Source organism: Paenibacillus gorillae, assembly GCF_000513275.1.
Lineage (GTDB): Bacteria > Bacillota > Bacilli > Paenibacillales > Paenibacillaceae > Pristimantibacillus > Pristimantibacillus gorillae.
This window is the reverse complement of sequence record NZ_CBVJ010000027.1, coordinates 1-57,671: the sequence shown is the minus strand read 5'-3', so window position 1 is coordinate 57,671 and position 57,671 is coordinate 1. Positions and strand designations below refer to the sequence as shown.

Annotated in this window: 60 protein-coding genes and 1 pseudogene (1 of these 61 running past the window's edge); 8 read left to right on the top strand and 53 right to left on the bottom strand. The window is 45.4% G+C overall.

Annotation, left to right across the window (positions count from 1 at the left end):
* Positions 1-231, bottom strand: partial view of a HesB/IscA family protein gene (locus tag TY10_RS04835; protein ID WP_042161135.1) — the 5' portion only. It extends 126 nt beyond the left edge of the window; 231 of the gene's 357 nt are visible here — the first part of the coding sequence; its start codon is at positions 229-231; the stop codon falls past the left edge of the window.
* Between the two features lie 151 nt (positions 232-382).
* Here TY10_RS04835 and TY10_RS04830 point away from each other — a divergent pair, with 151 nt between their 5' ends.
* Positions 383-1,030, top strand: coding sequence for a helix-turn-helix transcriptional regulator (locus TY10_RS04830; RefSeq protein ID WP_420329377.1), 648 nt, complete (start codon positions 383-385; stop codon positions 1,028-1,030).
* Positions 1,031-1,253: 223 nt separating this feature from the next.
* Here the strand turns inward: TY10_RS04830 and TY10_RS04825 are convergent, their stop codons facing one another.
* The 6 genes from TY10_RS04825 to TY10_RS04800 form a co-directional block, all read right to left on the bottom strand.
* The gene (locus tag TY10_RS04825) at positions 1,254-1,850 is read right to left on the bottom strand and encodes a YdeI/OmpD-associated family protein (RefSeq protein WP_042161131.1); all 597 of its coding nucleotides are present in this window, start codon (positions 1,848-1,850) and stop codon (positions 1,254-1,256) included.
* Between the two features lie 28 nt (positions 1,851-1,878).
* Positions 1,879-2,163, bottom strand: coding sequence for an ArsR/SmtB family transcription factor (locus TY10_RS04820; protein ID WP_042161128.1), 285 nt, complete (start codon positions 2,161-2,163; stop codon positions 1,879-1,881).
* A gap of 209 nt (positions 2,164-2,372) precedes the next feature.
* Positions 2,373-2,690 (bottom strand): hypothetical protein, encoded by a 318-nt coding sequence (locus tag TY10_RS04815; RefSeq protein ID WP_042161126.1) that lies wholly within the window; start codon positions 2,688-2,690, stop codon positions 2,373-2,375.
* Positions 2,691-2,772: 82 nt separating this feature from the next.
* Positions 2,773-3,222 carry an SRPBCC family protein gene (locus TY10_RS04810; RefSeq protein WP_052350369.1) on the bottom strand — a complete coding sequence of 150 codons (450 nt, stop codon included), beginning with the start codon at positions 3,220-3,222 and terminating at the stop codon, positions 2,773-2,775.
* A gap of 15 nt (positions 3,223-3,237) precedes the next feature.
* Positions 3,238-3,606 carry an ArsR/SmtB family transcription factor gene (locus TY10_RS04805; protein ID WP_238327453.1) on the bottom strand — a complete coding sequence of 123 codons (369 nt, stop codon included), beginning with the start codon at positions 3,604-3,606 and terminating at the stop codon, positions 3,238-3,240.
* 117 nt (positions 3,607-3,723) lie between these two features.
* On the bottom strand, positions 3,724-4,365 hold the full coding sequence (locus TY10_RS04800; protein WP_042161125.1) for an FMN-dependent NADH-azoreductase: 642 nt from the start codon (positions 4,363-4,365) through the stop codon (positions 3,724-3,726).
* A 346-nt stretch (positions 4,366-4,711) separates the two neighbouring features.
* Here TY10_RS04800 and TY10_RS04795 point away from each other — a divergent pair, with 346 nt between their 5' ends.
* Entirely contained in the window at positions 4,712-5,083 is a 372-nt protein-coding gene (locus tag TY10_RS04795; protein ID WP_042161123.1) for an iron chaperone, read from the top strand.
* A gap of 59 nt (positions 5,084-5,142) precedes the next feature.
* Here TY10_RS04795 and TY10_RS04790 read toward each other — a convergent pair whose 3' ends face one another.
* The 5 genes from TY10_RS04790 to TY10_RS28660 all read right to left on the bottom strand — a co-directional run bounded on the left by TY10_RS04790 (position 5,143) and on the right by TY10_RS28660 (position 10,429).
* Positions 5,143-6,078 carry an NADP-dependent oxidoreductase gene (locus tag TY10_RS04790; RefSeq protein ID WP_052350368.1) on the bottom strand — a complete coding sequence of 312 codons (936 nt, stop codon included), beginning with the start codon at positions 6,076-6,078 and terminating at the stop codon, positions 5,143-5,145.
* A 134-nt stretch (positions 6,079-6,212) separates the two neighbouring features.
* Positions 6,213-6,941: a winged helix family transcriptional regulator gene (locus tag TY10_RS04785; protein WP_042161122.1), complete on the bottom strand. Its 729-nt coding sequence runs from the start codon at positions 6,939-6,941 to the stop codon at positions 6,213-6,215.
* 12 nt (positions 6,942-6,953) lie between these two features.
* Positions 6,954-9,209 carry an ATP-binding cassette domain-containing protein gene (locus tag TY10_RS04780; protein ID WP_042161120.1) on the bottom strand — a complete coding sequence of 752 codons (2,256 nt, stop codon included), beginning with the start codon at positions 9,207-9,209 and terminating at the stop codon, positions 6,954-6,956.
* Positions 9,210-9,502: 293 nt separating this feature from the next.
* Positions 9,503-9,826 (bottom strand): hypothetical protein, encoded by a 324-nt coding sequence (locus TY10_RS04775; protein WP_042161118.1) that lies wholly within the window; start codon positions 9,824-9,826, stop codon positions 9,503-9,505.
* A gap of 48 nt (positions 9,827-9,874) precedes the next feature.
* The gene (locus tag TY10_RS28660; protein WP_052350367.1) at positions 9,875-10,429 is read right to left on the bottom strand and encodes a DUF5071 domain-containing protein; all 555 of its coding nucleotides are present in this window, start codon (positions 10,427-10,429) and stop codon (positions 9,875-9,877) included.
* Between the two features lie 158 nt (positions 10,430-10,587).
* Here TY10_RS28660 and TY10_RS04765 point away from each other — a divergent pair, with 158 nt between their 5' ends.
* Positions 10,588-11,325, top strand: coding sequence for an EcsC family protein (locus TY10_RS04765; RefSeq protein ID WP_042161115.1), 738 nt, complete (start codon positions 10,588-10,590; stop codon positions 11,323-11,325).
* A gap of 76 nt (positions 11,326-11,401) precedes the next feature.
* On the opposite strand, the gene TY10_RS04760 is transcribed toward TY10_RS04765, so the two are convergent.
* The 10 genes and pseudogenes from TY10_RS04760 to TY10_RS04715 form a co-directional block, all read right to left on the bottom strand.
* On the bottom strand, positions 11,402-12,046 hold the full coding sequence (locus tag TY10_RS04760) for an SGNH/GDSL hydrolase family protein (protein ID WP_042161114.1): 645 nt from the start codon (positions 12,044-12,046) through the stop codon (positions 11,402-11,404).
* 92 nt (positions 12,047-12,138) lie between these two features.
* Positions 12,139-12,624: pseudogene (locus tag TY10_RS04755) on the bottom strand (GNAT family N-acetyltransferase); the annotation flags it as partial.
* A gap of 178 nt (positions 12,625-12,802) precedes the next feature.
* The gene (locus TY10_RS04750; protein WP_042161112.1) at positions 12,803-14,128 is read right to left on the bottom strand and encodes a DUF4179 domain-containing protein; all 1,326 of its coding nucleotides are present in this window, start codon (positions 14,126-14,128) and stop codon (positions 12,803-12,805) included.
* Positions 14,094-14,657, bottom strand: coding sequence for a sigma-70 family RNA polymerase sigma factor (locus TY10_RS04745; protein ID WP_042161109.1), 564 nt, complete (start codon positions 14,655-14,657; stop codon positions 14,094-14,096). Before TY10_RS04745 ends, TY10_RS04750 begins: the two co-directional genes overlap by 35 nt.
* A 252-nt stretch (positions 14,658-14,909) precedes the next feature.
* A complete protein-coding gene (locus TY10_RS04740) occupies positions 14,910-15,659 on the bottom strand; it encodes an SDR family NAD(P)-dependent oxidoreductase (protein ID WP_042161107.1) in 750 nt (249 codons plus the stop codon).
* 63 nt (positions 15,660-15,722) lie between these two features.
* A complete protein-coding gene (locus tag TY10_RS04735) occupies positions 15,723-16,412 on the bottom strand; it encodes an SDR family oxidoreductase (RefSeq protein ID WP_042161104.1) in 690 nt (229 codons plus the stop codon).
* Positions 16,413-16,663: 251 nt separating this feature from the next.
* Complete coding sequence (locus tag TY10_RS04730; protein WP_042161102.1) at positions 16,664-17,977, bottom strand: MFS transporter; 1,314 nt, start codon at positions 17,975-17,977, stop codon at positions 16,664-16,666.
* A 115-nt stretch (positions 17,978-18,092) separates the two neighbouring features.
* The gene (locus tag TY10_RS04725; RefSeq protein ID WP_042161100.1) at positions 18,093-18,443 is read right to left on the bottom strand and encodes a thioredoxin family protein; all 351 of its coding nucleotides are present in this window, start codon (positions 18,441-18,443) and stop codon (positions 18,093-18,095) included.
* Positions 18,440-18,727 (bottom strand): rhodanese-like domain-containing protein, encoded by a 288-nt coding sequence (locus TY10_RS04720; protein WP_052350365.1) that lies wholly within the window; start codon positions 18,725-18,727, stop codon positions 18,440-18,442. The genes TY10_RS04725 and TY10_RS04720 overlap by 4 nt, the downstream gene beginning before the upstream one ends.
* A 255-nt stretch (positions 18,728-18,982) precedes the next feature.
* The gene (locus tag TY10_RS04715) at positions 18,983-20,104 is read right to left on the bottom strand and encodes a flavin monoamine oxidase family protein (RefSeq protein WP_042161096.1); all 1,122 of its coding nucleotides are present in this window, start codon (positions 20,102-20,104) and stop codon (positions 18,983-18,985) included.
* Positions 20,105-20,245: 141 nt separating this feature from the next.
* On the opposite strand from TY10_RS04715, the gene TY10_RS04710 reads away from it, so the two are divergent.
* The gene (locus tag TY10_RS04710) at positions 20,246-21,208 is read left to right on the top strand and encodes a zinc-binding dehydrogenase (protein ID WP_081735112.1); all 963 of its coding nucleotides are present in this window, start codon (positions 20,246-20,248) and stop codon (positions 21,206-21,208) included.
* 59 nt (positions 21,209-21,267) lie between these two features.
* Positions 21,268-21,939: an ArsR/SmtB family transcription factor gene (locus tag TY10_RS04705; RefSeq protein ID WP_042161093.1), complete on the top strand. Its 672-nt coding sequence runs from the start codon at positions 21,268-21,270 to the stop codon at positions 21,937-21,939.
* Positions 21,940-22,043: 104 nt separating this feature from the next.
* On the opposite strand, the gene TY10_RS04700 is transcribed toward TY10_RS04705, so the two are convergent.
* The 10 genes from TY10_RS04700 to TY10_RS04655 form a co-directional block, all read right to left on the bottom strand.
* Entirely contained in the window at positions 22,044-22,814 is a 771-nt protein-coding gene (locus TY10_RS04700) for an SDR family NAD(P)-dependent oxidoreductase (protein WP_042161091.1), read from the bottom strand.
* A 123-nt stretch (positions 22,815-22,937) separates the two neighbouring features.
* Positions 22,938-23,132 carry a hypothetical protein gene (locus tag TY10_RS04695; RefSeq protein ID WP_042161089.1) on the bottom strand — a complete coding sequence of 65 codons (195 nt, stop codon included), beginning with the start codon at positions 23,130-23,132 and terminating at the stop codon, positions 22,938-22,940.
* Positions 23,133-23,388: 256 nt separating this feature from the next.
* Positions 23,389-23,919 carry a GNAT family N-acetyltransferase gene (locus TY10_RS04690; RefSeq protein ID WP_042161086.1) on the bottom strand — a complete coding sequence of 177 codons (531 nt, stop codon included), beginning with the start codon at positions 23,917-23,919 and terminating at the stop codon, positions 23,389-23,391.
* A 163-nt stretch (positions 23,920-24,082) separates the two neighbouring features.
* The gene (locus tag TY10_RS04685; protein WP_052350364.1) at positions 24,083-25,132 is read right to left on the bottom strand and encodes a serine hydrolase domain-containing protein; all 1,050 of its coding nucleotides are present in this window, start codon (positions 25,130-25,132) and stop codon (positions 24,083-24,085) included.
* A gap of 99 nt (positions 25,133-25,231) precedes the next feature.
* Positions 25,232-25,987: a hypothetical protein gene (locus tag TY10_RS04680; protein WP_042161084.1), complete on the bottom strand. Its 756-nt coding sequence runs from the start codon at positions 25,985-25,987 to the stop codon at positions 25,232-25,234.
* A complete protein-coding gene (locus TY10_RS04675) occupies positions 25,984-26,520 on the bottom strand; it encodes an RNA polymerase sigma factor (RefSeq protein ID WP_042161082.1) in 537 nt (178 codons plus the stop codon). The genes TY10_RS04680 and TY10_RS04675 overlap by 4 nt, the downstream gene beginning before the upstream one ends.
* Positions 26,521-26,676: 156 nt before the next feature.
* Positions 26,677-27,657 (bottom strand): aldo/keto reductase, encoded by a 981-nt coding sequence (locus tag TY10_RS04670; protein WP_042161079.1) that lies wholly within the window; start codon positions 27,655-27,657, stop codon positions 26,677-26,679.
* A gap of 34 nt (positions 27,658-27,691) precedes the next feature.
* On the bottom strand, positions 27,692-28,120 hold the full coding sequence (locus tag TY10_RS28655) for an NUDIX hydrolase (RefSeq protein ID WP_052350363.1): 429 nt from the start codon (positions 28,118-28,120) through the stop codon (positions 27,692-27,694).
* A gap of 182 nt (positions 28,121-28,302) precedes the next feature.
* Positions 28,303-28,812 carry a GNAT family N-acetyltransferase gene (locus tag TY10_RS04660; protein ID WP_042161077.1) on the bottom strand — a complete coding sequence of 170 codons (510 nt, stop codon included), beginning with the start codon at positions 28,810-28,812 and terminating at the stop codon, positions 28,303-28,305.
* 172 nt (positions 28,813-28,984) lie between these two features.
* Positions 28,985-29,410, bottom strand: coding sequence for a hypothetical protein (locus TY10_RS04655; protein ID WP_042161075.1), 426 nt, complete (start codon positions 29,408-29,410; stop codon positions 28,985-28,987).
* Between the two features lie 254 nt (positions 29,411-29,664).
* On the opposite strand from TY10_RS04655, the gene TY10_RS04650 reads away from it, so the two are divergent.
* A complete protein-coding gene (locus TY10_RS04650; RefSeq protein WP_042161073.1) occupies positions 29,665-30,534 on the top strand; it encodes a LysR family transcriptional regulator in 870 nt (289 codons plus the stop codon).
* Between the two features lie 77 nt (positions 30,535-30,611).
* On the opposite strand, the gene TY10_RS04645 is transcribed toward TY10_RS04650, so the two are convergent.
* From TY10_RS04645 to TY10_RS04595, 11 genes are all read right to left on the bottom strand, one after another.
* On the bottom strand, positions 30,612-30,935 hold the full coding sequence (locus tag TY10_RS04645) for an NIPSNAP family protein (protein WP_042161071.1): 324 nt from the start codon (positions 30,933-30,935) through the stop codon (positions 30,612-30,614).
* Positions 30,936-30,969: 34 nt separating this feature from the next.
* Complete coding sequence (locus TY10_RS04640) at positions 30,970-31,713, bottom strand: SDR family NAD(P)-dependent oxidoreductase (protein ID WP_042161069.1); 744 nt, start codon at positions 31,711-31,713, stop codon at positions 30,970-30,972.
* Positions 31,714-32,296: 583 nt separating this feature from the next.
* On the bottom strand, positions 32,297-32,548 hold the full coding sequence (locus TY10_RS04635) for a YolD-like family protein (RefSeq protein ID WP_042161067.1): 252 nt from the start codon (positions 32,546-32,548) through the stop codon (positions 32,297-32,299).
* Positions 32,549-32,796: 248 nt separating this feature from the next.
* Positions 32,797-33,237, bottom strand: coding sequence for a cupin domain-containing protein (locus TY10_RS04630; RefSeq protein ID WP_042161064.1), 441 nt, complete (start codon positions 33,235-33,237; stop codon positions 32,797-32,799).
* A gap of 60 nt (positions 33,238-33,297) precedes the next feature.
* On the bottom strand, positions 33,298-34,164 hold the full coding sequence (locus tag TY10_RS04625; protein ID WP_042161062.1) for a fumarylacetoacetate hydrolase family protein: 867 nt from the start codon (positions 34,162-34,164) through the stop codon (positions 33,298-33,300).
* On the bottom strand, positions 34,161-35,003 hold the full coding sequence (locus tag TY10_RS04620) for a creatininase family protein (RefSeq protein WP_042161060.1): 843 nt from the start codon (positions 35,001-35,003) through the stop codon (positions 34,161-34,163). The genes TY10_RS04625 and TY10_RS04620 overlap by 4 nt, the downstream gene beginning before the upstream one ends.
* Positions 35,004-35,072: 69 nt before the next feature.
* The gene (locus TY10_RS04615; protein WP_042161058.1) at positions 35,073-36,254 is read right to left on the bottom strand and encodes an amidase; all 1,182 of its coding nucleotides are present in this window, start codon (positions 36,252-36,254) and stop codon (positions 35,073-35,075) included.
* A 25-nt stretch (positions 36,255-36,279) separates the two neighbouring features.
* Positions 36,280-37,098: a cysteine hydrolase family protein gene (locus TY10_RS04610; RefSeq protein WP_042161056.1), complete on the bottom strand. Its 819-nt coding sequence runs from the start codon at positions 37,096-37,098 to the stop codon at positions 36,280-36,282.
* 59 nt (positions 37,099-37,157) lie between these two features.
* Complete coding sequence (locus TY10_RS04605) at positions 37,158-38,192, bottom strand: ABC transporter substrate-binding protein (RefSeq protein WP_042161054.1); 1,035 nt, start codon at positions 38,190-38,192, stop codon at positions 37,158-37,160.
* Positions 38,193-38,219: 27 nt separating this feature from the next.
* Positions 38,220-39,098 (bottom strand): ABC transporter permease, encoded by an 879-nt coding sequence (locus tag TY10_RS04600; RefSeq protein ID WP_042161052.1) that lies wholly within the window; start codon positions 39,096-39,098, stop codon positions 38,220-38,222.
* Between the two features lie 30 nt (positions 39,099-39,128).
* Positions 39,129-39,920 carry an ABC transporter ATP-binding protein gene (locus TY10_RS04595; protein ID WP_042161051.1) on the bottom strand — a complete coding sequence of 264 codons (792 nt, stop codon included), beginning with the start codon at positions 39,918-39,920 and terminating at the stop codon, positions 39,129-39,131.
* Between the two features lie 283 nt (positions 39,921-40,203).
* Here TY10_RS04595 and TY10_RS04590 point away from each other — a divergent pair, with 283 nt between their 5' ends.
* The gene (locus TY10_RS04590) at positions 40,204-41,790 is read left to right on the top strand and encodes a PucR family transcriptional regulator (RefSeq protein ID WP_042161049.1); all 1,587 of its coding nucleotides are present in this window, start codon (positions 40,204-40,206) and stop codon (positions 41,788-41,790) included.
* Positions 41,791-41,859: 69 nt separating this feature from the next.
* On the opposite strand, the gene TY10_RS04585 is transcribed toward TY10_RS04590, so the two are convergent.
* From TY10_RS04585 to TY10_RS04540, 10 genes are all read right to left on the bottom strand, one after another.
* A complete protein-coding gene (locus TY10_RS04585; RefSeq protein ID WP_042161047.1) occupies positions 41,860-43,902 on the bottom strand; it encodes a serine hydrolase domain-containing protein in 2,043 nt (680 codons plus the stop codon).
* A 438-nt stretch (positions 43,903-44,340) separates the two neighbouring features.
* Entirely contained in the window at positions 44,341-44,601 is a 261-nt protein-coding gene (locus TY10_RS04580) for a hypothetical protein (protein ID WP_042161045.1), read from the bottom strand.
* A 124-nt stretch (positions 44,602-44,725) separates the two neighbouring features.
* On the bottom strand, positions 44,726-46,222 hold the full coding sequence (locus TY10_RS04575) for a malate:quinone oxidoreductase (RefSeq protein ID WP_042161044.1): 1,497 nt from the start codon (positions 46,220-46,222) through the stop codon (positions 44,726-44,728).
* 376 nt (positions 46,223-46,598) lie between these two features.
* Entirely contained in the window at positions 46,599-47,606 is a 1,008-nt protein-coding gene (locus TY10_RS04570) for a serine hydrolase domain-containing protein (RefSeq protein WP_042161042.1), read from the bottom strand.
* A gap of 15 nt (positions 47,607-47,621) precedes the next feature.
* Positions 47,622-48,461, bottom strand: a complete 840-nt coding sequence (locus TY10_RS04565; RefSeq protein WP_042161040.1) for a MerR family transcriptional regulator — start codon at positions 48,459-48,461, stop codon at positions 47,622-47,624.
* Between the two features lie 192 nt (positions 48,462-48,653).
* Positions 48,654-49,595: a sugar phosphate isomerase/epimerase family protein gene (locus TY10_RS04560; RefSeq protein ID WP_042161038.1), complete on the bottom strand. Its 942-nt coding sequence runs from the start codon at positions 49,593-49,595 to the stop codon at positions 48,654-48,656.
* A gap of 29 nt (positions 49,596-49,624) precedes the next feature.
* Positions 49,625-50,995, bottom strand: coding sequence for a family 4 glycosyl hydrolase (locus TY10_RS04555; RefSeq protein ID WP_042161036.1), 1,371 nt, complete (start codon positions 50,993-50,995; stop codon positions 49,625-49,627).
* A 32-nt stretch (positions 50,996-51,027) separates the two neighbouring features.
* Positions 51,028-51,987 carry a carbohydrate kinase family protein gene (locus TY10_RS04550; protein WP_052350362.1) on the bottom strand — a complete coding sequence of 320 codons (960 nt, stop codon included), beginning with the start codon at positions 51,985-51,987 and terminating at the stop codon, positions 51,028-51,030.
* Positions 51,988-52,120: 133 nt separating this feature from the next.
* Entirely contained in the window at positions 52,121-53,164 is a 1,044-nt protein-coding gene (locus tag TY10_RS04545) for a LacI family DNA-binding transcriptional regulator (protein ID WP_238327438.1), read from the bottom strand.
* A 188-nt stretch (positions 53,165-53,352) separates the two neighbouring features.
* A complete protein-coding gene (locus tag TY10_RS04540) occupies positions 53,353-54,870 on the bottom strand; it encodes an NAD(P)/FAD-dependent oxidoreductase (protein WP_042161032.1) in 1,518 nt (505 codons plus the stop codon).
* 422 nt (positions 54,871-55,292) lie between these two features.
* Here TY10_RS04540 and TY10_RS04535 point away from each other — a divergent pair, with 422 nt between their 5' ends.
* Positions 55,293-57,455: a heavy metal translocating P-type ATPase gene (locus tag TY10_RS04535; protein ID WP_042161029.1), complete on the top strand. Its 2,163-nt coding sequence runs from the start codon at positions 55,293-55,295 to the stop codon at positions 57,453-57,455.
* Positions 57,456-57,671 lie beyond the last annotated feature (216 nt).

Here is a 57,671-nt window from a genome sequence, read left to right as displayed (position 1 = left end):
GATTTGTATGCCTTCAAGGTACTCCACGCTCGCATAGTCGATGACAACCTGGAACTTCTCCCAGCCGATGACTTGATCCTCTTCTTCCAATGTATCGTCAAAGCGAATGCTATACGACAGACCGCTGCATCCTCCGTCACTCACCCCTACGCGTAAAAAATAACGATCGGATTCCATATCCCCTATCATTTCCGTAATTTTATCTGCTGCTGTATCGCTTATATGAATCATTCTAATGCCTCCGCTTCTTCTACCATTTAATAGAATTTTCTTTACTTGATGAATTCAACCACGGTTGTCAACCTGATGTATTATGTTAAAATACTTTATATAAATTATATTTACTAAGTTCCGACTTCACTCTGTAACTCTTAATAAGGTGGTGAACCCCTTGCAGCCAAATGCCGATTTATCGACCCGTGACACGATATTGCATTTGTTAAAAACTAATGATGAACTTACTGCCAAAGAACTTACCGATCGGCTGGATATTACGTCCATAGCCGTCCGCCGTCATATTGACACTCTGGAGCGTGACGGATTAATCGAGTCGAGATTAGTCCGGCTGCCGATGGGCAGGCCAACTGCTGCATATCATTTAACGGAAAGCGCCGATGCGCTGTTTCCGAACCGATATTCAACCGTCGCCCTCGACTTGCTAGACGAGCTAGCTAAGGAATCAGGCGAAAGCATGGTCGAGCGCTTGTTCGAGCTGCGCAAAGAAACGCTTTATAAGAAGTATTCAGGCAGGATGAATGATAAAGATTTTCAAGATAAGTTATCTACGCTTACAGCCATTCAGAACGAGAACGGCTACATGGCGGAGCTGCAAAAAAACAGCGATGACGAATATGTCCTAATTGAGCATAACTGCCCCATCTCGCAATTAGCGCATCAATATACGCATGCCTGCCAGTGCGAATTGCGTTTGTTCGAGGCTTTACTAGATGCAGATATTAGCCGTCCGGAATGCTTAACCAAGGGCGGTAAAAAATGTGTATATCGCATTCGGCGAAGGGATCAGTCTTAAGCCACGCAACTTCTACGGAAGTGGTCCCTTCAGAGGCGCAATGGTGTCAACAAATGATAACATTGCCACATACCCCGCCCCCTTTTTTATACTTAGTAAATGTTTATGTTTACTAATACCATTATTTGATTTTATGAACCATTTGTCAACAGCAAAAAAGGATCTTCCTTCTCGTCTCCTGTAAGACGGATGGAAAATCCTTTTTTTATTGCTCCATTTCTGCCTATTTATCGTCAATTCCCTTGCCATCGAGGATATGCGGAATGTACTTCTCGATTCTAGACTCACGGGTTTTGGATTGTTTAGCTGAAGAGAAAAACAGAAGGTATCCCCTTTGCCGCCCCGGTGTCAAGGCTTCAAATGCCGTTTTCAAGTCAGGAATTTCAACGAATTTATTGTCTAGCTCTTCAGGTACGGTATATTCCGTACTCTTCTTCATCTCTACCTTCAAGCCGGCTTTCTCGATTTCAATCGCTTCATCAATATAATCTTTGATAATAAGCTGCATTTCATCAATAGCCTGAAGACTGGTGAACCGGATCTGACGCGCTGCCTGAACATTTTCCGTTTGTTGCACTAGAATGCCATGAGGATCCTTGAGCAGTGCACCTTTGTGAAAGAGAAGCGCACAGTACTCCTTAAATTCATGAATCAGAACGACGTTCTTATTGTCATACGTATAACAAGGATGCATCCACTTGAAATCCTCGGTCACCTCGCAATCCAGAACGATTTCCCGCAACAGCTCGAACTCTTCCTTCCAGCTCTTTAGCTTTTTAAAATAAGGATCAATCTTCGAATTCTTTATACCTGCAGCCATCAAGATACTCTCCCTCTAGTTATCATTATTAATTCCCCGATTTATTATAGAAAGCCACCCAATCTTGAATTTCGCTGAGTGGAGAAACATTTAATCGATATCGCGTTTCTCTGCCGACTTTACGGTCATATACTAGCCCTACTTCTTTAAGGATTGTCAGATGCTTGGACACTGCTGTACGGCCCATTTCAAATTGTGGCATTAATTCATGCAGCGGTATTTCTTCTGCCTCCGCTAGCAGTCGAATCAGCCGGCGCCTAGTTGGATCTGCAATCGCGTCAAACACATCCCGCAACTGGTTGCTATCGCTCACAACACCCTCTCCTAAGCCTACTGATTGTTTTATAATTATTAGACACCATTAGGTGACTTTTTTATCATAAGAAACTATTTGGTGTCATGTCAACATTGTTAATTACTTAACAGCAGCTTTAGTTTAGTATTCACCTCGTTTATACATTAAAAACGGCAGCGGATCATGTATCCGACTGCCGAACATCTTCGATGCATAAAGGATGCTGCTTATTTACCGATTCGGATTGTTTCAATAAATCCCTTGGCTATAACCCTATTGGTCATTAATTCAAATTTCATTCCTGATTTGATCAAATGATTCGGCGCCTCTTCATTGTCATGAAATAGCAAATACAAATCTGCTGTTGTTTCTCTTTCCATATTTGGTGTGATATGAAATTCAATCCTTGCACTCCATAAGCCATGCTTCAGCTCTTTATCTTCTTCAAAGACTATGGGTACTGAGAAGTTGTCCTTTGGAATTATGCTTTGCCCGCCTTCATCAGCAGTAAGGAAATACAATTTTATCGCAGCTACTGTCTTCAAAGTGAGATCAACCCTTCCACGGCACATCGTTAAAATAAAAAAGCCACATTAATGTGACTTTCATTCATAGCGGTATACATCCCTATTTCATGTAATTTAGCAAGCCGTCTGCTAAACAAGTGTTCCAGTTATTGTTATGTCTTTTCGCTACTTGCATGGTGGAGAAGGCGGAATGGGTAACAGTTAATTCAGTCTTATTGTCCTTTTCGACAAAGTTGATCGTAGCGAGCGTTTCCTCTGCATCGTCTCCTTCATTCAGCCACTTCCATGTGAACGACAGCTTTTCATTCTGTACGATTTCGACATATTGGCCTTCTAAAGTGAAAACTTTGCCGTTAGGAGCCTCCATGTGAAAACGGTATTTCCCTCCTACCGTAACATCCATAAGCTCAACTTTGGTAGTTAAACCTGTCAGCCCCCACCACTGCTTCAATTGCTCTTCCTTCGTCCACGCGAGGAACACTCTTTCCTTGCTCGCATTATATACGTGATGAAGCTCAAGCAGAAATTTTCCATTCACGATTGTTATCATCAGAGGGTGCCTCCGTTAGTCTTCTTTAGGTTGGTTGTCCAAGAAATTCTCCAGGCTCGTCAATTGCGAAGTCCAGAAATTCCGGAGCTCCATCAGCCACTCAAACGCACTGTCCACTGTCCCAGGGTTCAAATAATAGTATCGGAACGTTCCTTCCTTCCGAACCGAAACTAAACCAGCCTTCTCCAACACCTTTAGATGTTTAGAAATAGCTGGCAATGACATGTCAAAAGGTTTAGCTAAATTCATAACCGTCATCTCTCCGGCAGCCAATTGTTTGAGAATTTCTCTTCTAGTTGGATCAGAGAGAACGTGGAACACATCGTCCAAAAGTTCATCATCATATTTAACCATGTGTTTAAGTTTAAGCACATTCCAATTCATTGTCAATAACTGATAGCTGCAAAATAGGGGCAGGCTTCACGGACTGTACGAAAAAAAGAGCCAAGCGGCTCAGGATTAGAATACCTGAAACTCACTTGGCTCTTGCTTGTCATATCATTAGAAGCTCTGGGCAACTTCACGTGCATGTTGAATGGCCTTCTCCTTAATTTCTGCTGCTTGGCCTGGAGCCTTAGCCATCCCTTCAACAAAAATCCCTTCAAAGCTTGTAATGCCAAAAAACTGCATGATGGAGTTCAAATGACGGTGGCTCATCTCGGATTCCGCAAATTCAGAACCAGCTGACAGCACGCTTCCGCTTGCTTGAATGTGAACCGCTTTTTTATCGGACAGCAGTCCAATCGGGCCTTTCTCTGTATATCTGAAGGTTTTCCCAGCAACGCAGACCGAATCGATATAGGCTTTCAGAACGGGAGGATACGAAAAGTTCCAAATCGGATTTACAAACACATATTTATCTGCAGCTACAAACTGATCAACCAGTTGAGCGAGACGGCCTACTTTGGCTTTCTCTATGTCAGTCAGCTCTTCAAATGCAGTTCCTGCTCCCAGCTTGCCCCAGCCGCTAAAAATATCAGCATCAAGCTGTGGAACCTCAGCTTTATATAGATCAAGATGAACAACTTCATCCGTCGGATTTGCGTAGCGGTAACTCTCAATAAATTCTTTCCCTACACTCAAACTATACGAAGCTGATTCTTGAACGTTGGGATGCGCTGTAATGTAGAGTACGGTTGCCATAATAAATTACCTGCCTTTAATTAAAATTTGTTATTGCTAATATGCATTTCACCCTCGGTTTACCGTAAAAGCAATATGCCTCCATTTCTCACTTTAATTTAACCATTTGGTTATTTAACAATACGGTTAAATATAAATCAGTTTTTAGCTGCTGTCAACAAGTCTTATTGCATTGAAAAGAAACAAGCTGCCATTTTCTTGTATACACACCCCGTACTCGTATCCTCCAAACACTTTAGGCCAAATGAGTAAATTAGTGCAGCGTAATGAATGCAGGTTGTTTGAACGGGAGCCTCCTGTTAAAATAACAGTATTCTAAATGTAATTACTTATAGGAGGCCAATCCATGGAGGTTTTTGAACCGTTTTTAGCAGGTATCGACAACCCGGATCACCGGGACCGTGTGGAAGAGGTTTTTAATTGGGTAAAGACCCGCTTTCCCAATCTAATGCCAAAAATCGCGTGGAATCAGCCGATGTTTACCGATCACGACACCTTTATTATTGGCTTTAGCGTTGCCAAGCAGCATATGGCAGTTGCCCCTGAAGAGGCCGGAATCCATCGTTTTTCTGAAGAAATCGTTCAAGCCGGTTATGACCATACCAAAGGGTTAATGCGTATCCGCTGGGATCGTCAGGTAGATTTCGCCTTACTTGAGCGGATGATCGAATTTAATATTTTGGACAAGCAAGACTGTTCCACGTTTTGGCGAAAATAATAAAAGGCTGCCGAACACTCCGGCAGCCTCCAAGCTTTTAGCTTCTCTATTCCTTCGTATTAAAATTCGATGATGATCTTACCGAAGCGCTCTCCTTGAATGAACTTCGTAATAGCTTGTTTGAAATTTTGCAGGGGATATACTGCTTCAACCATTGGAGCAACTTGTTTCAAGTCTACGTATCTTAAAATCTCTTCCAGATTTTCACTTGTTCCATGAGCTACAAACAAGTAAGGATTGTTTGTAGTAGCTGTAAGCGGGGTAAGCTGATCAAGCTGAGGGTTGGAGCTCACGAATATGCCATCCTCTTTGAGCAGCTTTTTAGTATTATCAAAGGACAAGGTTTTGCCTAAATCAAAAATAATATCAAACTTTTTATTCAAGTCCTCTGGTGATACCTCCCGGTAATAATAGGCTTCATCAGCTCCTAAAGCCTTAAGTTTATCAAGCGAGTTTTTGCCTCCGATTGCTGTTATAACAGCATTGTGTGCCTTAGCGAATTGTATAGCATAGACACCAATACCTCCATTTGCTCCAATAATTAACACCTCTTTGTTGTTGGTTACGCAGGCTAACTTAAATAAACCAATATAAGCTGTTTCGGCGCTAACTGGCAACGCAGCGCCTTCAATAAATGACAAGTCGGACGGAAGTAATGCCAGATAATTCTCATTAACTGAGATATATTCCGACATGGTCTTCTCATCATCGAATAAATCTACGCTACCAATTACTCGATCTCCTTTTTTAAATCTTTTTCCATCCGATTCTACAATTCCGCTAAATTCAAGACCAAGGTTCACCTTATATTTATTCATTTCCTTAGGCAGCGTTAGCTGATCATCATTCAAAGCAATCTCTTCCTCCCATGTGCTTAATGGAACAGCTTGAACTTGAACAAGAACCTCGCCTTCTCGAATCATAGGTTCTTCAACAGTGCCTAGATAAAATTTGTCCATTCCTTGTTTCTGTGCATCTACTAATATGGCTTTCATATAAAAATCGCTCCCTGCTTCTGTATTTGTTTGGTATATCCGAACACAATTGTATCCTGCTTTCGACCCTCTCACATGAAGTTAGAATGAAGACAAAAAAACCTTCATGAGGGAACTCGTGAAGGTTTGGAGCATTAATCATTTGAGATCCGGTAGCCAACTCCGCGGACCGTTATTATATATTTTGGTCTTTTAGGATTGTCCTCCAGCTTATGCCGGAGGCTTTTAATATGCACATCGACGAAGTTACTGCCGCCAAAGTAATCTTCACCGCATAACTCATCTATAATTTGATCCCGGGTCATCGCCGCTCCACCAACGGAAATAAGTATTTTGAGCAAATTGAATTCATTCATGGTCAACTGGATTTTGCTCCCCGATTTATAGACAGAAAATCTCTTTAGATCCATCGTAATATTTTTAAAACGCAGATGATGTACAGCCAACTGAGGCAGTTCCTGATTTTGGTTCACCATTTGCTCGATTTTCTCCAACGCTTCCAATATCGGACATGGCCATACAAGTGCTGCGTGATCGTTACTACTTCTCAATTGCTGCTCGTCCCCGAGCAAGAAAAGTACCGGTATCGAAGAGGGTACCTTCATCCGTTCCAATGACACGGCTTTTGACCGGTCAATTATTAATAAGTCGCTAGGAATTGTTGTCAGAATCGGATCATTCTCATGATGAAAGATCAATACATCGTAGCAACGAACCATTAGTGACATCACCAATGGAAGAATAACAGCTGGTAACGGGCTAATGATAATAATACGTCTTGTCGTTTCACAAAATGAGATCTCCCTCAAACCGCCCGCATCGTCATTATCTCGGAGTCGTTTGCTGTCATTATAACTTTGCACGCGGTATACCTCCTACTTTAAATATTTGCCCGTAATCGATTCCTCTGCATGGATAATCTGCGCTGGCGTCCCCTCGAACACGACTTGTCCGCCCTTGCTGCCTCCATCCGGCCCCATATCGATGATCCAATCGGCTTGGCTGATCACATCGAGGTTATGTTCGATGACGATTACTGTATTGCCGGCGTCTACGAGACGATTCATAATTTCCAGAAGATGTCCAATATCCGACATGTGAAGGCCGGTCGTCGGCTCGTCCATGACATAGATACTGCCCTTCTTATGCAGCTCGCTTGCCAGCTTAATGCGCTGGCATTCCCCGCCTGAGAGCGTACTGAGCGGCTGGCCGAGTGTAATATAATTCAATCCGACATCGCTCATCGCTTGGAGCTTGCGCACAACTTCTTTCAGCTGGAAAAATTCCAATGCCTGCTCCACCGTCATCTCCAGCACATCTGCAATCGATTTTCCATCCAGCTTGTACGCAAGCACTTCTTCCTTGAACCGCTTGCCGCCGCATACTTCGCAAGGCAGCTTTACGCTCTCGAGAAATGCAAGGTCAGTATACACGACACCTAACCCTTGGCAATTCTCGCAAGCTCCCTTGGAATTAAAGCTGAATAAGCCTTGATTCACTTTGTTTGCTGAGGCAAATGCCTTCCGGACATCATCCATAATGCCTGTATAAGTTGCAGGGTTAGAGCGTGTTGATACGCCTACCGCCGATTGATCGATAACGATCGCATCGGGATGCTGGCTAAGAAATACTTCATTTATTAGCGTGCTTTTTCCCGAGCCGGCAACACCTGTAACTACAGTCAATATTCCAGTTGGAATATCGACACTGACGTTTTGCAGGTTATGCAGCTGAGCATCCTTGATAGACAGTTTGCCGGAAGGCTGCCTGCAATCCTGCTTCAGCTGAAGCGGCCGCTTCATATAGTTGCCCGTCAAAGTACCGGATTCGAGCAGTCCCTCGAAGCTTCCCTCATAGACAATCGTACCGCCGCGGCTGCCGGCGTGAGGTCCAACGTCAACGATATGATCCGCCAGCTTGATAACGTCAGGATCATGCTCAACAACAATTACGGTGTTACCCTTGTCGCGCAGCTTCTGCAGCAGTTCATTCAACCGGTGTACATCCCGAAGATGCAAGCCAACACTTGGCTCGTCGAAAATATAAGTGACATCCACCAGACTGCCGCTCAGATGCTTCACCATCTTGACGCGCTGCGACTCGCCGCCAGATAACGTATCTGTCTCACGATCCAGCGTCAAGTAATCAAGTCCGATATCAACCAGATGCTGCAATCGCTCCGTTAACGGCTTGACGATTGGAGCTGCGACAGGATTATCGATTTCCCGAATAACCTGGATGAGTTGACCAACCTCCATAGAGGCTAACTCTGCAATGTTATGTCCATTGATCCGACAGCTGAGCGCAGCTTGACTAAGCCTTGCACCGTGACAGCTGGAGCAATAACCTTCGGAAATATACGGTGCAACCGCACGCTGGGTACGCTCGGACATCGTTTTCAAATCCCGCTTGATGTACTTGTTGGTGAACTTCTCAAAAATACCTTCTACCGTAATGTTAACGGCTTTGCCTGCGAACTGCATTTGAACCTTCCTTGCCTTGCTGTACAGCAGCTCCTCCATTTCCTCATCCGAGTAGTCCTTCAGCTTCTTGTCCGGATCGAAAGCCCCCGTCTCAACAATCATATTCCAGTCCATGCTGTTGACCGCATAATCCGGGAGCAGGATTGCCCCTTCATTCAGCGATTTCGACTTGTCTATCGCCTTGCTCATATCAATGCCTAATCTGCGGCCAATTCCATTGCATTCCGGACACATGCCCTGCGGATCGTTAAAAGAAAACATATGCGCTTGTCCAACATGGGGCTGACCTACTCGGGAGAAAAGAAGACGGAGAATCGGCGAAATGTCGGTAATTGTGCCCATTGTGGAATGAGATCCGCCGCCGAGCCGCTTCTGATCGACAATGACAGCCATGCTCAGATTCTCAATCGCGTCTGTATCCGGTTGCGGAACGCGAGGCAAAAAATTGCGCACAAACATACTGAAATTCTCATTCAGCAATCGTGTCGATTCAGCGGCGATTGTATCGAAGACAATCGATGACTTGCCGGAGCCAGATACCCCGGTAAAAATCGTAATTTTCCGCTTCGGAATGCGCAAGTCTACGTTCTTCAGATTGTTTTCCCGTGCACCGGAGATTACGATATACTCCTGATTGGATTCACTCATGCCTAACATCCTTCCGATCTTGTATATTCTCACTACTAGTTTAATCTATACGCACGAAATGCAAGTTTTGTTTCGAAGCGGCTATCCCTTATCTATCTTTCAGAAGCAGACATAAAACGGCTGCAAATGATTTGCAGCCGTTTTATGTTCATTCCGGTTACTATCAATTTAACCACAATCATGACATTTTAAGCGAATATGCTTACAATCCCATCGCTTTCTCAAACCCGCCGAAGCTTGGTTGAATCGGTGAATGCAGATCATGCTTCTCGGAGGGGCACACAAAGAATGAACTAGTCGATACCGTTTAAAAACGAAACAATATCGTTATAAAACTGATTCCTGTCCTGACCTTTAAGATCATGGTCCGAAGCCGCATATTCCTTAACTATTAATTGCGGGCATATGCTGTTATATCGCGTGATGTCTGAGTCGGATACTAGCGAGCCTTCAAGAAGCCCTCTTGCTACTAATACAGGGACAACTAATTTCCCTTTTAGTTCGATTTGCTGGGATTCCCTTTGTATCGCTCTAACAGCTGCCGGTCTGAATTGCCCAGTGCGGTTGAATGGAATCAAATAATCATTGATGTAATCTTCCGGCCAATCCTTGTCCATTTACCGCATACATGGAACGATACATCAAATTCCTCCTCCAAAAAGCTATTATGGATTAGCTATGCTGCTTATCAAGACTTCAATTTCTTCATAACGGCGAAGCAGATTTTCATCCTCTAAATCCGAGAACTCAGCTATCTGTCCAGATGTAAAGCCCTGAAGCGTCTCTTCTATCTCACTCAACTTCTCCGCTAATAGTCCCTTAGCATCGTTTTCCTCTATAAGACGATGCTTCCACATCGTTTCGATAGCCAGCAAGTCAGTACCCTCGTCGTAATCCATCGTTTGCGCCAATTCTCGCAGACTTGCAGATAATACTGAAACGTGCACCGTATCCCAATCTTGAATCAAATATGCTAGGATGTTGTAAGTCCAGATCATATCGCGCATGGATAATATCTCTTGAATGTACGGAATTGTTTCGCTCTTGTACTTAGATATTACATCAACAATTACTGGTGCCACTGGCCAATTGAAATCCTGTAACCATTCCAGCAACTTCGGCAATAAAGGAAGCACCAATGACCCTTCCAATCCGGACAGTACTTCAACACTTTCAATATCATGCTTATCTTTAGGCAGAAAAGTGTCATTCATTTGCATCGCCATTGTTCTCCTTTAATCCATTACTCACTTTATTGTCTCACGGTTTAGCCCCGAGTCAACGTTCTCTTCAATTTCTATCCTGCCGATAATATGTGTTTCCTAGCACTGCGATTTCCGGTACAATGTAATGAGATTTGTTGGAGGAGACATTGAACATGAATTATGAACAAAAAGTGCGCATCGAAGTTGCCAATTGGGAGCGTCAGTTATTCAAATCGCCCGGATGGCTGGAGAAAACCTCCAAGACAATTGGTACAAAAATCAATGATATAATACCTGCCAAGATGCACAACGTTATCACAACCACTGTAAAATCTATCGTGCGTACGGCCTTGTTTGGTGCCGAATATACGCCTCAAAGTTCCGTGCTGCAATTTGACAAGCTTGAACTCGCCGATCTGGAAGCGCAGCGTGTATTTTCCTTGTATCAAAAAATCGCCGTAGCTGAAGGCGCTGGCACCGGAGCGGGCGGCCTTTTACTTAATGCCGTAGACTTTCCCGCATTGATTGCTATCAAAATGAAGTTTTTGTTTGAATTGGCGCATCGGTACGGATATGACACGAATGAATTTTCCGAGCGGGTATTTGTACTTAAAGTGTTTCAATTGGCCTTCTCTGGACCGGAACAACGAGCCAAGCTCTTGAATTCGATTAAACATTGGGATACGGAAAAGAATCAATATTATTCCGATTCTCAATACGCCAACAACTTGGATTGGGAGACGTTCCAGAAGGAGTACCGCGACGCCATCGATTTCCGGAAAATACTGCAGATGTTACCGGGAATTGGAGCAATAGCAGGAGCCTGGGCCAATTACACCATCCTCGATGAGCTTAATGAATCCGCAATGAACGCATACCGGCTTCGCCGATTGACCGAAACATCCGAATAGAATGAGAAAAAGATGGCTTTCTGCAACCTGCAGAGGCCATCTTTTTGCTCATCATATCCCTTACATTTATCCGTTATTAGCCGATAGCAAGCTTGCTGTTCTGAACAACAGACAGCCACTGATCGGCAATAATCTGATGTCCGGCGCTTGTCGGGTGTACCCCGTCCCAAATCCAGTATGCAGCTTCTGCTCGCGTACACGCCTCGTCAAAGGCAGCCTGAAGCGGAACAAATACAGCACCAAACTGTTCTGCCAGCTCTCTGGTGATGTTCTGGTACAGCCCAACGAGCTCCTGCCATTCCTCCCATTTTTCTTCAGTAGCGCCCGTTTTCAGTATAAAAGGTTCCAGAAGAATCAGTCCCGTATTGGGCATAACCTCTCTCGTCTCTTCAAGCAGCACTTTGTAAGCGCGGCCAAAACGATCCGTAATGCCGGAAGGCTCTCCGCTCATCGTTCTCCACGCGTCATTGACGCCGATCAGAATGCTGATCACGTCAGGCTTCAGTGCAATGGCATCCTCGTTCCAGCGGGCATATAAATCAGAGACACGGTTGCCGCTAATCCCTCTGTTAATGAACAAAGGCTGCTTCTCGCCCAGCTCATAGCCAAGCTTTGCCCCAATCAAATACGCATAGCTGTGTCCAAGCAGATGATTGGGATCTTCGCTGCGGCCTCTCGCACCATCTGTAATGGAATCACCTTGAAATAAAATCGTCGTCATGATTGCATCCTCCAGTATGTATAGTCGTAAGCGTTTTCTATTGCCAATAGTTAGTATATAACGGCTCTATTCACTTGCACAGTATCATTTTTTTACTTGTCCCATTCTTGTTCAAGTACAGAGTAAATAAACTCATTGCACCATTTACCCTTGCAAATTCTGACTTCTCTAAGCACGCCGTCCTGCTTCATTCCAGCTCGGATCATCAACTTTTCAGATGCGGCATTTTCAGTATTGGCATACGCTACAACCCGGTGTGCGTTCAGATCGCTGAATGCATAGCTAATCAGCAATTCAACTGCCTCAGTTGCATAACCATTTTTCCAAAAGTCCGGATGCAATGCCCAGCCGATCTCCCATTCTCTAATTTCAGACCAATTTAGCTTAATGCTAATCCGGCCCACAGGCGTTCCATCATCCTTCAAGCTAATTGCCAGCTCATAACGCTCTCGCGGATTGTCATGGACTTCAGAGAGCGCTTTTTGAAAATCATCTTGGATTTCAGCATCATCCGGTGCACTGTTTTCATACTGATGTGTGATCGGATTTTGCTCCAATTCATTATAGAAAGTGAAATCATCTTCTGTAAAATTTCACAATCCGATTCTATTTCCTATGATATTCATTTTGTACCCCCTCCGTTAATTTCCAATTATACTAGAAAACATAATTTATAACTATTCTACTAGCCCTCAATCAGCATGAGATTTATCACAAAAAAACCGCGCAGCAGCGCGGTTTCGGCAAGTCATCCTTTTACTTTTTATCAGATAAAGGTACAGAAATTTTCTGTTTGTATGTTTTGATATAATCAAATCCGTCAACCAGCAGAAACTCCGGTTTGTCTTTCGTTGCAAAAGAATACGTCTGCTCCCACAAAATGTTGCCGTTCTTCAGATCCCACGGGCGTTCTTTTGAAATGGATGAAACCGGAACAACTTGACCCCCTGCTTGCACGGACAAGCCGTCCTTCACTAGAAATGTAAATTGCTTTCTGGCAATTACAATATCATAACCCTGCGCTGTTTTAGTGACACTTCGAATCCATAGCTTTTCACTGCCAATTTTCAAAGACAGATCAGAAGGCGAAGCCAAGGAAATAGGCTTCTCTACTTTTTGATAGCTAGGGAAATTCACGAGTTCGAGTTCAATGCTTTCAATCTTATCCGTTGGCAGCACATCAAATTCCATTGCAAAGTTGTATTTGTATTGACTATCGAGATTTGCCCTGTTGGAATATGCCATCACTTCGTTTCCATTAACATAAAGCTTGCTTTTCCCCTCAAATCTCGGAAATCCTCCAATTTCCTTTTCTATTTCATAGTGCCCCTTCACAATCGTTGAGGTTGGCGAAGCCTTTATAGAATCATAATAGACAGCCCCCCCATCGACAGCAATGGATTTCCCGATATCCTGACTGATTAAGCTCTTCATCGCTTTATTTGCATCAAACTTGAAGGAGATCGGGTAGACTGCCCGTTTCCCATTGTCCAGCCATTCACTGAATTCAACGGTTAACGTTTTGGCGAATGGACTAACCGGTTTAAATTTTTGTACGCCTTCGAAGCGAGTGTCGTTTTTGCTAGGATTGCCGCCTCCTTCTGTCGCATTCGAATCCGTCAGAAATCCTTCCACCTTCCACACATCATAGCGGTGTGAACCGTTGGCGTCATAGATAGAAGAACCTTCAGGCCGATCAATACTGTAGTACATCGACAATGCGTTATCGTCCGCAATAACACCGCTAATCGTAATGACTGTGCCATCTTTAAGCGTTTTGCTCGTATTGACCGTTTGTCCGTAGCCTTGCTCAGACAGTTCTGCAAAGCTAAGGGTGTGCAGCTCGACTTTATTAAACAGCTTGCCGCCGTAATAAGCGAATGCAGGGTATTGATAAGCTCCTGCAATTAGAATTAATGCTGCGGCTGCAGTCGCAATCCAGGTCAATGCCCGGTTCCTTTTTCTCTTTCGAACAGGAGCATTTTGGAGGGCCTTGCGAAGTCTGTTCTCAAGCTCTGCCGGTGTTTGTGCCATTGCCAAACTGAGTTTATGCTCTTCTAGCTTCTCCTCGATCGTTGTCATAACGATCACCTCCTATCATCGCTTTCAGTTTCTGAATGCCTTGTGAAATTCTCGATTTGATTGTGCCAAGCGGCGCACCGGTCATATCCGCAATCGTCTGGTAGGGAAGATCATGCACGTAACGAAGCTCGATCGCTTCCCGCTGCTGTTCATTCAGATGAGATAACAGCACTTGCATATCCATCTCGGATTCTGCATGGCGGTACGGGTTGTCATCGGTTAATGGAATAGATGATTGTTCACTTTCGTCCTCCAGAGGAATGAATTTTCCCTTCCTGCGGAGTAATGTTTTACACCGGTTGACGAGAATCGTTTTGCTCCAGCTATAGAAGGCCTCGCCCTTCTGCAACTGATCGATTTTCTCATATAGCGTAACGATCATATCCTCCATCGCATCCATCGCATCATGTTCATTCCCCATGTACGTATAGGCAAGACGATAGTAAGCGTCCTGGTCGTCTAAGATTAGTTGCATTAAAGCTTCCTTGTTGCCTTTTTTGGCTTGTTTGACAAGACGGCTTACATTCAAGTTCTCACCCCTTTTCATAGATAAGAGAGTGTATAGCGTATAAAAGTTCATTCCCATATAAAAAACTTCGCGAACCCTAAGGTTCGGAAGTCCAACATCGCGAAAGTCTAGAATCACTATACAGTACATGCTGCACTTGTGGTAAGAGAAATTCCTTCCTCATAAACATAACTGTGCTAAGGAGAGGGCGCAAAAAAAAGAGCAGCATTGTGCTGCTCTAGTAAAACGTTCTTATGAAGTCCCCTATTAGTATTAGATGCCCATACCGCCTGATACCTCGATGCGTTGTGCATTCACCCAGCGATTGTCCTCAGATACGAGCGAGACGATTGCCATCGCAATGTCCTCAGGCATTCCCGGACGGCCAAGCGCCGTCATATCTGACACCATTTTATTCACTTGCGGATTGTCACGCACCATGCCGCCGCTGAAATCGGTAGAAACGGCACCCGGGGCGATGACATTCACTTTAATCCGGCGCGGCCCAAGCTCCTTCGCTTGATATTTAGTCAGCACTTCAATTGCGGCTTTTACAGCTGCATATGGCGGGCTTCCGACAATTATCCGGGTCAAGCCGGTCGAAATATTCACGATATCGCCGCCATCATTAATGAGCGGAAGAAGCTTTTGCGTTATAAAAAAGACTCCTTTAACGTGAACGTTATATAGTGCGTCCAGCTCTTCTTCTGAAGTAGATGCGAACGTTCCGTGATGCGAAATGCCAGCGTTGTTGATTAGAATATCAAAGTGATCCGTCCCCCATGACTGCAGTGCTTCTTTTACCTGCAAGACGAATTCATCGAAAGTGTCTGTACGGCCGGCATCCAGCTGCAGCGCAATCGCTTTACGGCCTTCTTTGGTCACAAGCTCGACAACGTTATCTGCTTCCTCTTTGTTGGAATTGTATGTGAGTATCGAATCGATTCCGCGCTGAGCCAAATAAAGCACAGTACTGCGGCCAATACCGCGGCTTCCGCCTGTTACGATTGCAACTTTAGTCATTGTTCATGCCTTCTTTCAGGTTTATCATTAATATATAACTAACTAGATAGTTATTTTAGGGCATTAATTCAGAGAATAATCCGTTACACCAGCAGTATCCTTCTGCATTTCTAACTCAGCGAGACGGCCAGTCAACGCTTTGTGAATGGCTTGATAAGAATCGCTGCCCAACGTTATTTTTGCACTACCGTAACGAAACTCCGTGCGGGCTCCCCCTGGTTCAACAATCGTGATGCCAATGTTGAACGGAGCCACATCCAATGCGGTCGATTCCATAAAGCCTTCAATTCCCCATTTAGTCGCATGATACATGCCGGCGCCAGGGTTTACAGCTTGTCCTCCATACGTCGAAAGCTGCAAAATCCGCCCTCCGCCTTGATTACGCAAATGCGGCAGCGCAGCGCGTACCACTTGAATGGACCCGATCAAATTTGTATGGATCTGATGGATAAGCAACTCATCCGTCATTTCTTCAGCTGTTCCAAACAAGCCATACCCGGCATTATTCACTACAACGTCAATCGTTCCCCATTCGGAAAAAGCTTTATTGACCACGTCTCGAACTTCATTCGAATCCGTTACATCCAGATGTGCCGTCCATAAATTTTCACCATATTTCTCACTAAGATCCTGAACGGAATCCATCTTGCGTACAGTTCCGGCTACACGATCACCGCGTTCCAGCAGCTGCTCCGTCAGATGACGGCCAAACCCGCTATTAATTCCGGTAATAAACCAAGTTTTTGTTTTCATCATCATTTCCCCTTGTTAGCGAATTTAGTATGCCCAACTAATAAACTTAAATTTCCATGGACATTCCTTCTTTCGATCATTCGTATGAATCGGTGCATCGTCTAACAATTGAAATTATATAACTAACTAGTCAGTTATTCAATACAAACTAAAACTGTCCTCATTCCTTGCACCAGCTACAAATACAGCGGCAGTCTAGGGCAATAACCTAATCTGCCGCTGCTTTCATAACTAGCGAATTTTTCAGCTCATTATTTCTGCGCTTGATCTAAGGCGTGCGATTCCTTCTTCCTTGCCCTAAACGACCATAGCATAACTGGAATTAGCAAGAGAGCTAAGAAGCTTCCCGAGAGCGACAGCGCTGAGTAGCTGGAATGAGCTACAATCATACCGGACAGCATACCGCCAGACGCACCAGATAGGGCAATCAGTACATCTACCGACCCCTGAATTTTTGCCCGGTTAGAATGTGTCGTCGAATCCACGATTACAGCTGTCCCGCTGATCAGTCCGAAATTCCAGCCAAGCCCCAGCAGACATAGCGCTACGATAAGTAAAGGCATCGAATCTCCGGGAGCAGTGGCTGCAACAATTCCTGAGAGAAGCAGCGTAACGCCTGAAGCAATAGCCATCACCGTACGTCCTAGCTTATCAACAAGAATACCTGTCAACAGCGACGGCAAGTACATGGCCCCGATATGGAAGCCAATCACAAGCCCCACATCACTTAAGCCATGTCCATGGTGCTTCATATGGATAGGAGTCATGGTCATAATTGCTACCATCACGAGCTGTGTCAAAATCATAACGGTTGCCCCAGTGATAACTCCACGTTTGTTGAATCCCGCAGGAACTGCTTTGGCATCTGCAGTGGATTGCCCTGCACTCCCCTTATGTTCTGCGATTGCATTGGCTACCAGAAGAGGATCAGGGCGCATCATAATAAGAAGGACAAGTCCGGCTAAAATAAAGGCTGCGGCTGCTAAAATAAAAGGTCCTGCAAGACTTGGGACACCTATCGATAAGGCAAAATTTCCGGTTACGCTAACCAGGCTGGGACCTGCTACTGCCCCGAAGGTGGTCGCAACCATAGCCAGACTGGCTGCTGTAGCCCGCTGCTTGGAGCTTGCCAGATCGGCACTTGCATAACGCGCCTGCAAATTCGTTGCTGTACCTGCACCATATATGAAGAGAGACAGGAGCAAGAGTACAATATTATTGGATATGGCTGCAATGATTACTCCGATGGCGCCTAATCCGCCAATTAAAAATCCGGTTCCTAATCCAAGACGCCGCCCGTGTCTCTGAGAGGAACGCCCAACAAGCCATGCTGCGATTGCAGATCCCAGTGTAAATAAAGCGGTGGGAATCCCCGTGAAGCTGTCTGTTCCCAGCATATTCTGGGCTAGCAGTGCTCCTACGGTGACACCAGCCGCAAGTCCGGCACCTCCGAAAATTTGAGAAATAATGACGATTATTAAAGTTTTTCGATACAGCTGTTTTTGCTTTTCCGGCGAACCTACATAGTGCTGCAATTGATTGCTCGCAGATTTAACTTGTGCCATTTAAGGTTCCATCCTCCTAGATCGTCTTCTCGCTGCATACAAAAAGCAGTCCGGAATTGAACTGCTTTTTGTTGTCACTTTCAAATTTCAAATTTCAAATATATAAATGAATGGGTCAATCCGAGTGATGCTCCCCAGTATACAGCCTGTAAATTTGGTCAAGCTGAGCTTCCAGTCGCTCGAACCGGACAAACCTGTCCGCCCTTATATACTCCTTGCTGTCAATGATCAAGAGCAGAGACGGAACCGCAAAAACATCAAATTTTGCTGCTACTTCCTCAACGATATTCGCATCGATATGCCCCAAATGTATGGACGGATACTGTTCCAGCAGCGCCCTTAGTTTCGGCCAGATCGCATGGCATACGCTGCATTCCGGCCTGGAAATATATAAGAAGTTCATTTCATTCGACGCAATAAAATCATTGATCTTCTCAATCGAGGTCAGCTCCGTATAATGCTTCATCGTTCTCCTCCATTCAACCGCTGTTCCTCCCCCTTCAGATATACCGCTATAGGAGTGCGGACCGCATACAGCTTCCGAAATCCTCTTCTTTGAAGAATCCTCGCTGCGCGCTTAATGGCAATGATATGGTCGGCAACAATTACTATTTCGTCTTGAGGGTTGAACTCAGTTTTCCATACGAAGGGCAAACGGCCTAATGATACATTTACGGAGTCAGGAAAATGCTCGTTGTCATAATCCACAGCATCCCTCACATCAAGCACCTTTACCGTTTGCGGCAGCATAAGCAACGCTTCTCGCAAACCTGACCTGAGAAACGTTAGTGAATGTACCGGCCACAGCTGTCGGAACAGCCAAATTGCCGCGACTATAATAAGTATATATAAGAGTAACATATTGTGGGCATACCTTATCCTTTCATGAAATCGATAAAACTTTACTATCTATTGCTGCCTTGTTAGAAGTTAATATTCAATTGATTAGTTGAATTATAGTGTCAAAATGTTCTAGGGTCAAGAAAATTGTTTATACAGCAACAGCTAGATAAGCTTAATAACTTCTAAAGCAGCATGTTCTGCTGATCGAAGCGCACCTTCCAGATGACCGCCATGTTCCAGCGAAGTTTCAGTACCGGTAAAAACAATCTTTTTAGCCCATTCCCCCTCGACGTTCAACGGACCATAGTCTGGAAAACCCGATAGAGCGGTAAAGTCATCTTCAACAGCTGTCTCAGCGTCGCTAGTCCAATCCTTGTAAAAGACTGCTTTTGCCGCTCCTGCCTTCGGACCAAACAGTCGCGTCAATTGCTCTCTCACGAGTTCAAGTACTTGCTCTTCACCAAGCTCACGGCGCTTCATGGCATTCATGCCAAAAAAACCAAAGAGCGCACCGCCCCCTTCAACCGGGGAGGCATCGTGAATCTCCTGCAGAGGTCCAACCCAGCTTGTTGCAAGCCCAGATAGTCCGTCTTTGCGCCAGAATGGACTATCATAGACGGCTATAATTTTGGCTTGCCCTGCCATCCATGTTGGCGTATTAATAAGGCTGCTCATTAGGCTTGGCGTGAGCGCCGGTGAGAACGTAATGCGGCGGGCAGCTATCCGAGGAGGCAATGCCATAATTACAGCACGGGCTTGCATGCTTTTCTTTGTACCATCTGCGAGCTCTGCCACTACATGGACATCGTCCCCTTCCCGATCAAGCTGTAACTTTGCGACACGAGTATTTAACTCGATCGTACCCGAAGGAAACGTACCCGCTACCGTATCGATAAGCGACTTTACGCCTCCAACGAGTCGCATTGAGGGCTCCACTGCGCCCTCTGCTAGTATATAACGCTGCGGAGGTTCGTTCCGCGATCGCTCGGACAGCATAGCTCCCTCCGTGTATTGAGAAAATGTCTGTAAACCGAGTTCCTTGACCAGACTGGCAATAACCCGTTCGTACTGCGGCCAATACCATGTCGGCCCTAGATCATACTGGCCAAGCTCAGGCTCGCCTGCAACAGCGGTACTCAGAACCCGGCCGCCGATTCGGTCACGCGCTTCTAAAATCTTGCACGTAATGCCCTGCGAGTGAAGCAGTGATGCCGCGCGCAGACCCCTTAAGCCAGCTCCGATAATAATGACCGGATATATAGGTTCTGAATTTTTATTTTCCATTCTTACTCTCCCCTTGTCTTTCTTCTGTGTCTGTTATAAACAAATCACTATTCAATTGATTAATTGAATTATATTTATTCATCCCTTATACTTCAAGGGTGACTCAATAAACGGATTATTATCTCTTTAGGAGGAAGATACATGAAGATGATGAAAGCTATTCAAATATCAGCCAAAGGTGAACCCCTGCAATTAGTTGAAGTCCCCGTCCCCCGTCCTGGGCAAGGACAAGTTCTGCTTCGCGTAGAAGCTTGCGGAGTATGCAATGGTGATTCCTTAGCCATTAAAGGCTCTGCTCCTCAGTATCCTCGCATTCCCGGTCATGAAGTCATCGGAATTGTGGAGGAGCTCGGTGCCGGTTCGTCCCGCTGGGAGATCGGGCAGCGCGTCGGCATTGGATGGCACGGCGGACATGGCCATGTTACGGGTCTGACGATAGATGGCGGGTATGCTGAATATATAGTTGTGAATGAAGAAGGATTAACCAGCATTCCGGACGAATTATCTGCTCTTGAAGCAGCGCCGCTTATGTGTGCGGGAGAAACCACTTTTAGCGCATTGAAAAAGAGTAAAGCTAGAGCCGGTGATCTTGTAGCGATCTCAGGCATTGGCGGTCTGGGCCATCTAGCCATCCAGTATGCCAAGAAAGCCGGTTTCAATACCGTCGCCATCTCTCGCGGGAAAGATAAAGAACAACTGGCACGCCAGCTTGGAGCACATCATTACATCGATTCAGAAACTGAGAATCCGGCCAAGACTCTAAAGGCATTAGGCGGAGCAAAAGTTATTCTCGCTACCGCACCAAACGCCAAAGCCATCTCTTCCCTCATTGGCGGATTAAGAGCAGATAGTGAACTCATCATTGTAGCGGGCTCCGGTGAACAGCTGGAGCTTTCTGCAATGGACTTTTTGAAGGGCCCCCACACTGTCCGAGGCTCCTTCACCGGTCATGCAAAAGAAATTGCGGACGCCATTCATTTTAGCGTGCTAACCGATGTTCGGCCAATTATTGAAGTTTTCCCGCTGGAACGGGCAAGCGAAGCTTTTGATCGGGTTATGCAAGCGTCTGCCCGCTTCCGTCCTGTGCTCCACATTTCTGGATAGTATCCAATGCGTATAGTATAATAAACAATATAATAATTGAATAATAAAGGATGATTACGATGGACGATATCCTTGCATCCGCTAGAATCTTTAAAGATGAATTATTTCATCAGTTGTCCAGAATTGGAAAATGCTTGTCTAGCGATAAAAGACTCGAAATATTAAATTTACTCATTCAAGGTCCGAAAACGGTTGAGAAGCTGGCACAATTTACAACTATGAACGTCGCCAACGTCTCTCGGCATCTTCAAATCTTGAACGATGCCAAATTAGTTAAATTCACCAAAAAGGGCACCTATGTCATCTATTCATTAGCTGACCCCTCTATTGTTGAGTTTTTATCTTCATTGTGGAAAATTAGCGAGAAGCAGCTGCCGGATATCAGCCGGCTGAAAGAAGATTTCTTTGACAATATGGATGTGATTCAGACGCTCTCCATGGATGAAGTCGTTGAGAAGCTCAACAGCAACTCCATTCTTCTGTTAGACCTGCGGCCGACAGAGGAATATGAAACAGGTCATATCGCAGGTGCTATTTCCGTTCCGCTGGAAGATCTGGACGCATTCATTAAGAATTTACCCCAGACATCCGAGGTTATTGCTTATTGCAGAGGACCGTTGTGTGTCTATTCAGCAATTGCAGCCGAAAAATTGCAAACAGAAGGCTTTACAGCTTACCGCATGGAAGAAGGCTTCAATGAATGGCAAGGCCACTTTGCAGGAGTTCACTAAGTTCGCGAACGAAATATCGCGCTGTCTCTTCAACAACCTCCAATAGCAGATAACCTCTGAGCAAGCTCAGAGGTTATCTTATTTGTTCAGAATTTCATTATCGTTTATCTCAGACGGGCTGTAACCCCGCCATCAAGCGGCATGACAACACCTGTAATCCATGAAGCAGAATCGCTGGCGAGGAACAGTATAGCTTCTGCCACATCTTGAGTTGTTCCGTTCCGGCCAATCGGGTGTAAGGCATGGAAGCTAGGCAATACGTTAGCTACTTCCTCTTCGGTCATAAACGTATTGTATATAGGTGTTTCTACTACTGCTGGGGCTACTGCATTCACGCGAATATGATCTCCTGCCAATTCAACCGCCAGATTACGAGTCAGTGCATGCCGTCCTGCCATAGCGGCAGAGTAAGCTGATGATGGCGTTGCCTCCACGGCCTGAATCGCCCACATCGAACCGGTGTTCACTATGGCTCCGCCCCCTCTCTTTTTCAGCTCAGGGACAACAGCTTGTGAGGGATAAAACGTTCCCTTCACAATCGTATCCAGATACGATTGCAGGTCCTTTTCGGTATGGTCAAGGAAAGGCGTTGGGTTGAACTTGCCCGTATTGTTCACAAGTACATCAATACCGCCAAATGCTTCAACGGCCACTTGGACCAGCTTTGCAGAAGTTTCTGATTTGCTGATATCTCCTGCCACCGCAAGAACTCTTTTTCCTGTCGGGTCAATTTCAAGCGCAGTTTGCTGCAGGATATCCTCGCGGCGGCCGTTGATAACTACATTAGCCCCTTCTTCAAAAAATCGTTGTGCTGTCGTTTTACCAATCCCAGTTCCCCCGCCTGTAACAATAACCGTTTTATTTTCAAATTTCATATCATTCATCTCCTCTAATAAATTCAGTATGATTTGGTTTATTACGAATCAACAATCAGTTCACTATTCAAATGAATGGCATTGGCCATATTCCAGCGGTTAGGCGACGTACGTGTCACCTTGTCATGAATTCGGGCCCATATCTCTTGCCAGACGCTGGTCTCCAAGCTTGAGCTCCTGAACGGATGAAGTGGACTTTGTTCCCCCAGACCAGTCCGTCATCACTTGAAATTGCGCCATGCCTTGTGCAGCATTACTTGCAACGGTATCAGCGAATTGTTTTAACGCGTCTACCTCAATTTCGTTTATTTTGTTCATCACACAGCTCCTCTCTTGATGAATGGTATTCACTTTCCTAAAAAACCTACTAGTAGGTAGTTTTGTTGAAAACTACAAGAACCTAAAACGACTACGGTTCCAGCAAGCTGCTCATCACCGCCTGAACCTATTTACATATTACCTACTAGTTGGTAGAATGTCAACGCAATTTTTGTTTTCAGCACTCCCATGCCGTCTCCAACAATGAAAAAACGCAGCCAGCTATGACTGCGTTTCCTAAATCTTCAGCATATGATCAGTAAGCGTTTACTGCACTTCTGTTTTCTAAAAAGTCCATCCGCTCGACTTGATACAAATCATAATGATGCTGCGTGTAATTGATTAAATGGTACAAGGGCGGATTAATTTCATTTGCTAATTTGACATAAGGCAATTTCTGAACCGCTTTTTTGGATCGAATGTTTTGCTCTCTAATTTTCAAAAAAATCGTTTCGATGTTATGTTTAAGAAACAGCTCTGAAAAGAAGCTTTCTTTCGCCCGCTGGTTGTAGCCCTTTCCGAAATAAGGAATACCAACCCATGTCGCGAGGAAGCCTGTCTTATTCCCAATATCATATAAATCAATAGTGCCAATAGGATGGCCGGTCTCATTCAGTATCGTTCTGGAAATACTTGTTCCTTGCTCTTCTTCAACCATCAACTGCTCGGTCGTGAATAAATATTCCTCATAGGATTGGGATTTATTACGAACGTAAGGAAAAACAGCAGGATCAATCATTAAATGATACAGCGACTGGCATTCGTGCAAATCACGTTGTTTTAACATTCTATCAATCACCCTAATCCTTTTGATTCGCTGCACAATACTAGCTAGCTAAGTATACAAAAGGAGTTTGGGCTTTATATGAACGCTACATTTTCGCCATGTAAAATTATTATTTCATATTGATTGCATTATGCCACAAGTTGTGACGGCTTTACTAGATTTGTCATTGATCACGCAGCAGATCGAGCAATGGAAAGGTTACACTGCTTAGGTCGTTATAGTCGCCATTCGTCATTACAATAAATGCAATTTTGTTATCGGGAAGAATAAATAAATCACTGAGAAAACCTGTGTCCCAGCCGGAATGCGATAGGGTCCTAATGCCTTTATGCTCGCCAAGAAACCAGCTTAATCCGATATGGCCACTCTCCTGTTCCTCTCCGATGGATGCTTGAGGCTTCCACATTTCAGCATAGCTGCTTGATTTCAAAGCATTATAGATGCCATTTTCCGCTCCTTGGTTCAAATGCATCAGCATACATTGACACATATCTTCAACATTGGTGTACAAAGTTGAACTCGGCGCATGCGCCCTGTTGTATGGGAACACTTCACTGACGTAAACTTCTGACCCGTCGGCCTTGCGTACATGAGGTGCGGCAAGATTTGCTTCAATCTCCTGTTTCAGAAAAGAGCTGGATTTCATTCCTGCCGGCTCCAAAATATTCTCCTTCATATACTGCTCGAAGCTCATCCCGCTTACCTTAGCTATCACATCTCCCAAAATCTCGAAGCCTATATTGCTATAAGCAAATGTACAGCCAGGCTCGGTTAGAAGCTTGCGGGGCGCAATACTCTTCACATATCTTTCAAGACTTTGCTCATCGAACTCCGGCCGGTCCCATGCATAGTCCTCTTCATCCGGCATGCCGGACGTATGGCTTAAGAGCTGCCGGATCGTAATATCTCCATACCGTTCGTCTTCCATTTCAAAGTATGGCAAATAGTTGATGAGCGGTTCGTCCAGCTCCACTACTCCGTTCTCAACCAGTTGCATAACGGCCATTGCAACGAATGTTTTTGAAACAGAGGCTTGGTGAAACAACGTGCTGGGAACGACAGCATCGCCGGTCGATATATCAGCCGTACCATATTCACCAGCAAAGAGGATTTCGTCATCCTTCACAATTCCAACAGCTAGTCCCGTATAGGTGCCGTTCTCGACAAGATTGGTCAGCATGTTATGTAAATTTGTTTTTATGTTCTGGTTCATGATACCCTCCGAACGAACAAGCGTTTATTTTCACTATACCGTTTTCCCGATGCGCGGGATATGGAAAGAATGGTTTAAACGAAACTATACACTTTGAAATCAACTTTGCAGCAAATAAAGGTGGGCTATTTTCACCAAATTGTTAGGATCAGTGTTTCCCCATAAATCAATCCTCATTGCGATACCATTATCGTCTACATGAATGATCCCCAACTGATAACGTCCCTTTTGCAAATTTATAAGCACAGCAAAATCAGATCCAAACTCTGATATGATTTTGGCTCCTTTCGGATACTCTTGTTGAAATGATTCATTTTCTTTCTTTTTTAGAGCTTCTGTAGTAATAGCATCATAACGTTGTGAAACAACTACTTTTTCATCTTGACTATCAGAGCTTACAAACTGGTCAAAATAAACTAAAGGTCCGTCTGAAATGCTGTTATTATCATATTGGGGTTGTATGATTCCAACACTGTTTATTTGTGTCCATGATTGAACCGCACCCGATTGAAGAATTTTAAAAGCGACTCGTTTCTGGGATTCAGTAAAATTAAGGTTTTTAGAATCATTGATAATATGATTAATTGACTCCAACGGAGTAACCATTTGTGCCAAATCTTCATCACTGTTTGATATTATGATCTCTGTATTTCCCCAGAATATGATCTTATACGAAAAAGCTGCTGTAACTAACAGCACCGCTGTGAGAACTGATATCATCATGAGTTTCTTTGTTCGTATAGATTTCTTATTAATCTTGCTTGCATCCCATACCTGTTCAAACGATGTTAACGGGTATTGATTGTCTAGTGTAACTTTCAGAGCAGTTTTTATATTTTTGACTGCGCGGCTCATATGTACCTGCCTCCATTCTTATCTAAAGAAATCTGCAAGCCTTCGTTTTTAGGCAAAGCAACTTTTAACTTTCTGAGGGCATAAAATAGCCTCGATTTGCAAGTTCCCAACGGAATGCCTAACATCGCCGCTATTTCGCTAAGCTTGAAATCCAGATAGAAATGAAGAACTATCACTTCTTTATATTTCATTCCAAGTTTACTTACCTCATTCCATAGTTCATGATTCCCCTCCTCCTGAAGAACATCATTTTCTGCAGAAACCACAGTTTGTTCTGTCGGCCATTTTCTAAATAACTGACGGCGTTGCTTATTCAAATGCTTTCTTACCTCATTTAATGCAATCTTATAGATCCACGGCTTAATAGGTCTGGCGGCATCATAAGTATCAAATTTTTGAAATACTATCATAAATGTTTCCTGTACGATATCTTCAGAATTTGCTGCGGATTTAGTCATGAATAAGGCAACCCGGTAAACATTGGGGGAATGCTCCTCATAAATTTGCCTTGCTTCTTCTTTTGTAAGATGCATCTGTTAGCCTCCTTCCTTTCTTTATTGTATATATCCTTTAGAAAGCTAAAAGGTTCATTTTTTATGAAAAGTATAGTTCAATTCCATAACCAATCTCATATGTAAAACAAAAAAGCCGCATTTATGCGACTTTTTAGAAGTTCTATTTGCTGCGTTTTACTCGTGGCCCACGATCCGGTGAGGGATATAAGGCTCTTCCAAGGAAGCTAGCTCTTCAGGTGTGAGCCTGATCGACAGGGCAGCCACCGCATCCTCGAGATGTGAGATCTTTGTAGCACCCACTATAGGAGCGGTTACCGGGTCCTTGTGCAGTAGCCAAGCAAGCGCGATTTGAACACGGGGAACGCCATGCTTTTCTGCAATAGCAGCAACTTGGTCTACGATTATACGGTCGGTATCGGCCGTCGCATCGTATTTGGATTTTTGTACCTGATCGGTTTGAGAGCGATGGGTCGTTTCCTGCTGATCTCTCGTTAACCTTCCTCCAGCAAGAGGACTAAATGGAATGACCCCTATTTTTTCAGCCTTGCATAGAGGCAGCATTTCTCTCTCTTCTTCGCGGTAGATGAGGTTGTAATGATTCTGCATCGATACAAACCGGGTCCATCCGTTTTTCTCCGCTGTATGTAATGCCTTCAAAAACTGCCATGCATACATCGCAGATGCCCCAATGTATCTGGCTTTGCCTGCCTTCACAACATCATGCAAAGCTTCCATCGTCTCTTCAATTGGGGTAGTGTTGTCCCAGCGGTGAATTTGGTAAAGATCGACATAATCCGTACCAAGCCGCTTTAAGCTTTTATCAATCTCACTCATGATGGCCTTACGGGAAAGTCCGGCACCATTAGGGCCTTCATGCATCCGGAAATGAACCTTCGTTGCCAGAACAATTTCATCTCGGTTGGCGTAACCTTTCAGAGCCCTGCCAACAAACTCCTCGCTAGTCCCTGCTGCGTAGACGTTTGCAGTGTCGAAAAAATTAATGCCAAGCTCCAACGCTTTGTTTATCACTTCGCGGGAATGCTCTTCATTAAGCACCCATTGATGATGGCCCAGCTGCGCGTCACCAAAGCCCATGCAGCCAAGACAGATCCGGGAAACGTCCATGCCTGTATTTCCAAGTTTCACATATTCCATATGAGTGTCGCCCGCTTTCCGGTGTGTTATCGTATTATTCAATCCACTGTCTCGGTCCAACCGTATGGAACAGTTGTTCCCGAGCGGGATTTAAGGCATCTTTAATACGCTTACATGTGAAATCGCTAATAGGTCTAGGGAGTTCATCGATGGAGAAAAATCGGCATTCCAAAATTTCGGGCGAACTCGGCTGGGGCTCTTGTTCAGTATCGTTATGCGCGATAAATACAAAGTGATGCATGTCATAGTCCGGATCATAATATATACCGGTTAATGGCCCAATCCGGACATTCAGCCCAACTTCCTCTAGAGTCTCTCTGCTTGCCGTTTCCTCCGCAGACTCATTGTCTTCAGCTTTTCCGCCTGGCAGATCCCAGTTATTCTTGCCATAGCTATGCTTTACTAATAATACTTTTCCTTCTGCATTTAAAATGATAGCTGCTGCTCCGATTAATTTTGACAATATGTAATGCCCCCTTATACAAATTGACGACGGTTCCTCATACACAGACGACAGTAAGTGGAAAATGTTCCATATTCATTAATATTAAATCTTATATGGAACTATCGGGGTCAAATTAAATGTACACATCCGTTCATTCTAAAAAAAGCCGCATCTAAATGCGGCTTCCAAACATAAAGCAATTAGTATGCTAACGCAATTTCTTTCTCCATAATGTAATCATCCATCACATAGCCGTTTCCAATATCGGCCACTTGAGTCTGAACTTTTTTGAAGCCCTTCTTCTCATATACAGCAATTGCTGCGTCATTAAACCGGTTAACGGTCAGGTAGATTGAGCTTAGTTTGTGCGCGTTGCATATCTGCAATAGGAATGCCATCCCTACACTTGCGTAACCCTTGCCCCGGTAATCTTTGAGTATATAAAATTTGCTGAGGAACAGCTTGTCTTCTTCCGGCTTGACGCCAAGGTAACCAACATCTTGACCATTAAGCTGCATTAGATAGTATTCATAACCCTCTTCTTGAATCTGATCGCTAATGGCATGAACGGATTGATACTTTTCCACCATATATTCAATCTGCTCGCGAGATATAAGGCTTATATAATAATCATTCCAAATTTCAGATGCCAATTGTGCTACGACATTTATTTCTGCTTCGGTCTCTACCCGCTTGAACGTTATTTTCATATACGATATCATTCCTTTTCATTAGTTTCGATTAAATACAATTGTACATTTTATTGTATGGCCTACGTTCAATAATTTCAAATTTTCAGTTTGTCCCTCATGATTTCATCAAGTTATGAAGTGTTTCAGAAAACTCCTCGATACTCATTAATGTAAAATCATTCAGCTTCCTTTATCTGGCGCCAAACGCGCTCAAAAAAATAACCTCATGACCATCCCGTGTAAGAACTGGAATGCCGTTGAATTTCATAGTTGTTTTTGACAGAGCTTTTCCTTGCTTATCAAGCGGTGTATACTCTCCACCGGTTTCAATAATGCGGATCGTATCACCTTGTGAATGATCTCTCTTGAACGACTTGATTACGGATACTGTCGAGAGCGTAAAAGGAACTTGTTGATACATGATGGTTTCTTGGCTGTCCGCCTTAATCTCAACGATTTGCTGCGCATCTTCTGCAAGCTCAGCCATTGTACGATAAGACTTAACCAATGAGGTCGGCCCGCTATCCTCTGCAACCGGCTTTGCTGCTGCGCAGCCGCTAAGCAAACAAACAGCTATTACACAACTAATAACCAAATAACACATCGGTTTAAACAATCTTCTGACGGCCCCCCTTATCCATTATGATCGGCTATCTTATTGGCTTCCGAATTGTCTGGTAAAATGTTGAAATATAGTTCTTTATTTGTTTGACCTTTCCGTGGCAAAACCCTGCTTTTGTTGAAAAAAATACTTCCTTAGCGCATTTGCGTGAAAGGTGTTGCATCGATCTGATATCATGTATAATACGAAATAAACAGTTCCGATATCTTGAATTATGATATCTAATTATATATGTGCAGGAGGCATCTATGGATATTCAACTGCTGAAAGTATTTTATACAACTGCTCAAGAAGGCAGCATATCGAAGGCAGCTCAAAAATTAACCTTCGCTCAATCCAACGTCACACATAAGATTCAACAGTTAGAAGCCGATTTGCAGACTCAATTATTTTACCGGCATAACCGGGGAATTACACTTACGCCTACTGGACACATCCTGCTATCCTATGCAGAGCAAATCTTGCATGTCATTCAGGAAGCCAGATCAGCCGTAGGAGATTCCTCAGTTCCGTCAGGTCCGCTCCTGATCGGATCTGTGGAAACGACAGCAGCCGTTCGTCTTCCTAACCTTCTTACGAAGTATCACACGGATTACCCGGCAGTAGATTTCTCATTAATTACCGGCCCTTCAGAAGAACACATTAATGCCGTTCTTCATTATGAATTGAATGGAGCATTTGTTGCAGGTCCAGTGGAGCATCCTGATCTGGTTGCAGAAGACGTCGTTGATGAAGAGCTGGTCCTTGTCACCTCTGTTTCTCATCCGCCTGTACGTTCCATTCAAGATGTAAAGCTTCATACCTTTCTTGTTTTCTTTAACAGCTGCTCCTTCCGGACGAGATTGAATCAGCTGCTGCAGGAGGAAGGAATCCTGCCAAATAAGATCATGGAGTTCGGTTCGCTTGAAACCATCCTTGGCTGTGTCGGTGCCGGCCTCGGCATTTCACTGCTGCCACGCTCTATTGTAGCTGAGTCAGAGCAGCAAGGGCGAATTCAAATTCATGAAATAGCGGGCAAGCATGCCCTCGTCAAAACGGTGTTTATTCGGCGCAAAGACGCTTTAACTACGCCAGCTATGTCCGCATTCATATCGGAAATGCGAACTCAATTCAACTAACTATCGAAGGATCAAGCTCAGCTTCCGAATGAAAAAAATCCCCTTTGCAAAAAGGGGATCAATAACGGCGCCTCGTGCTACTTCGCGTGGAAAAAAGGCGCAATTTTCATATAAGCAATATCGATTTTCTCATACATGGGACCGTCTTGTTCCGTTCTATGCCTTAAATCCAGCCATTCCTGATCTTCGAGAAAGGCCTGGAAGTTGCGTTCACGCGCAGCCTCGTCCTGATGCTCAAGCACGTAATACAGCCGGTTATTGGACTCATCCGCATCGATCCAAAAATTCGTAACCTTCATTCCATGCTTGGCAAAAATCGTTATCGTATGATCCCGAAACCGATTCAACATCGCTTGCATGCGACCGGGAATAATATAGTAAGTCCGCAGTTCGTAAAGCATGTACGTCTTCCTCCCTTTCTGGCAACTTACCTTATTACCACTTGCCGGCGCTTTGACCACCATCAACATGAAGGATATCTCCAGTTACGAACGAAGCGGATTCCAGATAATTAATGGCATCAACAATATGCTGAACCTCGCCCATCCGGCCCACTGGATGTAATTTACTCAAGAAATCATGGGTTTCAACCCCATGCATTGGCGTCTTGATAATACCCGGTGCTACAGCGTTCACTCGAATGCCTTTGTCCGCATATTCAATCGCTAATGATTTCGTTGCCGCTGCCAAACCGCCTTTGGTCAATGCGGCTAATACAGCTGGCACGGCTTTGATAGGCTGTTCAGCGACTCCGCTAGCCGTAATATTCACGATGTGACCGGAACCCGACTTGAGCATCTCGGTTATTGCCAATTGAGTAATGCGGAAAAATCCGGCTACATTAATGGATAGCACTGATTCGAAATCTTCAATCGTGTAATCTGTAAATGGTTTAGAGATAAAAATACCCGCGTTGTTCACAAGTGTATCGATACGGCCAAAACGTTTGAGTGCCTCTTGGATCAAGCTTTCCGCGATTTCAGAATTTGAGATGTCTCCGGCAACATAAGCGACATGTTCGCCTGTCGGATCGATTTCTTTTGCTGCCTCCTCCAGCGCTTGTTCACGACGGCCATTAATGACGACATTGCCGCCCCGCTTCACCCAGTCTATAGCTGCCGCTTTCCCGATACCGCTGCTTCCGCCTGTAATCACTGCCACTTTATGCTGAAAAGTCATTATGTTCAGTCTCCTTATTTACTATCCGCAGATAGTTATTTTGATTAAACAATTCCCGCTTCATTTCGGAACGATAGGGGTTATTCATTCATCGGCGTTAGCCGTGAACTCATCATATAATGCATGCAGCTATCTTGCATAATACGCAGTTTAGATGCCTGCCATCTCGTTTTCAGATAGCTAAGTTGAAGCCGGTATTGCCTGGCCCAATTCACAAAGTGAATATCTTTTCAGGCCAAAAGAAAAACACCCGTCAATAAACGGGTGTCAAGCGGTCGAGAAAGATACAACGAACTAATATGATGATAGCACTAAGGTTAAATAGAGCCTGCTGTCATTCACTCTAATACGCGCCAGTATTGTGTAGACCTTGCGGTAATTAAATCAAAATGTAAAAGTGCAGGTTGGAAGCCTATTTTCAAGCGATTTATCGCATCAAAATGCAAATATGCAGTTTGTTTGGCCAATAACGGCTCCCTAGCGTAAAATCGAGTGATTTCAAATGCACTTTTGCATTTTGATGGCTCATATGGGTCATTTCACGCTCATCTACCTGCACTTTTGCATTTTGTTTCTACTCCCCTTAATATCTCGGATAGTTGACGCTCATTATATCCATGAATGGCACTTTATCGGTTCCTTCTTCTGTTTCTACGTGAACCCTGCCCGTTCTGGAATCCATTTTCGAAATATGTCCTTGAACGGGTTCTTCTCTGCCCCAAACGGACAGCAAAATAACCGATTTTTCTTGATATGCCTCTGAAAGTTGGTTTCCGATTTCCTCTAATACAAATTCGTCTCGTGTTGGTCGTTTTGGAACTTTTGCTTTAGCCATGTTTCTATGATCTCCTATCTGATCTTGGAGTTCTCGTTACGACTCCGCGTAATGAATCATCCATTTATTTTCTAATATGTACGATAACGGTGAACCCGCGCAAAATAAACAATCACTATCTATTATAGCAGGTGTTAGAGTATCAACCAATCCTAATAGGCAAGCTCCGTTAAAAACAAAAAAAGCCACGCAATCGCGTGACTTCGATCAGGTATGATTTTCTTGCTTGCTGCCAATGCCGCCACACACTATTTCACCGGAATCATCGCCTTGAGAACAGCCAAATCCTCATCATCCAGCTCAGCGGCAGGACCCGCTTTAATCATATCCGAGAACTTCTCGTCCGGTATCATCGTCGTCAGACAATATAGGCGTGAGCTGCCCGTGTTAATGATGTCATGATGATTGCCCGGAGGAATAATAATGAACGAGCCTTGGCGGATCGGCATTTCATATTCACTGCCTACTTTCGCAAGCCCTTCCCCTTTCAGAACATAGAAGTATTCATAAGCTTCAACATGCTCATTGGATGGCGTTCTGCCGCCCACTTCGAATATTTCGACAAATGAAGTAAATGGAACCTGCTCTCTATCGCATAACAGAAGAAATTTGTTCGTATCCGCTGCCGATATTTTATGAATAGGACAATCCTCGAAGTTGCCGGCTATCAATCCCGGAATATTGACCATATTAATCTACCTCGCTTTATGTTGAATTGGTATAGCGATTTATTTACGATCCGTTAATCCTCATTCGCTACTTACAGGATTCCGCAGTACTGAAAATCCGCTAATCCTGCATTCAGCAGTATCGCCATGATGTATCCGTACGGAGCCCGGCGTGCCCGTCATAATCACATCACCCGGATAGAGGGTCATCATCTGGGAAAAATACGAGACGATGAACCACGGATGATACATCATATGGGCTACAGTATTACTGTGTATTGTCTCGCCGTTACGCAGCGTTTCCACGATCAAGCTCTGCAGATCGGTTATTTCATCAGCCGTTATCAGCTGCGAGCCTAGGCTGAAGAATGTATCGAAGACTTTGGAACGCTGCAGAAATCTCGGATTACGAGCATGTATATCCTGACGAGTCATATCCAGCGTCGCTACAAACCCGGCAATGACGCTTTCCGCTTGCTCTTCGGGAACATTTTTACACGTGCGGCCAATAACTATACCAAGCTCTGCCTCCGCTGTTACATCAGCTGCCAGGGACGCCGGGATTCGAATCGCTTCCTCTGGTCCAATCAGACTGGTGTCGGGTTTCATGAAACAGACGGGTTCGAGCTCTGGCGGCGTTGAGGCTAAATCTATTGCTTTCTGAACGTAGTTCATACCGATTCCCCATATTTTTCGTGGCTGGCGAACAATTGGAGCTGGACGAACTTGCTCCATCTCTAGGCAAGCCATCGACAACAATGCCTGCTGCCCGCCATCCTGATACCAGAGCTTAAGCTGATCCAATTGGTCCTGTTGCAAAATATCCGTAATCGACGAGCACCAGGCAGTTCCTTCTATCTCATTGATGGATTGAATCAAATAGAAGCTCCCTAGATGCTCAATAGCCGCTTGCTCTTCTCCGTTATGGTTCAGGCTAACAAGCTTCATAGTCGAGCACCATCAGCCTGCATAGCCTTGCTGTCACCGAGAACATCGGTTATTTCAAACTGACAAAGCTCATCCAGCGCTTTCGCTAGCAGCTCCGCAATTCTGTCTTGAATAATTTGGCCTTTCTCAGATGTTGCTGCGGTCGCATTACCGCTAATGCCAGTCACAGATATATCGGTCATCTTCCAGCCGAAGCGGATTTTTCCCTCTAGCGTTAGAAAACGGTACTTAGACATGTCGGGAAAATCCTTAACCAGAAACTCGGTTTGAACCCAGTCTGGTTTAATAGACATAACGATTGACGTCTCATAATCGCCGCCATGAATGCCGTACTCCAGCTCCTCGGCTGACATCAGATCCTCCGCAACATTCAAGCTGCCCGGGCTCAAATAAAACACCATCATTCCTGTACGAATGCGAATTTCACGTGACACCAGGTTTAGCAGATCAACATTGCCGCCATGGGTATTGAACAGCAGCAGTCTACGGAATCCGCTGGCATGCAAGCTGTCGGCAATGTCCATAATGACGCCCTTAAGCGTAGTTGCTGACAGGGAGATCGTGCCAGGAAGACCAATATGCTCATTGCTCTTGCCATAGGAGACAGGCGGGAGCAGCCACACTTCGCTTTCCCCGTTTAAACGTTCCAGTGTTTGCGTCAAGGTCGCTTCCCCAATTAGTGTATCCGTATATATGGGAAGGTGAGGTCCATGCTGCTCTACTGCTCCTACTGGCAAAATCACGAGTGCCTTCTCCTTGGGCAGCTCCAGCACTTGCTTGCTAGTCAGACGGGGCAAAAAACGCTGCTCCCATGCCGTTCCTTCATATCGTTGAAACATATCGAACCCCTCTTTTCATAAAGCACAGCTGCTCTTTAGGTGTGCATAGATTATTCACTCGAATGAGACTTACTTGAGTACGGGTGCAGCTAAGTGTGCGGCTGCCCACTCCAGCAATCGCGAATCCTGTCCATATCCAGCGATTATAGATATCCCGACCGGACAGCCCTGTACTTCTCCAGCAGGAATCGTGAGCTGCGGCAGTCCCGTCAAGCCAGCGATACAGGTTAGCTGCATCGCCTTCGCTCTGCGCTCTTCCATTAGCGGCCCATTCATTCCAAGCTTCGGAGCTGCCCCTGGCGTAGTCGGAATGATCAGCAGAGCGTCCGTTCCAAGCAAATCGGTGATAGACTGACGAACCGCCAATCGGCGCGTAGCCTGCCGCTCCATATCAGCACGATCAATGCTGCGAGACCAAGAGAACCTTTCAGCAATTCCCGGTCCAAAAACGGGTTTCTCACGTGTAATCCATTCGCCATGCTCCTGCCAAATTTCATAGCCTTGAATCGTTCTGAACATCGTCATCCATTCGGTTAGTCCCTGAGAAGCAATGCGAATCGATGACTGGCTTGCACCGGCAGCTCGTATTGCCTTCAAACTAGGGGCAAGAGCCTCTCTGCTCTCCGAATCTGCCAGCTCCCAAGCGTCTTCACCAATGAGAATCCGGCTAAACTCTGACCCTGGTGCCGGATTCTCCGGCAGAAGTACATCTCCCACCTGACGAAGCAAACTTAGATCACGAGCCATCCAGCCAACGGTATCAAAGCTGGAGGCTAGCGGAATCACCCCTTTTTCGGAGACGCTGCCATGAGTCGGTCTCAGACCATAGATACCGCAATACGAGGCAGGTACGCGAACCGATCCGCCCGTATCCGTGCCAAGTGTGAAGTCTGCAAGATCAGCAGCGACAGCAACCGCTGAGCCGCTGGATGAACCGCCTGGTATCCGGTCAGGTGCTTGCGGATTGAGAGGTGTTCCATAGTGGAAATTCTCACCATTCAAGCTGTACATGAGCTCATCGGTATGCGTAGTGCCGGTAAGCGTCGCCCCTTCATTCAGCAGCAGATCAATTGCAGTCGCATGCTCTTGCGCTATTTCATGCGTTTCCAGCCAGCGCGGGTTGCCCGCGCCGTTCGTATAACCGCGTACAGCAAATACATCTTTGACCATAAAGCTGAGCGAGCTCAGCTTTCCTTGTCCTGTCGCTCCCACCGCCATGCGGCTGACCACAGCCTTCCATTGATCCTCCATCATGCCGATTCTCCTTCCTTTCTGATCAGCCTTCTGCTGTAGTCATTGCCTCAGCTGGCGGCACATAATCAATTTGACTGGCTGCAGAGTCCGTCAGTTCTTCCAGTAATCCCGCAGATTGTGCTACAAAACCGTAGCATTGCTTGATATTGTATAGAGCCGCTTCTGTACAATAAGACGGTGAGCTAGTAGCCGAGCAGTCCTCCAGAAGTATGCTGTCATAGCCCAGGCATGACGCATCCTGCAAAGTATGCATGACGCACTGATCCAGATTTACACCGGCGAACAGCAGCGTCCGTATATTCAGATTGCGAAGAATGCTGTCCAGCGGAGTGTCCCAGAACCCGCTCATCCGGTATTTATCAACATAGATATCTTCAGATGCGATCGTTAATCCATCGACAATCGCTGCTCCCCAGCTGCCTTTCTCTAACACTTTAGAGCCATTCTCCGGCAGCGGCTCGCCAATTCCGACGCCTTGACCGTCGGAATTGTATACATGAAGAACAGATGGCGGAACGTTCATCTGATCCTGACGATTACCCCAGTTCAGCCATATTACAGGCACACCCGCCTTGCGCAGCTCCGGCAGCACCCGATTGAGCCGATCGACCGGATTAAGCAGCGGACTTGTATCCACTCCGATCGAATCAAGCCAGCCTCCCGGCGTACAGAAATCATTTTGCATATCGATGATAATAATCGCTGTATGCTCCAGATCCAGCATTACTTTTTGCGGCTGTGCCGGCAAGGTGACAGATTGCACAGAAGGCTGTGACCGTCTTAGATCTACTAACGTGCCTGACACTTTCCAATAGTTCTTTAGGTTTCCTAATTTAATCATTTAGGTCCCTCATTTTTCTGCAAATTGTATGTTGCCGCTCATTCTTGAAGCCTTCGACTTTAAGGTTTAGCAATAAACTCGCCAGTGAACGCCTTCGAAACATCTTGCTCCTTCGCTAGTCCGCCAACTTGCAGCATTTGCTTCTGCAGCGTGTCCCAACGCTCCTTAGTCATATAGCCAATTCCGTTCGTCTTCGTTTCCTCATTCAGAATGAAATCTTTCTCATGCTCTGCCTCATAGTTCATCGCTTCCAGCGTCATGTCCGGGTTATATGTCTTGATGAGCGGGTTCACCGATTTATAGTTGTCCAGGTAGTAGCTCCAGCCCTTTTGGCTCGCTTGTACGACAGCCTTAACGATATCCGGATGTTTTTTCAAATAATCTTCCGTCGTAAATAGTACATTCGCATAATTCGCATATCCGGAATCGGCGATCTTCAGATAGCCCACATCCACGCCTTGCTGCGACAGCACATACGGTTCATTGGTCACATAGCCTTGATTCAGTGAATTAGGGTCATTAATGAAGTTGACGAGCTGGCCGTTGTACTTCATCTCTTTCACATCCGTCAGCTTATACTGACTCTTGATATATTCCCAATATGGAATCGCCGGTGTGACGTACACCGTTTTGCCGTTCAAATCGGAGAAGTCCGTAACATTCGCCTCTTTATGATACATAAGCACCTGCGGAGTATACTGAAGCCCGGCAAGAATGCCGACAACCGGAATACCTTGCTCTCTGGCTTTCAGAATTTCATCCGCATAGGAGATGCCGAAATCCGCTTTTCCCGCAGCAACCAGCTGTAAGCCAGATACCTCGGGTCCGCCCGGCTGAATCGTCATATCGATTCCATTGTCCTTATAATAGTTCTGCTGCAAAGCACCAAAGTAGCCGCCGTCTTCTCCTTTGGCATACCAGCCCTCAACCAATCTGACTTTTTTCAGTTCAGAGCTGCTGTCGCCTCCATTGCCGGCAGTAGCTGCAGGTGCATTGGAATTAGAATTGGAGCATGCACTTAAGAGCAGCGTCATTAACAAAACAGCAGCCAACAGGTATTTGTAGCTAAGTAATTGGATACGAAGTTTGGACATGATTATTTCTCTCCCTTTTTCTGCTTATTATTTCATTGCGGATTCATGCCAGGATTTCAACAGCTTGTTCGAAATCAGATTGATGATCAGGAAAAAGACGATACCCAGTACGGCTGCTGACAAACCGCAGGCGAATAAATAAGGGGTTTGCAGTCGTGTTGCCGCGACGGTAATGCCGTATCCGAGTCCGCCCTGGCCGCCGCCGATACCGGCAATATATTCCCCCACAATTGCGCCAACAACCGCGCTGGAGCAGGAGATTTTCAAGCCGGCCATAATGTAGGGCAATGCAGCGGGAAAACGGAGCTTCCAGATCGTCTGCAGCTTGCTCGCATTATAGAGATAAAATAAATTTTTCATATTTTGATCCGTTGAGTTCAAGCCAATCAGCGTATTCGACAAAATCGGGAAAAAGCTGATCAGGAATGAAATGATGACAATGGCGTTGATGCCCGCCCCGAACCAAATCACAATGATCGGAGCAATGGCGACGACCGGGATGGTCTGTAAAATAATTGCGTAGGGATAGACGCTCTTCTCAACTGTCTTGGATAGCGCAAGCAGGATGGCTACGCCAATGCCGAGCACTACGCTGATGGCGAAGCCGATCAATGCCTCAATAATGGTCGTGCTTACTGATGCAATCAGGTTCGAGCTGTTATGCGCTGCCGCCGAGACAATATCGGAGGGCTTGGGCAAAATATAAGAAGCTATACCGTAAAGTCGTACAATCAGCTCCCAGCCGCCTATGAATAAAACAAATACTACAAGCGGAGGCAGCACTTTCTTCAACAGTCTTACGATAGGATGCGGAATAGCGGAATGTCCGCTCGGGGTTCGCCTCTTCATGGAAGTTCGGATGGCTGAAGCAGGTTCAATTACCCGGGTTGCTGCCAGTTTATCCATTGTCGTTATCTCTCCTTTCCTTGCTTCTCATTAGTGCTTCAACACATCGGAAACGCTTCGTACATAATCGCCAAATTCTGGACGAGTCCGGAATTCATCATCTCTTGGATAATGCGATGGAATATCGATAATATCTGAAATTTTACCAGGACGCGGCGTCATCACGACGACTCTTGTTGATAGAAAGACACTTTCAAATACGTTATGCGTAATAAACAGTACCGACATGCGCTTATCCTGCTCCCAAATGTTCAATAATTCATCCTGCAGCGTCTGCCTTGTAATTTCATCAAGTGCACCAAATGGCTCGTCCATTAACAGCAGCTTAGGCCTGGAGATGAGCGCTCTTGCAATAGATACCCGCATCTTCATACCGCCTGAAAGCTCGCGAGGCAGCACTTTGGTATAATCCTTCAAGCCTACCAGCTCCAACACCCGCTCCCCTTCTGCGATACGCTCCTTCTTGGAAACGCCGCGCAGCGTCAGCGGCATCGTTACATTGTCAATCAGCTTTGACCATGGCAGCAGCGTATGCTCTTGAAATACAAAGGCAATTTCATTCCGTCTGCGCGCCGCTCTTGGCGAATCGCCCAATACAGAGAGGCTGCCAGAGGTAGGCTCCGTCAAACCTGCAATCATATTAAAAATCGTCGATTTGCCGCAGCCCGAAGGGCCGACAAAGCAGAGAAATTCACCTTCACCCACATTGAGATTCGCATGCTGAACGGCTATCGTACCGTTCGGATAGATTTTGCCGACATCCTCGATGGCCAGCATGGTACCCTTTTTAGACTCTGTTGCTTGGCGCTCAGTAAGCTGCATCCCGATCCCCCATCTCTCTTAGAAGTTGTGACCAATCATAACCCCAAAACGGATTGTTGTAAATATTCCTGACATGTTTTTAGTTTCAGATCTAATTTTTCGTCATGTAAATGGTTTGAAAACCAAAATACCTTACTTTAGTGTTATATTAACTAACACGAATATCAGAAACAGTTTGCAGAAGAGGGCGGGAAAACGATATAATTTGAAAAAAGCTAAGAAAATAGCAGATATCTGCACAAGTTGTATGTCAGGTATCATTCAACTGAAGGAGCGGCATGATATGCATATAACCGTAGAAGATGCTCTGACTGTCTATCCGCTATCGGAGGGAAATTTAGTTGCCGGACGTGAAGGCGTGTCCCGCACAATCAGCTCGATTAATCTGATGGATGCACCGGATGTTATTAATTGGATGAAGGAAGGCGAGCTGCTGCTGACGACTGCGTACGCGATTCGAGACTCGCCTGAGGAATTTGTCACCTTGCTTCAAAAGCTAAGCGAACGCGGAGCATCAGGGCTGGGGATAAAGCTTGGCCGTTATTGGAAGGAGATTCCGCAGGCGGTTCTGCTGGAAGCCGATCGTTTACAGCTTCCTTTAATTGAATTACCCTTTGCCTTCACCTTCTCCGAACAGATCACCGCCCTCTTTCAATCTGAGTTTCAACGGGATACACGGAAGCTTAATGAACGGCTTGAGATGCAGAGGAAGCTAGTCGATTTTGCAATGCAAGCAGATGAATATACGAATTATTTTCAAAGTATTCATAGCATTTTAGCTCATCCTATCGCTGTCATTACGACAGAGGGACAAATCCTTTACAACAGGACTGCCTGCTCAGAAATCGAGCTTATGAGCGATTCGCCGTCAGATAACCGGATGTACACGGCCGCTCACGAGCTGCTTCATAGAATTCCCTTGCTCAAAAATGGAAAAACATACGGTTATCTGCTCATACAGGCCGAACAGTTGCTGGAGGAGATGGAAGGAATCTTTCATCAAGCAGCCGTCATCCTCTCCTATCACCTGGAGGTCATTCAGAATCAGGAAGAATCCGCCGCTGGCAGACGGCTAGGCATTGCAATGGAGCGTTACTTGAAAGGCATCGTGTCCGAGCAGACCGTGCTTGAATTTGCCGAAGCATTGGGCAGCGACTTCTGGGATACCTCATTTGTGTGTATGATGACCGCTGTTGACATAAGCACATGGGACCCTCACACGCAGCGCCGTAAATTGCGGGAAGTTCAGGATCGGCTGCAGGAGCATCCTAAAGCGGCGTCTCTCGTATCCCATCATTTTTACGTCATGAATCGTATGTATTCCCTGCTGCAAATTCCGGAGGAAGTGTCGAAGGAGCGTACGTTGTACGAGCCTTCCATTCAATTGTATGGCGAGCTCATTAACGGATGGCGCCATGGCGCCGGGCCAAGCGCGAGCTTTTGCAGCAAAATCAGGACAGGTGTCGACGCATTAATCGATGGCTTCCAGGAATGTATCGATGCCGAGCGAATTAGCACCGAGCTGGGCATCTCTCAATCTGTTGTGCTATTTGCCGATTTGGAGTTTACGTATCTGTTCCGGCATATTCCGCAAGAGATTATGCGCCGTTATTGCTCTTATCTGTTCCAGCCTTTGCTGGACAAGGATGAAGATTATTCGGGCGAAATGATGCGCACGCTAGAGGCTTATTTCACCAATAACGGTCAGGTTAACGAAACGGCCCGCGCTTTATTTATCCATCGTAACACCGTGCTTTACCGGCTGGAGAAAATTACGGGGCTAATGAATCTGGATTTGAAAAACAATGATCATTTACTGCAGCTGAAGTTAGGACTTATGTTCCGCTACATGATGATGTCCGGTAAATAGAAAAGAAGCCAGCTGCAGCAGCTGGCTTCTTTTCTTATTTGTGTTGTGTAATATTAGGTATTATCAGTGCTATTTGGATAGCGAAATTCCGAAAGCCGAACCGGCATCTCCGGCAAATACGATGAATCCGTTTTTAGGAAGCACGACTTCATTTTTACCGCTGATGACTGTGTTGTTAACGAGAGCACCATTTTCATCGTACACCATAAAACCGCCTTTTTCAGGCATTGAAACTTTCAATTTCTTACCGGCTGCGTTTGCGGGAATGCTGAACCATCTTGCATGGCCGTTCGCTTGTATCGTAGCGACAGAGGTTTTACCCGTATAGAGCGGTTTGACTCCATCCTGGCTTACATATAAACCGCCTCTCATCTCAAAGTACTCGATACCCGCTTCCTTATAGAAAGAAACTTCAGTCGTATCCCGGCCTGCTATACCAGGAATCTGATGCTGATTCTCTGCCGTATCCGGACCTGTTATTTTGAGATTGTACAAATATCCTTCAGCGCTGGCATGAACAGAAAAAGGAATTGCCAGCAGGCTCATATAAGCGACAGAACTGTATTTCTCATTCACTGCAAAGTACAGCTTTCCTTCTCTTTGTGCCCATGCGTCAGCTACCTCTTTACTAAGCGCTGCAGGCTCAACCTTTTCTCCTTTATAATCAGAAAATGCAATTTGTCCTAAGCCGGGTACCGAAATGTATTGACCCATCCATAGGTAAGTACGTCCGTTGCTTTCTTTAACGAACCGGATTTTAGTGCTGCCTTCTTCATCTACAAAAGCATCATCCGCAGTATAAATAAATTTCTGTCCTTGTAAAGTGAGTTCTCCGTCTTTGATCTCAACTTTCCACTGATCCGCCATGGTGTTGTAGTAGCCTGCGTACGTTGCTATGTCTTTCGGCATAGTAGCCTTGCTTGGCTTTCCAAAAGATTTTTCTGCTTTAATCTCTTTAATCGAACCCTTCTCTTTCAAAGATTGAAGCAGTAATTCTGTTGCAAACAATTGATTTAAGGAACTGCTCCCGCCTGAAGTGACGACGGCTACAGCCATGTTATGACCTGGCAGCACCACGAGCGAAGAATGGTACAAGGTTGTGTCTCCGCCTTTAACGAGAGCCTTTATCCCATAATCATTAAACGGGTACAGTCTTACCGTATCCCAGCCAAGCCCATAGTCAATGGAACTATCTGCATCTGTCGGCCATAATCCCTTTTTATACTCCTCTTGCTCCATTGCTTGTGCCGATTTCTCGGAGAGAACATCTTTCCTCTGTCCTGTGAAGATTTGAGAGAACTTCGCTAAATCCTCTGCTGTGGAAAAAATGCCCCCCGTTCCAATCACATTCGCTGTTTCCGTAGGAAGCTGTCCCTCATAGAAAGGGGAATAAATAGCTGCAAAGGAATGAGCATCAAGTGCGCTTTGCGGTGTCAACGTATTATTCATACCAAGCGGCTTAGCGAAATATTGATCGATAAATGCAGTGAAAGTCATATTGCTGACTCTTTCTACCAGAATCTCAGATAACATAAATCCATCGTTGCAATACACGGAAAACGCGCCGGGATCTGCTTTCAACTTCTGTGTAGACAACTGCTGGAGCAGCCCATCATGCACATAGGTATCTGGATCATTGAATAGAAAACCGTTGCCCAAAGTCGAGCCTTGCAGACCGGATGAATGATTGAGCAGCATACGTGGCGTTATTTTCTTATAACGCTCGTCCTTCATCTTGAAGTCAGTTACATACTGGACGACAGGTGTATCCAGGTCAATCTTACCTTGTTCAACCAGCTTCATAACCGCTGCGGCCGTAAACACCTTACTAGTCGAGCCAATGCCATACACCGTATTTTTCGTTAAGGGAACCTTTCCCGATAGGTCATTCAACCCCGCATGACCCGAAACCTTGATCTTGCCATTGTCAATTAAGGCATACTGGACGCTAGTCGTACCATACTGCTCGGTTAGAAGAGCGGCTTTCTCAGCGGCAAACTTCTCAATCGATAGCGGGGCTACAACTTCCTGTGTGGCAGCCATCGCCGCCGTTGGCAAAACAGGTGCAAACGCCAGGGCTGTTGCAAGCGACCAAATGATTCTTTTCTTCAAATCCGTTCACTTCCTCTCTTTATTTGTCTTCCTTAGTTTAACACTCCAGTCTTACGTGCCCGTTAACGAAGTCTTAACTCTTAATCTTTTCCGTTAAGATTTGCCTGGAAAATAGATCAGCACGCTAAGCTAGAATAAGCTAACCTTAGTTTGTTACGTATTGAGAGGAAAATAGTTACATTTGATATAGAAGGGATTCGCTGCGCGTTTTGGTTCATGCTGCCGTTCTTGATTTCACTAGTTCATCGCTTGCACGATGAAAGATGGAAGGAATCATCGAAATGTCCTCCTGAACTCAAAACGCTCCGCTCATCCTCATCATCATGGCCCCAGATTCGCTAAAGGTTTTAAACTTACGTTCAAAATGTAAAACTGCATGTTAAAATCCATTTATTAGTAGAATTATCGCATCAAAATGCAAATGTGCAGTTTGATTGGCTAAAAAATCCCCTTTTGCGTGAAAAGGAGTGATTTCAAATGTACTTTTGCATTTTGAGCGCGTTTTTGGTCCATTTGCGAGCTATCAAAATGCACTTTTACATTTTGTTGCTTATATGTAGTTGGCAGAACAGCTTTGGTATTCCGAAAAGACTGCCGATGATTGAGGCGGACACAACCGTCAACAGCACACCGGACCCGGAACGTTAACGTTCCATTGAGATACATCATAGTAACTGCCAACCTGCCGAGTTTAATCATTGCTATCCTCCTCTAACACTTAAGAACCCACTCTTTAAAAGTCAAAAAAAACGCGATGCTGGAATGGCATCGCGTTTCTGTGTATGATTCAGCAACGATAATTGCAAAATGCTTATTTGAACAACTAACTATAGACGCGTTCTTTCTCGCTTAAGCCAAGCGCATCTGCCGTTGATGCGTGCACCTCGCGCAGAAGCTCCGGATTTTTCATAAGCGATACGCCGTAGGAAGGAATCATTTCTTTAATCTTCGGCTCCCACTCTTTGCTGTGCTGCGGGAAGCATTTGTTAATAACCTCAAGCATGACATGTACCGCGGTTGAAGCACCAGGAGAAGCGCCTAACAATGCAGCAATCGAACCATCCGCTGCAGTGATAACTTCTGTACCGAATTGCAAGGTACCTTTTCCGGCTGGTGTATCTTTAATAACCTGTACACGCTGACCGGCTACGACCAGATCCCAGTCCTCGATCCGAGCATTTGGAATAAACTCACGCAGCTCTTCCATACGTTTTTCTTTCGATAGCAGCACTTGCTCGATCAGATATTTCGTCAGCGACATGTTTTTCGCACCGGCCGATAACATCGTGACCAGATTATCCGGTTTTACCGAAGTGATCAAATCGAACATAGAGCCGGTTTTCAGAAACTTTGGAGAGAATCCGGCAAAAGGTCCAAAGAGCAATGATTTTTTGTTCTCGATAAAACGGGTGTCCAGATGCGGAACTGACATTGGAGGCGCACCAACTTTAGCTTTGCCGTAAACTTTAGCATGATGCTGAGCGACAACCTCCGGATTGTTGCACACCATAAAGATACCGCTAACCGGGAATCCGCCAATATGCTTCCCTTCAGGAATACCTGACTTTTGCAGCAAATGCAAGCTTCCTCCGCCGCCGCCGATAAAGACGAACTTCGCTTGGTGATGCTCCACGCTGCCGCTGGCGTTCCGGATTTTCAAGTTCCACGAGCCGTCACCGGCACGCGTCATATTCTGGACGCTATGATTATAGTTAATTTTCACGTTTTTGCTCTTAAGGTGATCGAATAGAATGCGCGTTAAAGCACCAAAATTGACATCTGTCCCCGTGTCGATTTTGGTTGCTGCAATAGGTTCATTCGATTGACGATCTTTTATAATGAGCGGAATCCAATCCATCAATTTTTTAGGATCATCGGAAAACTCCATGCCTTGAAACAATGGATTCTGGGTCATCGCTTCGAAACGCTTTTTCAAGAAAGCTACATTCTTTTCACCTAATACCATACTCATATGAGGCAATGCCATAATAAAGTCCTGCGGGTTAGAGATCAGCTTGCTGTTTACGAGATAAGACCAGAACTGCATGGAAAGCTGGAACTGTTCATTAATCTGAATCGCTTTGCTAATATCCACCGATCCATCCGGTTTCTCTACCGTGTAGTTAAGTTCGCAAAGTGCCGCATGCCCTGTTCCTGCATTGTTCCATTCGTTTGAGCTTTCTTCCCCTGCTTGCTCGAGCTTCTCAAACACTTTAATTTCCCATTCCGGTACTAACTCTTTCAGAAGTGTCCCTAAAGTCGCACTCATAATTCCGGCACCAATTAAGATGACGTCTGTTTTAGTTTCTCTGCTGCTCATTATTACCATCCTTATATCCTAAAATTTGCAGAAAGCATCCAGTCGCTCCTGCTTAGGCCTCACCAAGCCAAGGCGCAACCTAGTCACACACCTTATTGTTTCAATAACGATTGTCATGTCTTGCTATTCATTTGTTAGATTAAACTGTCATCAAATAATTATAAGCTATTTAACTGCTCGTGAAAAGTGAGAAATGCGACCACAAAACGACCTATTTGTGTCGATTTGAAGGACTTCTATAACGGATGCCTGGGTCAGCATACTTGAAAAGACCCATGCACTATGTCATGGGCCTTCAGAAACGTTATTTATTAAACAATTGATCCATTTGTAAACAGCCAATTATTTAATCTGGCGATCAATAGCAAGTCATCAGTCATTCTTTATCATCACTAACAGCTGGAATAATCCAATCTCTAATTAATGGCCATCTGTCAGGAGCATGAGGGAGAAATCCAGATGCAATAGCTACGACAAGCTCTTTCTCTGGCACGCAGCAAATGACATTTCCCCCGTCTCCTACAGCTGAATAGGCAAGTACTCCGTTCTCTTCGCGTACCCACCACAGATAACCATATTGATTCGCATTCATCGCCGTCGATTCATCAACCCAGCTCTGCGAAATCACCGGCTGGCCATCCCACTCTCCCCTGTTCAAATAGAGTTGGCCAAACAGAGCCATATCTCGTGGAGTTAACGTCAGCCCCCAGCCGCCTGTTGAATGCTTGTGAGGGTCGTTAACCCATCCTTTCACTTCACTCCCAAACAATTGATCAAATCCGAAAGACGTAAGCGTATAGTCCGGAATTTCTCGCATGCCAATCGGTTTGAATAATTGTTCATTTGCAAACTCACGAGCGCTTTTACCCGTGGCACGGGTAATAATTGCAGATAGTAAATGGGCACCTGCGGTTGAATATTTGAAGGCCCCTAGTGTACCGTTAAGTCCCATAATATCCAGCGCATACTGGACCCAGTCCGGATTCATGCACATTTGATCCAGCGGTTCACGCCAGTCCTCAAAGGCATATGGAGCTGTCATCGTAAGCAGATGCCGGATCGTAATTTCCCGCTTCACACCTGCATCCGCATCAGCCACATATTCAGGAAAGAAATCCAGCACTTTCGCATCCGCATTCTCTATATACTTGCGATCTATTGCAATGCCAATGAGGGCCGACACAATACTTTTTGTTACCGATGCCACATGATGAGCCGTATCCGGGCCGAAACCATTGTAGTAGCTTTCATATACTGTAACCCCGTTTCTGACTGCAACGATACCGTTAATATTGCTGTATTCGGACTTAATTACAGCATCTAATGATGAAAGCTTTTCAACATCCACTCCCAATGCAGCAGCCCCCTCGGAATTAGGTTTCATAAAATATCCCCTTTATCATTTATAAGCTGAACTGTTATTTTTTCTTACTGGAAAATATACCTCGGTTATCCTGTCTTCCGGGTGTGTACATTGGGGATCGGATACGTATATTTCATACGGGGATTTCAGCACTTCATAACCTTCCTGGTCGATCCATTCCCTCAGCTTCGCGTATACCGATGTCAATTGGGCATAGGAACCCTTAAACACCGATTTGGCACAAAGTCCTCCCGGTATATCCCTTGTTCCCTTAACCGCCTCGGCGATGGGAATCGCAAACTCTGTATCATTGCCGACCGGATTGTACTCAGGGCTGTGATAAATCGTCATGGGGCTGCCTAGCAGCGTGAGTTTTTCCGTCGCAATCTTTTCATACAGCCTGCCGAAGTAAACGCCATACCCTTCTGCATAATCGTCGCTGCTAAGTTTCAGACGGTTAAACAATACATTCATTGGCTCCGTTTCTACAAGCTGCACTTCGATATGCTGAAGATAGGACATGATGGGAATGCCTTTTTCTACATTTGCGATATCGAGGCTTATTTGTTTAAGCGTGTAGGCGACAGCATCCAGCTTCTCCTGAAGCCCTCTCCTCTTACGATGAAGCTCAGTATAGATGTTAGCTTCAAATTGATCCTCTTCCCATTCCAGAATGGCTCCGATCTCCTCCAGTGAAAAGTGATAGGACTTCAACCGGTTAATCCAGAGCATCGTCTCAAGCTGGCGGATCGAGTAGTACCGGTAGCCGTTGTCCACATTAATCTCGTCCGGATGCAATAAGCCAATCTCATCGTAATAGCGAAGTGTTTTAGTCGATACTTCACATATTTTCGAGAATTCGCCAATAGACAGCAAGGCGTCACCTCCATTTCATTTAACCTTTTATCGGAACTATTGGATGATCAATCCAATCTCCTGCTAACTCTCACTATACACCTTCCCCTAAGGGCAAAGTCTACCCCAATCTCTGCCTGCCCGGGCAGGATGCTGTTTTCACATAAAAAAGGAGCTAACGCTCATGCAGCGTCAGCTCCCACACTTTTATTATTACAATTGTTTCCCGGCTAAAAGCTCCCTCATCTCTTCTACCGATTCCTTGAAATGAGGATATAATCGGAATTCAATCTCCATGTTGATGATACCTTCATAAGCAGCCAGCCACTGGAACACTTCCGCATAAGGAATCGAACCCCAGCCGACAGGCAAATGCAAATCTCCGTAGCCGTAAGGCAAATTGCTCATATAGGCTTTGGCGTCGTACAGCTTGCCGAAGTTGTCATGGACATGCAGATGCTTTGTGTAAGGCAGTACGGCTTCAATCGCTTCTTGAAAATCATACTCGTACGCGATCGAGGTTAAATAGCAATGGCCGATATCGAGCGTAATGCCCACATTGTCTAGACCAACCTTGCGGATATGCTGGGCCACCGTCTGCGGATGAACGCCATAGGTATAATCATTTTTCCTGTCATACCAGATGTTGTTCTCGACCCCGATCGTTATTCCCGCATCCTTGGCGATAAGCCCAAGTCTACGCAGCATTGCTGCATCCTCTTCAAGCAGCAGCTTGAAGAGCGCTTCTCGTTTCATAGGGCCGTACTTTGGAAAATAATGCTGCTCCAGATTCTGATCCGTCAACTCGGCGTAGGAGCTGTGATAGATAATCGTATCGGCGCCAATCGCTTTGGACAGCTCGATTCCCGCTTCGAAGACGATCTCGTAATCCCTGCCTTTCGCCCAAGACAACAAGTTTAATTCATAAGGCAGATGCATCGTGTACTTCAGCTCGAATTTACCAAGCACCTCACGCACCCGTTCCAGACGCCTAGGGTGCACCTTCCCGCCTATTACGACATCTAGTCCGTGCAAAATCAACTCCGCGTAATCGCACCCGGCATCAGCAATGTAGCCGAGATGGCGCTCCAGCGTCTCTAAATCCCCATTTACCATATCTGCGTTCAGACTGATTCCAATTCCCTTTGCTTTCATGCAGCGGCCTCCTGCTCAATGAAATCGTATTAGTTCCATTCTCCAAGAATGTCTGCGTACGCATCGAGATAGTCATTTACAAGGCTTTTCGCCATGGAGTATGAATTAACAAGCGGGTGAACCATCAATGCCTTGATTGCTGCATCCTTCGATTTGTTCAGTACGGCTTCTACTGTGTAGCTTTCGAACAGCTTCACATTTTTCATCAATTGATAAGCATGCTCTGGCAGCTTCTTCGGTGTAACTGGTACAGCGCCTTGAGCCGTCATGCGGCATGTAATCTCCAGTACGTCGTTTTTGTCAAACCCTTCAACTTGGTCACCTGCAGGGATATTCAGTACGATATGCTTCTCAATGCCTTGATTCATCGCCCGTGCGAAGTCCAGCATAACGCCAGCGTAACCAAGCGTGTTCGGCATTTCGAGCTTCTCATCCTCAGCTGGCTGCTCGATAGGCCCTTTGCTCGTCTCAATCGCCATGTAGGAGGACTCACGTTTGTGCATGAACCGCAAGTAGGTTTGAAGCGCCGCTTCCGGATCGGCATCGATGTCCATTTCTCCGAGTACACGCAGCATCTCCGCATTGTTCGCTTCAACGAATTTGGCGCGTGTATCGCCATTCTTAATGATGTTCTCAACGGCTTGCTCGCGGTTATAGTAGTAGTACAGGTATTCGTTCGGCAGCAATTTAAGTGTGTCGATCAGTTCCGGATCGAACATTTTGAATTCGCCGACCTTTGCGATAAACGCTTTGTCCGATACAAGCTCCGGCAGCAATTCTTTTCCGTCCTGCACGATGCTTGTAATCCACGAGAGATGGTTCAGACCAACAAACTCAACGTACAGCTCGTCCGGATTCGCACCGATCGCTTCAGCAATACGGATCTTCGTCGAGCTTGGCGTATCGCAGATTCCGATAACGCGGTCATAGCCGGCTGTATGAAGCGCTTGGGATACGAGCCCGGATGGATTCGTGAAGTTGAATACCCATGCATTTGGCGCGATACGTTTAATTTTCTCACAGTAATCGAGCAGTACAGGAATCGTACGAATTGCCATCGAGAAACCGCCTGGGCCTGTAGTTTCTTGACCGATAACGCCATGCTTCAAGGCAATTTGCTCATCGATGACACGGGAACGGTCATTGCCGACGCGAATTGTCGTAATGACATAATCCGCCCCAACCAAAGCATCCTCGATATCGTCGCTGAATTCCAGCTCCATGTTCAGGCCGCTTTCCTTCACGACATGCTTGCACAGCTTCCCGATAATTTCCAGCTTCTCACGGTTAACGTCATACATCACGAATTTTGTAATACCAATATCCTTAGCCAACATCGTTAAGCTTTTTGTGAAAAATACTGCGCGAACACCCGCGCCTCCGATTAGTACCAATTTCATTTGTAATTCCTCCTCATAATTTGGCTATAAAATTAAGACAATAAAGTGACAGCTTCTCGCGGTGAATGGTCAGACAAAAATGCGGTTAATTCAGCTAATGTCGGAGACCCCGTGCTTCCGCCACGTTTTGTAACGGAAAGCGAGCCGCAGGCAGTGCCATATTTCAAGCAATGTTCCAAGTCATCTCCTTTCAAATAACCGTAAAGATAACCGGCATTGAAAGAATCGCCTGCGCCTGTTGTATCCACAACTGTTACTTGGAAAGAAGGATGATGCATCATTTTCCCTTCACGCTCTGCGATAACTCCCCCCTCTCCAAGTTTGATGACGGCTGAAGGCGTGCAGTTAGCGAAGACGGAAAGTGCGTCCTTGACATCTGATTTGCGTGAATAATGGAGAGCTTCCAGTTCATTCGCAAAAAACACATCGACGGACGGGATAATGTCGAAGATGCCTTCATACCATTCACCCGTTTCGTCCCAGCCTACATCCATCGATACGGTAAGGCCGGCTTGCTTGGCCTTGGTCACAAAAAACAAGTATTCCTCATGATTGGAACGTCCGTTGTAGCCGGTAATGTGGACGTGCCGAACCGTGGCAAACAGCTGCTCTTGTACATCATTGAGTGTAAACTCCGTGACAGTGCCGTCATAAGTGACAAAGGAGCGATCAGTCTCCGGGTTGAACGCAATACTGATTCCTGTATTCTGTTGTTGGCTGAATACAATATCTGTAGCTACTCCATTGCGATTGAGCTCATCGATAATGAACCTTCCGCAATAATCATCGCCTACAATTCCGGTAATGATCGGGCGCATGCCCAGCTTGGCCATGCCCAATCCGCTAAGCGCCGTTCCGCCTCCAATGTGGAAAGAAATATTCGGAACCCGAATTTCCTGACCAGCATCCGGAATGGCATTACAGCCGCTAACGACAATATCAATGTTCCCTGCTCCAAGGAGCAGTACATCGTATGGTTTCTCAGCTTTCAAAATCATGACCTCCACGCTTCTATTATGAGTTTATCTGAGAACGTTACCAGACTTAAACGAAAGGCATACTATCATTTATTATGATACATTTATGGCAACGTTATCAGATTTGAGTAAAGAAAAGCCTGAGTCATTATAACAAGCTTCTCAAGCTGTCTCTTTCGACTAATTTATGGCTAAGCACAACTTCCTTAACGCCGGGCGAATTCCCTTCAATCATCTTGATCAATATATCGACGCTCATCTGCCCGATTTGCTGAATCGGCTGATGCAGCGAGGTTAGCTTCGGACGAACCGTCTCTGTAATACTGGAGTCGTCGAAGCCGACGACCGAAATGTCATCCGGTACTTTCAGACCGTGATCTACGATGCAATTAAGCGCCCCCACGGCCATATCGTCACTAACTGCAAAGACAACCGTAGGCAACTGCTCGCTTTGCAGAAAGGATTGCATGATCTCATATCCGCCCCGCATCTTGAAGTTGCCGAATCGTACCCATTCCGGATTAACAGAAATTCCCGATTCTACAAGTGCTTTCAAGTAACCGTCGTAACGATGCCGGCCAGTCGAAATCTCTTTCGTATCTCCCCCGATGAAAGCGATTTGCCGATGTCCTAAGGCGATCAGATGCTTAACCGTGTCATAGGACGCCTGCATATCGTCGATGTTGACCGAAGGGCAGTCGACCGTTGCTCTCGGCTTGGCGCTGCAGAACACGGCAGGCGTGGTAAGGGTTTGAAGAAAACGCTCGATGTGCTTGTTCATCTTCTCATGCATAACGATGATGCCGTCTACTTGCATTTCCTTAAACACGTGCAAATACTTCAATTCCTTGTCCAGATTATCCTTGATATTGCCGACAAGAATGTTATAACGATTCTGACTTGCCGCTTCTTCAATATAACTGAGCGTGGAGGAGAAAAAGCTGGTTGAAATATCAGACGCGATAACGCCAATCAGGTTCGTCTTCTTGCGGACCAAACTGCGGGCTATACTGTTAGGCACAAAGTTGAGATCCTTGATCGCTTGCTGAACCATCTCTCTCACTTCCTGCTTGACATACTTCCCGTTGTTCAGCACCCTCGACACGGTTGAGATGGAAACGCCGGCTTTCTCTGCGACATCCTTAATATTGATAGCCAGTACGTTCCCCTCCTCTTCACTGCGATGTTCCAACGACTGCTGATTGGATAATCAAAATATATCAAAACGTTTTCAGAGTCGTCAACCCTTTTTTTAATCATCCTCTAGATGGCAGGCAGTATATGGCACTCATCCTTAGCCGTATTCTTAATTCCTAGCCTTGTTCTACGCCGCTAGTAATCAAAAGCTGCCATTCGCTTGAATGGCAGCTACAGATTATACTATGACCCGAATCCTCCTCCGGCATTCGTTACTGCCGCTGGATTCAGCAATCCATCATAGGCACCTTCAAAGGACGGGATTAGCTCATCTATTCTTGCTTGGAACTTCTGCGGATCCGATTCTCCAAGCTCGGCCCGAAGCTGCTGCTCTTCTTCGGAACCATCATCGTTAAGCAGCTCAGCCAGCACCTTTGCATTGAAAAATTCATTCGGAGGGAGAATTAGCGAATTCATCATAAACATGGTTCCATACATCGAAAAGTTGTTTTCTATCGCCAGTTTTGTAGCTTTTTTCGTAAATAAATCGATAAACTTATGAACAAACGCAACACCTTTCAATGTATCCGTACCAGAGTGCTCGACACCTTTCCACCGCAAATCCGATACAGAACTCAGCCACCAGGCAGGTTCAACCGCCCGCTGCATCCGCTCAAGAACACGCCGTTCGAACTGAGGCTGAGGATTGCTGCGCTGTTCTTGCAAGCATTTGCCGATTGTCTCCGCTTCAATTGCTGCTACAGTCATCCCTTGCCCGTATATAGGATCAAAGCTGCAAAACGCATCCCCAAGCACAAGCAATCCTGCCGGCCAATTGTCCATCCGTTCAAAATGATGACGGACCGATTCCTTGACACGATAGCCCCTTGGCGCCTGAATCGGCTCTAACTGACTTGTAATATCCGCTACCTCGGCTGCTGCTAAATGTTTAAGTCCTTCCTGATGCTCATCACTATCAGTTGATGGGTAAGGCTCATCACCCGCACTGAACAGCAAGGATCCGGCAACGTTATTCTCAATTCGGAAGAGATAGCTGGAGCAAACGCCCTTGTCGGGATCAGCATCGGATAAGATAGATCGCCACTCTTTATGTAAAGGTTCAGGAATTTTATAATAACGAGTGCTATATCCTAAAGAAACCTTCAATATTTCTGGTTCTGGAATCTGATAACCAAGAGCTTCAAGCCAATTGGCCGCTTTTGAGGAACGTCCGGCTGTATCCACAACCATATCGGCTGTTACCGAGCCCTCCGTTTTTTGTTCATTGCGTTCTCTGGTATAAATACCTGTAACCGTTCCCCGGTCATCGGTGATTAACCCTGTTACCTCTGTATTAGAAAGGAACTGAATATTTTCTACCCGTTGCACCCGTTGACGAATAACCCATTCTAGCAATGGCCTGCTGCTGGAAGCCGTGTTTTTGGGCGGTTGTATAGGAAAACTGCCGTAGCGATTGGCAATGATTACGGACTCTTCATCTGACGGGTCTGCCCCCATCTCCAACATATCAGTTATATATCCCGGAAAATAACGCCCCAAAATCATATCGCCGCGCGGCAGCACCCGATGCGGGTGGTAGGATTGCGGTACGCCAGGCCGATTAACCGGTTCAGCCGGCAATGTATCTCTTTCAACGATAACAACATTCTCGTAAAAATCGGATAATACCCGTGCCGCTAATAGTCCGGCAATTCCTGCTCCGATAACGACTGCTTTACCTAAAGCTTTTGATTCTGCCATCTATATCATTCCTTTCGGTTGCATGCTAATTATGAATAAGAATATGAATAATTGTTACTTGCGTTCAAGAAATGCGGTTCCCTCCTGTTCTCCTGCTCCTTTCTTCTCATATTCAACAATCGGTCTTCCAGAATTTGATTATACTCCCGCCCAAAACAGACATTCAACTTCATCAAAATAAGTTACACATTCATGTTTTTTTGTAACTTATTTGAATATATGCATGATCTCAGCATCTAATCCGTTTAACAGACTAAAGAGCTTGCGGTTAACGTTAATCATTTTGCCTCTTCTGGTTAAAATAAGGGAAATGATGAACGCATTCCGTCCCTCCGGCGTTTAATATTAAAATTTGACATATTCCAGTCACTCGCATATCATATGATCAAGTGCTCATATAATGTTTGAAAAGAGGTTTTCCCATGAATGAATACCGCATTAAAGGTCTCTCTTGTGCCGGCTGCGCCCAAAGAATCGAAGATGAAATTAAACAATTGAATCATGGGGACGGCGCCACACTCAGTTATAATTCAGGCAAATTGACGGTTAACCCGGATATCTCCATGAAGGACGTCAATCGCATTTTGAAATCTGACGGGGCTTACATCGCAAATTCCCTTCAAACGGAACCTAATTCTTCCTCCCCTCACAATCATCATGCTGACGGGGCTCATGACCATGAACATGGCCATGAACACGGCGATCATGATCATAGTCATGCTGACGGCAATCATAAAATGCTGAAATTGCTCATTACATCCGGAGTGTTGTACGGCGCTGCCTTATCTCTAGAAGGGGTGCTCGATAAGCCATTTCTCATCACCCTTTATTTATTGGCCACCGTAATTAGCGGCTACACGACTTTTTTCCGCGGCTTGAAAAACTTAATTAAACTTAAATTCAATATCGACACGTTAATGACCATTGCCTTAATCGGAGCCGTAGCCATCGGAGAATGGAAAGAAGCAACCTTAGTCGCCATTCTATTTGGACTTAATGAATTGCTGGAAGGCTTCGGCATGGAGAAAGCCCGGCGTTCGATGGAAGCTTTACTGCAAGTTGCTCCCAAAGAAGCTTTAAAAATCATAAATGATCAAGAAATCATTGTCCCTATTTCTTCCTTGCAGGTCGGCGACCTTGTCAAAATCAAGCCCGGAGAGAAGATTCCTTCCGATGGTATCATTACTGTCGGAAAAAGCTCGGTTAATGAAGCAGCTATCACTGGCGAATCACTTCCGGTTGAGAAAGAATCCGGAGAGCCCGTCTTCGGCGGCAGTATCAATAACGAAGGACTTCTGATCATTCGGATTGAGAAAGCTTATAACGACTCGTCCCTAGCAAAAATCCTCCATCTGGTGCAAGAAGCTCAGGAAACAAAGACGCCAACGGAGCTCTTTATCAATAAATTTGCGAAGTATTATACGCCGCTCATTATGATTATTGCTGCGCTGGTGACGATCGTCCCTCCGCTCTTCCTTCAAGGAGACTGGAAAACTTGGCTGTATCAAGGATTGTCCGTGCTCATCGTCGGCTGCCCATGCGCATTAATTCTTTCTTCTCCGATTGCAATTGTTTCAGGGATCACCCGTACTGCAAGAAACGGAATTCTTGTTAAAGGCGGCGTATTCTTAGAGCAATTGGGCAAAATCGATACGCTTGCTTTTGATAAGACCGGCACTTTAACTAAAGGTGAACCACATGTCGAACAGCTTGAAATTTATGACGAAGATCGTTTTCTACAAGTTGCGGGTGCGATTGAAAAATCTTCCTCTCACCCGTTAGCCAAAGCGATTATGAAAGAAATAGACCGCAGAGACCTGTCGATCTTCGAAACCGAGGAAATCCAGACCCTTACAGGAAGCGGCATTAAAGCTCTGATAAATAGTCAGTCTTACTGGTTAGGCAATGAGAAAAGCATCGAGCATATAAGTATACCTTCAACCATTCAAGAGCGGATTAAACAGCTGAAGGAAGATGGGCTTACAATTGTTCTTGTAGCAGATGAACAACAAGTACTTGGTATGTTCGGCATCTCGGATGAAATTCGCAAGGAAAGCCGCTCTGTCATTGCAGCTCTTCACAAGCTTGGGATTAAGAACACGGTAATGCTTACTGGGGATCATCAGAAGACCGCCGAGAAGGTTGCAGCTGCAGTCGGTGTCTCGAATTACTATGGGGGATTATTGCCGGAGGATAAAGTAAATCGGGTAAAAGAGCTTTCCTCCAAAGGCATTGTCGCCATGATTGGCGACGGCATTAATGATGCCCCAGCTCTGGCTACCGCGCAGCTCGGTATTGCAATGGGTAAAGGCACGGACAGTGCAATCGAGACAGCGGATATTGTATTGATGCAGGATCACTTAGGCAAACTTCCAGGGGCGATCTCTCTCGCCAAGCGTGTTAATCGGGTGATTCGATTCAATATCATCGTCTCGCTTGGACTGAAAATTATTGCGCTGCTGCTGACTATCCCCGGCTGGCTCACGTTATGGATCGCCATTCTGTCCGATATGGGAGCCACCATATTCGTCACGCTGGTAAGTTTGACAATTCTCATTGAACGGAACAAAACGACTTCGAAATAGACGAATAAATAAAGGGCAATGCACGAATCCGTGCATTGCCCTTTATTAACTTCCATCGTCCCGATGGATGATTCAACTACCTGATACAAACTTCGTGATGCTGACTTGCGATGAGTAACAAAATGCAAAAATGCAGGCTGATAAGCCGAAAACGGTCCAAAATAGCCTTCAAAATGTAAAAATACATTTGAAATCGCTCAATTTCACGCTTTGAGG

Bases quoted from the DNA above. Each gene is read 5' to 3' on its own strand.
- TY10_RS04825 (WP_042161131.1), bottom strand. From the start codon at position 1,850: ATGGCTGCAGGTATAAAGAATTCGAAGATTGATCCTTATTTTAAAAAG.
- TY10_RS04615 (WP_042161058.1), bottom strand. From the start codon at position 36,254: ATGGAGGATCAATGGAAGGCTGTGGTCAGCCGCATGGCGGTGGGAGCG.
- TY10_RS04810 (WP_052350369.1), bottom strand. From the start codon at position 3,222: ATGATAACAATCGTGAATGGAAAATTTCTGCTTGAGCTTCATCACGTA.
- TY10_RS04610 (WP_042161056.1), bottom strand. From the start codon at position 37,098: ATGATTAAATTAGGAAACCTAAAGAACTATTGGAAAGTGTCAGGCACG.
- TY10_RS04605 (WP_042161054.1), bottom strand. From the start codon at position 38,192: ATGTCCAAACTTCGTATCCAATTACTTAGCTACAAATACCTGTTGGCT.
- TY10_RS04750 (WP_042161112.1), bottom strand. From the start codon at position 14,128: ATGACAACGATCGAGGAGAAGCTAGAAGAGCATAAACTCAGTTTGGCA.
- TY10_RS04590 (WP_042161049.1), top strand. From the start codon at position 40,204: ATGCATATAACCGTAGAAGATGCTCTGACTGTCTATCCGCTATCGGAG.
- TY10_RS04685 (WP_052350364.1), bottom strand. From the start codon at position 25,132: ATGAACCAGAACATAAAAACAAATTTACATAACATGCTGACCAATCTT.
- TY10_RS04760 (WP_042161114.1), bottom strand. From the start codon at position 12,046: ATGACGACGATTTTATTTCAAGGTGATTCCATTACAGATGGTGCGAGA.
- TY10_RS04775 (WP_042161118.1), bottom strand. From the start codon at position 9,826: ATGGACAAGGATTGGCCGGAAGATTACATCAATGATTATTTGATTCCA.
- TY10_RS04555 (WP_042161036.1), bottom strand. From the start codon at position 50,995: ATGAAATTGGTACTAATCGGAGGCGCGGGTGTTCGCGCAGTATTTTTC.
- TY10_RS04725 (WP_042161100.1), bottom strand. From the start codon at position 18,443: ATGAAGCATTATACGGAGCTGACCTCGATTGAGAAGATCAATGATTTT.
- TY10_RS04695 (WP_042161089.1), bottom strand. From the start codon at position 23,132: ATGAACAAAATAAACGAAATTGAGGTAGACGCGTTAAAACAATTCGCT.
- TY10_RS04600 (WP_042161052.1), bottom strand. From the start codon at position 39,098: ATGGATAAACTGGCAGCAACCCGGGTAATTGAACCTGCTTCAGCCATC.
- TY10_RS04705 (WP_042161093.1), top strand. From the start codon at position 21,268: ATGGACGATATCCTTGCATCCGCTAGAATCTTTAAAGATGAATTATTT.
- TY10_RS04700 (WP_042161091.1), bottom strand. From the start codon at position 22,814: ATGAAATTTGAAAATAAAACGGTTATTGTTACAGGCGGGGGAACTGGG.
- TY10_RS04575 (WP_042161044.1), bottom strand. From the start codon at position 46,222: ATGAGCAGCAGAGAAACTAAAACAGACGTCATCTTAATTGGTGCCGGA.
- TY10_RS04570 (WP_042161042.1), bottom strand. From the start codon at position 47,606: ATGAAACCTAATTCCGAGGGGGCTGCTGCATTGGGAGTGGATGTTGAA.
- TY10_RS04660 (WP_042161077.1), bottom strand. From the start codon at position 28,812: ATGAAAATAACGTTCAAGCGGGTAGAGACCGAAGCAGAAATAAATGTC.
- TY10_RS04715 (WP_042161096.1), bottom strand. From the start codon at position 20,104: ATGGAAAATAAAAATTCAGAACCTATATATCCGGTCATTATTATCGGA.
- TY10_RS04740 (WP_042161107.1), bottom strand. From the start codon at position 15,659: ATGACTAAAGTTGCAATCGTAACAGGCGGAAGCCGCGGTATTGGCCGC.
- TY10_RS04535 (WP_042161029.1), top strand. From the start codon at position 55,293: ATGAATGAATACCGCATTAAAGGTCTCTCTTGTGCCGGCTGCGCCCAA.
- TY10_RS04560 (WP_042161038.1), bottom strand. From the start codon at position 49,595: ATGAAAGCAAAGGGAATTGGAATCAGTCTGAACGCAGATATGGTAAAT.
- TY10_RS04630 (WP_042161064.1), bottom strand. From the start codon at position 33,237: ATGGTCAATATTCCGGGATTGATAGCCGGCAACTTCGAGGATTGTCCT.
- TY10_RS04735 (WP_042161104.1), bottom strand. From the start codon at position 16,412: ATGAAAACAAAAACTTGGTTTATTACCGGAATTAATAGCGGGTTTGGC.
- TY10_RS04640 (WP_042161069.1), bottom strand. From the start codon at position 31,713: ATGACTTTTCAGCATAAAGTGGCAGTGATTACAGGCGGAAGCAGCGGT.
- TY10_RS04710 (WP_081735112.1), top strand. From the start codon at position 20,246: ATGAAGATGATGAAAGCTATTCAAATATCAGCCAAAGGTGAACCCCTG.
- TY10_RS04620 (WP_042161060.1), bottom strand. From the start codon at position 35,003: ATGTTTCAACGATATGAAGGAACGGCATGGGAGCAGCGTTTTTTGCCC.
- TY10_RS04720 (WP_052350365.1), bottom strand. From the start codon at position 18,727: ATGCTGCCGCAAACGGTAAAGGTGCTTGATGTGAGGGATGCTGTGGAT.
- TY10_RS28660 (WP_052350367.1), bottom strand. From the start codon at position 10,429: ATGCAAATGAATGACACTTTTCTGCCTAAAGATAAGCATGATATTGAA.
- TY10_RS04580 (WP_042161045.1), bottom strand. From the start codon at position 44,601: ATGATTAAACTCGGCAGGTTGGCAGTTACTATGATGTATCTCAATGGA.
- TY10_RS04625 (WP_042161062.1), bottom strand. From the start codon at position 34,164: ATGAAGCTTGTTAGCCTGAACCATAACGGAGAAGAGCAAGCGGCTATT.
- TY10_RS04795 (WP_042161123.1), top strand. From the start codon at position 4,712: ATGGAGGTTTTTGAACCGTTTTTAGCAGGTATCGACAACCCGGATCAC.
- TY10_RS04780 (WP_042161120.1), bottom strand. From the start codon at position 9,209: ATGAGTGAATCCAATCAGGAGTATATCGTAATCTCCGGTGCACGGGAA.
- TY10_RS04730 (WP_042161102.1), bottom strand. From the start codon at position 17,977: ATGGCACAAGTTAAATCTGCGAGCAATCAATTGCAGCACTATGTAGGT.
- TY10_RS04670 (WP_042161079.1), bottom strand. From the start codon at position 27,657: ATGGAATATGTGAAACTTGGAAATACAGGCATGGACGTTTCCCGGATC.
- TY10_RS04675 (WP_042161082.1), bottom strand. From the start codon at position 26,520: ATGCATCTTACAAAAGAAGAAGCAAGGCAAATTTATGAGGAGCATTCC.
- TY10_RS04645 (WP_042161071.1), bottom strand. From the start codon at position 30,935: ATGCTTTACGAACTGCGGACTTACTATATTATTCCCGGTCGCATGCAA.
- TY10_RS04680 (WP_042161084.1), bottom strand. From the start codon at position 25,987: ATGAGCCGCGCAGTCAAAAATATAAAAACTGCTCTGAAAGTTACACTA.
- TY10_RS04800 (WP_042161125.1), bottom strand. From the start codon at position 4,365: ATGGCAACCGTACTCTACATTACAGCGCATCCCAACGTTCAAGAATCA.
- TY10_RS04635 (WP_042161067.1), bottom strand. From the start codon at position 32,548: ATGGCTAAAGCAAAAGTTCCAAAACGACCAACACGAGACGAATTTGTA.
- TY10_RS04805 (WP_238327453.1), bottom strand. From the start codon at position 3,606: ATGAATTGGAATGTGCTTAAACTTAAACACATGGTTAAATATGATGAT.
- TY10_RS04765 (WP_042161115.1), top strand. From the start codon at position 10,588: ATGAATTATGAACAAAAAGTGCGCATCGAAGTTGCCAATTGGGAGCGT.
- TY10_RS04540 (WP_042161032.1), bottom strand. From the start codon at position 54,870: ATGGCAGAATCAAAAGCTTTAGGTAAAGCAGTCGTTATCGGAGCAGGA.
- TY10_RS04690 (WP_042161086.1), bottom strand. From the start codon at position 23,919: ATGTTAAAACAACGTGATTTGCACGAATGCCAGTCGCTGTATCATTTA.
- TY10_RS04790 (WP_052350368.1), bottom strand. From the start codon at position 6,078: ATGAAAGCCATATTAGTAGATGCACAGAAACAAGGAATGGACAAATTT.
- TY10_RS04595 (WP_042161051.1), bottom strand. From the start codon at position 39,920: ATGCAGCTTACTGAGCGCCAAGCAACAGAGTCTAAAAAGGGTACCATG.
- TY10_RS04650 (WP_042161073.1), top strand. From the start codon at position 29,665: ATGGATATTCAACTGCTGAAAGTATTTTATACAACTGCTCAAGAAGGC.